Annotated in this window: 56 protein-coding genes and 1 other RNA gene (1 of these 57 running past the window's edge); 29 read left to right on the top strand and 28 right to left on the bottom strand. The window is 62.8% G+C overall.

Annotated elements, in window-relative coordinates; translation table 11 throughout:
- Positions 1–162: 162 nt before the first annotated feature.
- Positions 163–1,161, bottom strand: coding sequence for a hypothetical protein (locus ABDW57_RS20860; protein ID WP_343732082.1), 999 nt, complete (start codon positions 1,159–1,161; stop codon positions 163–165).
- Entirely contained in the window at positions 1,158–1,544 is a 387-nt protein-coding gene (locus ABDW57_RS20865; protein ID WP_343732083.1) for a hypothetical protein, read from the bottom strand. Before ABDW57_RS20865 ends, ABDW57_RS20860 begins: the two co-directional genes overlap by 4 nt.
- Positions 1,545–1,655: 111 nt before the next feature.
- Between ABDW57_RS20865 and ABDW57_RS20870 the strand changes: the two genes are divergently transcribed.
- From ABDW57_RS20870 to cdiI, 3 genes are all read left to right on the top strand, one after another.
- Positions 1,656–2,315 (top strand): recombinase family protein, encoded by a 660-nt coding sequence (locus tag ABDW57_RS20870; protein WP_343732084.1) that lies wholly within the window; start codon positions 1,656–1,658, stop codon positions 2,313–2,315.
- A 711-nt stretch (positions 2,316–3,026) separates the two neighbouring features.
- Positions 3,027–3,521 carry a DUF2199 domain-containing protein gene (locus ABDW57_RS20875; protein ID WP_343732085.1) on the top strand — a complete coding sequence of 165 codons (495 nt, stop codon included), beginning with the start codon at positions 3,027–3,029 and terminating at the stop codon, positions 3,519–3,521.
- Between the two features lie 56 nt (positions 3,522–3,577).
- Complete coding sequence (cdiI, locus tag ABDW57_RS20880) at positions 3,578–3,928, top strand: ribonuclease toxin immunity protein CdiI (RefSeq protein WP_343732086.1); 351 nt, start codon at positions 3,578–3,580, stop codon at positions 3,926–3,928.
- A 140-nt stretch (positions 3,929–4,068) separates the two neighbouring features.
- On the opposite strand, the gene ABDW57_RS20885 is transcribed toward cdiI, so the two are convergent.
- The 3 genes from ABDW57_RS20885 to ABDW57_RS20895 all read right to left on the bottom strand — a co-directional run bounded on the left by ABDW57_RS20885 (position 4,069) and on the right by ABDW57_RS20895 (position 7,283).
- Positions 4,069–5,706, bottom strand: coding sequence for a site-specific integrase (locus tag ABDW57_RS20885; protein ID WP_343732087.1), 1,638 nt, complete (start codon positions 5,704–5,706; stop codon positions 4,069–4,071).
- A 97-nt stretch (positions 5,707–5,803) separates the two neighbouring features.
- Positions 5,804–6,163: a transfer-messenger RNA gene (gene ssrA / locus ABDW57_RS20890) on the bottom strand.
- Positions 6,164–6,335: 172 nt separating this feature from the next.
- Complete coding sequence (locus ABDW57_RS20895; RefSeq protein WP_343732088.1) at positions 6,336–7,283, bottom strand: hypothetical protein; 948 nt, start codon at positions 7,281–7,283, stop codon at positions 6,336–6,338.
- On the opposite strand from ABDW57_RS20895, the gene ABDW57_RS20900 reads away from it, so the two are divergent.
- From ABDW57_RS20900 to ABDW57_RS20910, 3 genes are read left to right on the top strand one after another with little or no spacing between them, the layout of a single operon-like run.
- A complete protein-coding gene (locus ABDW57_RS20900; protein ID WP_343732089.1) occupies positions 7,263–7,907 on the top strand; it encodes a TetR/AcrR family transcriptional regulator in 645 nt (214 codons plus the stop codon). The two genes, ABDW57_RS20895 and ABDW57_RS20900, sit on opposite strands and share 21 nt — an antisense overlap.
- 26 nt (positions 7,908–7,933) lie before the next feature.
- Complete coding sequence (locus ABDW57_RS20905) at positions 7,934–8,233, top strand: antibiotic biosynthesis monooxygenase family protein (RefSeq protein ID WP_343732090.1); 300 nt, start codon at positions 7,934–7,936, stop codon at positions 8,231–8,233.
- Between the two features lie 37 nt (positions 8,234–8,270).
- Positions 8,271–8,573, top strand: a complete 303-nt coding sequence (locus ABDW57_RS20910; RefSeq protein WP_343732091.1) for a hypothetical protein — start codon at positions 8,271–8,273, stop codon at positions 8,571–8,573.
- Between the two features lie 13 nt (positions 8,574–8,586).
- Here the strand turns inward: ABDW57_RS20910 and ABDW57_RS20915 are convergent, their stop codons facing one another.
- Genes ABDW57_RS20915 through ABDW57_RS20930 form a run of 4 tightly spaced genes read right to left on the bottom strand, consistent with a single transcriptional unit; the run spans position 8,587 to position 13,635 of the window.
- Positions 8,587–10,887, bottom strand: coding sequence for an EAL domain-containing protein (locus ABDW57_RS20915; protein ID WP_343732092.1), 2,301 nt, complete (start codon positions 10,885–10,887; stop codon positions 8,587–8,589).
- Positions 10,884–12,080, bottom strand: a complete 1,197-nt coding sequence (pncB, locus tag ABDW57_RS20920) for a nicotinate phosphoribosyltransferase (protein WP_343732093.1) — start codon at positions 12,078–12,080, stop codon at positions 10,884–10,886. Before pncB ends, ABDW57_RS20915 begins: the two co-directional genes overlap by 4 nt.
- Positions 12,077–12,973 (bottom strand): cysteine hydrolase, encoded by an 897-nt coding sequence (locus ABDW57_RS20925; RefSeq protein WP_343732094.1) that lies wholly within the window; start codon positions 12,971–12,973, stop codon positions 12,077–12,079. The genes pncB and ABDW57_RS20925 overlap by 4 nt, the downstream gene beginning before the upstream one ends.
- Before the next feature lie 50 nt (positions 12,974–13,023).
- Entirely contained in the window at positions 13,024–13,635 is a 612-nt protein-coding gene (locus ABDW57_RS20930; RefSeq protein ID WP_343732095.1) for an FMN-dependent NADH-azoreductase, read from the bottom strand.
- Positions 13,636–13,736: 101 nt separating this feature from the next.
- On the opposite strand from ABDW57_RS20930, the gene ABDW57_RS20935 reads away from it, so the two are divergent.
- Complete coding sequence (locus tag ABDW57_RS20935) at positions 13,737–14,861, top strand: LysR family transcriptional regulator (protein WP_343732096.1); 1,125 nt, start codon at positions 13,737–13,739, stop codon at positions 14,859–14,861.
- Here the strand turns inward: ABDW57_RS20935 and ABDW57_RS20940 are convergent.
- From ABDW57_RS20940 to ABDW57_RS20950, 3 genes are all read right to left on the bottom strand, one after another.
- Complete coding sequence (locus tag ABDW57_RS20940) at positions 14,839–15,147, bottom strand: MerR family transcriptional regulator (RefSeq protein ID WP_343732097.1); 309 nt, start codon at positions 15,145–15,147, stop codon at positions 14,839–14,841. The genes ABDW57_RS20935 and ABDW57_RS20940 overlap by 23 nt on opposite strands.
- Before the next feature lie 2 nt (positions 15,148–15,149).
- Positions 15,150–16,088: a DnaJ C-terminal domain-containing protein gene (locus ABDW57_RS20945; protein ID WP_343732098.1), complete on the bottom strand. Its 939-nt coding sequence runs from the start codon at positions 16,086–16,088 to the stop codon at positions 15,150–15,152.
- Between the two features lie 63 nt (positions 16,089–16,151).
- Positions 16,152–16,466 (bottom strand): beta/gamma crystallin-related protein, encoded by a 315-nt coding sequence (locus ABDW57_RS20950; RefSeq protein WP_170304374.1) that lies wholly within the window; start codon positions 16,464–16,466, stop codon positions 16,152–16,154.
- Positions 16,467–16,559: 93 nt separating this feature from the next.
- Here ABDW57_RS20950 and ABDW57_RS20955 point away from each other — a divergent pair, with 93 nt between their 5' ends.
- Together ABDW57_RS20955 and ABDW57_RS20960 are read left to right on the top strand one after the other, a co-directional pair.
- Positions 16,560–17,930 (top strand): MATE family efflux transporter, encoded by a 1,371-nt coding sequence (locus ABDW57_RS20955; RefSeq protein ID WP_343732099.1) that lies wholly within the window; start codon positions 16,560–16,562, stop codon positions 17,928–17,930.
- 80 nt (positions 17,931–18,010) lie between these two features.
- Positions 18,011–20,218 (top strand): S9 family peptidase, encoded by a 2,208-nt coding sequence (locus ABDW57_RS20960; RefSeq protein ID WP_343732100.1) that lies wholly within the window; start codon positions 18,011–18,013, stop codon positions 20,216–20,218.
- Positions 20,219–20,316: 98 nt separating this feature from the next.
- On the opposite strand, the gene ABDW57_RS20965 is transcribed toward ABDW57_RS20960, so the two are convergent.
- Positions 20,317–20,508, bottom strand: coding sequence for a CsbD family protein (locus tag ABDW57_RS20965; protein WP_343732101.1), 192 nt, complete (start codon positions 20,506–20,508; stop codon positions 20,317–20,319).
- Between the two features lie 68 nt (positions 20,509–20,576).
- Complete coding sequence (locus tag ABDW57_RS20970; protein ID WP_343732102.1) at positions 20,577–21,221, bottom strand: class I SAM-dependent methyltransferase; 645 nt, start codon at positions 21,219–21,221, stop codon at positions 20,577–20,579.
- Positions 21,222–21,337: 116 nt separating this feature from the next.
- Between ABDW57_RS20970 and ABDW57_RS20975 the strand changes: the two genes are divergently transcribed.
- Positions 21,338–22,165, top strand: a complete 828-nt coding sequence (locus ABDW57_RS20975; RefSeq protein ID WP_343732103.1) for an HDOD domain-containing protein — start codon at positions 21,338–21,340, stop codon at positions 22,163–22,165.
- 146 nt (positions 22,166–22,311) lie between these two features.
- On the top strand, positions 22,312–22,590 hold the full coding sequence (locus ABDW57_RS20980) for a flagellar protein FliT (protein ID WP_343732104.1): 279 nt from the start codon (positions 22,312–22,314) through the stop codon (positions 22,588–22,590).
- Positions 22,591–22,639: 49 nt separating this feature from the next.
- Here ABDW57_RS20980 and ABDW57_RS20985 read toward each other — a convergent pair whose 3' ends face one another.
- Together ABDW57_RS20985 and ABDW57_RS20990 are read right to left on the bottom strand one after the other, a co-directional pair.
- Positions 22,640–23,845, bottom strand: a complete 1,206-nt coding sequence (locus ABDW57_RS20985) for an aminotransferase class I/II-fold pyridoxal phosphate-dependent enzyme (RefSeq protein ID WP_343732105.1) — start codon at positions 23,843–23,845, stop codon at positions 22,640–22,642.
- A gap of 94 nt (positions 23,846–23,939) precedes the next feature.
- On the bottom strand, positions 23,940–25,649 hold the full coding sequence (locus tag ABDW57_RS20990) for an LPXTG cell wall anchor domain-containing protein (protein WP_343732106.1): 1,710 nt from the start codon (positions 25,647–25,649) through the stop codon (positions 23,940–23,942).
- A 130-nt stretch (positions 25,650–25,779) separates the two neighbouring features.
- Between ABDW57_RS20990 and fumC the strand changes: the two genes are divergently transcribed.
- Positions 25,780–27,177, top strand: a complete 1,398-nt coding sequence (gene fumC, locus ABDW57_RS20995) for a class II fumarate hydratase (RefSeq protein ID WP_343732107.1) — start codon at positions 25,780–25,782, stop codon at positions 27,175–27,177.
- On the opposite strand, the gene ABDW57_RS21000 is transcribed toward fumC, so the two are convergent.
- Complete coding sequence (locus ABDW57_RS21000; protein ID WP_343732108.1) at positions 27,178–28,080, bottom strand: hypothetical protein; 903 nt, start codon at positions 28,078–28,080, stop codon at positions 27,178–27,180.
- Between the two features lie 179 nt (positions 28,081–28,259).
- Between ABDW57_RS21000 and ABDW57_RS21005 the strand changes: the two genes are divergently transcribed.
- A complete protein-coding gene (locus ABDW57_RS21005) occupies positions 28,260–28,478 on the top strand; it encodes an RNA-binding S4 domain-containing protein (RefSeq protein ID WP_343732218.1) in 219 nt (72 codons plus the stop codon).
- Between the two features lie 147 nt (positions 28,479–28,625).
- Positions 28,626–28,919, top strand: a complete 294-nt coding sequence (locus ABDW57_RS21010; RefSeq protein ID WP_343732109.1) for a DUF883 domain-containing protein — start codon at positions 28,626–28,628, stop codon at positions 28,917–28,919.
- Here the strand turns inward: ABDW57_RS21010 and ABDW57_RS21015 are convergent.
- The 6 genes from ABDW57_RS21015 to ABDW57_RS21040 all read right to left on the bottom strand — a co-directional run bounded on the left by ABDW57_RS21015 (position 28,893) and on the right by ABDW57_RS21040 (position 32,784).
- Positions 28,893–30,551 (bottom strand): DUF692 family multinuclear iron-containing protein, encoded by a 1,659-nt coding sequence (locus ABDW57_RS21015; RefSeq protein WP_343732110.1) that lies wholly within the window; start codon positions 30,549–30,551, stop codon positions 28,893–28,895. The genes ABDW57_RS21010 and ABDW57_RS21015 overlap by 27 nt on opposite strands.
- A 24-nt stretch (positions 30,552–30,575) precedes the next feature.
- Positions 30,576–30,827 carry a DUF2282 domain-containing protein gene (locus ABDW57_RS21020; protein WP_343732111.1) on the bottom strand — a complete coding sequence of 84 codons (252 nt, stop codon included), beginning with the start codon at positions 30,825–30,827 and terminating at the stop codon, positions 30,576–30,578.
- A gap of 163 nt (positions 30,828–30,990) precedes the next feature.
- Entirely contained in the window at positions 30,991–31,182 is a 192-nt protein-coding gene (locus ABDW57_RS21025) for a YjfB family protein (protein ID WP_161012103.1), read from the bottom strand.
- Positions 31,183–31,235: 53 nt separating this feature from the next.
- On the bottom strand, positions 31,236–31,781 hold the full coding sequence (mobB, locus tag ABDW57_RS21030) for a molybdopterin-guanine dinucleotide biosynthesis protein B (protein ID WP_343732112.1): 546 nt from the start codon (positions 31,779–31,781) through the stop codon (positions 31,236–31,238).
- A gap of 72 nt (positions 31,782–31,853) precedes the next feature.
- Entirely contained in the window at positions 31,854–32,039 is a 186-nt protein-coding gene (locus ABDW57_RS21035; protein ID WP_343732113.1) for a hypothetical protein, read from the bottom strand.
- 67 nt (positions 32,040–32,106) lie between these two features.
- Positions 32,107–32,784: a general secretion pathway protein GspB gene (locus ABDW57_RS21040; protein ID WP_343732114.1), complete on the bottom strand. Its 678-nt coding sequence runs from the start codon at positions 32,782–32,784 to the stop codon at positions 32,107–32,109.
- 63 nt (positions 32,785–32,847) lie between these two features.
- Between ABDW57_RS21040 and ABDW57_RS21045 the strand changes: the two genes are divergently transcribed.
- Complete coding sequence (locus ABDW57_RS21045; protein ID WP_343732115.1) at positions 32,848–33,195, top strand: GFA family protein; 348 nt, start codon at positions 32,848–32,850, stop codon at positions 33,193–33,195.
- Here the strand turns inward: ABDW57_RS21045 and ABDW57_RS21050 are convergent, their stop codons facing one another.
- The 3 genes from ABDW57_RS21050 to ABDW57_RS21060 are packed head-to-tail and all read right to left on the bottom strand — an operon-like array spanning position 33,196 to position 35,658.
- A complete protein-coding gene (locus tag ABDW57_RS21050; RefSeq protein WP_343732116.1) occupies positions 33,196–34,944 on the bottom strand; it encodes an AAA family ATPase in 1,749 nt (582 codons plus the stop codon).
- A 25-nt stretch (positions 34,945–34,969) separates the two neighbouring features.
- Positions 34,970–35,473: a hypothetical protein gene (locus ABDW57_RS21055; protein ID WP_343732117.1), complete on the bottom strand. Its 504-nt coding sequence runs from the start codon at positions 35,471–35,473 to the stop codon at positions 34,970–34,972.
- On the bottom strand, positions 35,473–35,658 hold the full coding sequence (locus ABDW57_RS21060; protein ID WP_092278329.1) for a hypothetical protein: 186 nt from the start codon (positions 35,656–35,658) through the stop codon (positions 35,473–35,475). Before ABDW57_RS21060 ends, ABDW57_RS21055 begins: the two co-directional genes overlap by 1 nt.
- A 214-nt stretch (positions 35,659–35,872) precedes the next feature.
- On the opposite strand from ABDW57_RS21060, the gene ABDW57_RS21065 reads away from it, so the two are divergent.
- The 12 genes from ABDW57_RS21065 to ABDW57_RS21120 all read left to right on the top strand — a co-directional run bounded on the left by ABDW57_RS21065 (position 35,873) and on the right by ABDW57_RS21120 (position 49,297).
- Complete coding sequence (locus ABDW57_RS21065; protein ID WP_343732118.1) at positions 35,873–36,964, top strand: DUF2807 domain-containing protein; 1,092 nt, start codon at positions 35,873–35,875, stop codon at positions 36,962–36,964.
- A 220-nt stretch (positions 36,965–37,184) separates the two neighbouring features.
- Complete coding sequence (locus ABDW57_RS21070) at positions 37,185–38,054, top strand: BadF/BadG/BcrA/BcrD ATPase family protein (RefSeq protein ID WP_343732119.1); 870 nt, start codon at positions 37,185–37,187, stop codon at positions 38,052–38,054.
- Between the two features lie 3 nt (positions 38,055–38,057).
- Positions 38,058–38,792 carry a GntR family transcriptional regulator gene (locus ABDW57_RS21075; protein ID WP_343732120.1) on the top strand — a complete coding sequence of 245 codons (735 nt, stop codon included), beginning with the start codon at positions 38,058–38,060 and terminating at the stop codon, positions 38,790–38,792.
- Positions 38,789–39,886 (top strand): N-acetylglucosamine-6-phosphate deacetylase, encoded by a 1,098-nt coding sequence (gene nagA / locus ABDW57_RS21080; RefSeq protein ID WP_343732121.1) that lies wholly within the window; start codon positions 38,789–38,791, stop codon positions 39,884–39,886. Before ABDW57_RS21075 ends, nagA begins: the two co-directional genes overlap by 4 nt.
- Positions 39,887–39,891: 5 nt before the next feature.
- The gene (locus ABDW57_RS21085; RefSeq protein ID WP_343732219.1) at positions 39,892–40,905 is read left to right on the top strand and encodes an SIS domain-containing protein; all 1,014 of its coding nucleotides are present in this window, start codon (positions 39,892–39,894) and stop codon (positions 40,903–40,905) included.
- 91 nt (positions 40,906–40,996) lie between these two features.
- On the top strand, positions 40,997–42,232 hold the full coding sequence (locus ABDW57_RS21090; protein WP_343732122.1) for an extracellular solute-binding protein: 1,236 nt from the start codon (positions 40,997–40,999) through the stop codon (positions 42,230–42,232).
- Complete coding sequence (locus ABDW57_RS21095) at positions 42,232–43,176, top strand: sugar ABC transporter permease (RefSeq protein ID WP_343732123.1); 945 nt, start codon at positions 42,232–42,234, stop codon at positions 43,174–43,176. Before ABDW57_RS21090 ends, ABDW57_RS21095 begins: the two co-directional genes overlap by 1 nt.
- Positions 43,173–43,976 carry a carbohydrate ABC transporter permease gene (locus ABDW57_RS21100; protein ID WP_343732124.1) on the top strand — a complete coding sequence of 268 codons (804 nt, stop codon included), beginning with the start codon at positions 43,173–43,175 and terminating at the stop codon, positions 43,974–43,976. Before ABDW57_RS21095 ends, ABDW57_RS21100 begins: the two co-directional genes overlap by 4 nt.
- Positions 43,973–45,490 carry a beta-N-acetylhexosaminidase gene (nagZ, locus tag ABDW57_RS21105; protein WP_343732125.1) on the top strand — a complete coding sequence of 506 codons (1,518 nt, stop codon included), beginning with the start codon at positions 43,973–43,975 and terminating at the stop codon, positions 45,488–45,490. The genes ABDW57_RS21100 and nagZ overlap by 4 nt, the downstream gene beginning before the upstream one ends.
- A 21-nt stretch (positions 45,491–45,511) precedes the next feature.
- Entirely contained in the window at positions 45,512–46,813 is a 1,302-nt protein-coding gene (locus tag ABDW57_RS21110; RefSeq protein WP_343732126.1) for an MFS transporter, read from the top strand.
- 4 nt (positions 46,814–46,817) lie between these two features.
- Positions 46,818–47,915, top strand: coding sequence for a sn-glycerol-3-phosphate ABC transporter ATP-binding protein UgpC (gene ugpC / locus ABDW57_RS21115; protein ID WP_343732127.1), 1,098 nt, complete (start codon positions 46,818–46,820; stop codon positions 47,913–47,915).
- A gap of 74 nt (positions 47,916–47,989) precedes the next feature.
- Entirely contained in the window at positions 47,990–49,297 is a 1,308-nt protein-coding gene (locus ABDW57_RS21120) for a hypothetical protein (protein ID WP_343732128.1), read from the top strand.
- Positions 49,298–49,330: 33 nt separating this feature from the next.
- On the opposite strand, the gene ABDW57_RS21125 is transcribed toward ABDW57_RS21120, so the two are convergent.
- Positions 49,331–50,536, bottom strand: coding sequence for a glycoside hydrolase family 18 protein (locus tag ABDW57_RS21125; RefSeq protein WP_343732129.1), 1,206 nt, complete (start codon positions 50,534–50,536; stop codon positions 49,331–49,333).
- A complete protein-coding gene (locus ABDW57_RS21130; RefSeq protein WP_343732130.1) occupies positions 50,526–51,266 on the bottom strand; it encodes a GntR family transcriptional regulator in 741 nt (246 codons plus the stop codon). The genes ABDW57_RS21125 and ABDW57_RS21130 overlap by 11 nt, the downstream gene beginning before the upstream one ends.
- A 383-nt stretch (positions 51,267–51,649) precedes the next feature.
- Between ABDW57_RS21130 and ABDW57_RS21135 the strand changes: the two genes are divergently transcribed.
- Positions 51,650–54,352 (top strand): TonB-dependent receptor, encoded by a 2,703-nt coding sequence (locus ABDW57_RS21135; RefSeq protein ID WP_343732131.1) that lies wholly within the window; start codon positions 51,650–51,652, stop codon positions 54,350–54,352.
- Positions 54,353–54,409: 57 nt separating this feature from the next.
- Positions 54,410–54,815, top strand: the 5' portion of a protein-coding gene (locus tag ABDW57_RS21140; protein WP_343732132.1) for a tryptophan halogenase family protein. It continues 1,106 nt past the right edge of the window; only the first 406 of its 1,512 coding nucleotides appear in the window; its start codon is at positions 54,410–54,412; its stop codon lies off the right edge, out of view.

Consider the following 54,815-nt stretch of genomic DNA (forward strand, 5'->3'; position numbering starts at 1 on the left):
CCGCAGAAATTACCCACGGCTGCCTGGATCAACCCGCCGACCATGGAGAAAAAGGCTGCCTGAAAACCGAGATTTAGACACTCACCAATTCAACAAGGTGTTTCAAATTCATTGACACGCTCCGGCCACCTTCCATGACACTCGTTTGCGTAATTTCCCATTCTAATTTCTGCAAATTTCCTTTCCGAACGCCGCAGTCAGATCGCGTAGTTTGTTGCGCGCGATCTGGTTCAGCTCCGGGTGCGCCTCAGTCATTCGCGAATGTTTCCTCGCTCGTGAATACTTAACTTCGCCGGTCTCCGGATCGACCTTACGGGTCTTCATTCGGCCCATTCCACGAGCTACGCATGTCAACCCGATGGCACAGGCCTGCTCCATCACCGAGCCAGGTGCTGCCACGAATGGTTTAAATCGCAGGAACTGCAAATGGTCTTTCGCAAAGGTCTCAAACTTTAGTTGCGCAAGATCATCTAGGCCGATGCGTTCAATCCCAGTGTGCTGGGCCAGCGCCTGGCGCGAGAGCGTCACCTCGGCGCGCGCGCGGTGCTGGGCAGGCGGAAGATGGCGCACCGTCGTTCCTTGCTTCGTCTTCACTTCATCAGTCGTCTTGAAGTAGACCCGCCACTGCAAATCAGCGCTGTTGTGACCAATCCGCATGGTCTTGGTTGGGTCTATGCGCGTTCCGTGCTTCCCGCCGCCCAGCACGTCCATGCGCTTCATATCAGGGGCATACAGGCGCGGGTTGCCGTCGTACGCGGCAATGCTTTCTTGAAGCTGTCGAGTCATTGCCAGCAAGTCGCCTTGCCCTTCCTTGCGCTGATAAAAATCCAACGCCAGCTCAATTCCATCAACGTAAGGCGGCTGAGCCATTGGGAACCGCCGCCCGAGTTCACCCATGATCCGGCGTAGCTCATGGATGCTGTTGGCGTGTTCATCGTGGAATCGGAGGGCGTAGGGAACGAGGTCACTGCCGGGGGCGCCTGCGCACGGCTTAACATGGATTCTTTTGCCTGGTGTCAGATTCAAGATCGCCGAGAGTTCTCTCTGAATCCACTGAAATTGCGTAGGGCCTTGAGGGGTCACGACGATGCTAATCCAGTCCACTACCGCATGGGCGCGGTAGATTGACAGGATCGTGGGCGTCTTGGGTGCGTCCGTCACGACTTGCCTGCACCCGTATCGCGGCTAAACTCTTCCAGCAGCGGCAGCGGTTCAGGCCGGAGATGAGCCTGCATGAATACCGCAACCTGCTCATCAGTAGCGCCATTTTCTTTCATCAATTCACAGCGACGCATTACGCCAACGTAGCGATCGAGAACCGGCTCCAGCAGCGCGCTTAGTACCGCGCTCGCAGAGACCCCGTTGTGTTCAGCGGTTTGCTGGACATAATCCAAGTGCAAGCCCTCCAGCTGCAACTGAAACACTTTGACGCCCGCAGCCTTCTTACGCTCACGACTGCGTCGCGCCCGCTCGGTGCTGGTCATGGGTGCATCGCCGGCAAGTGGGCGACCGATCTTGGTAGGTTTGGTGAGATTGGTTGTCATGCGGAAATTATAACATCCTTTCGCTGCATGCAGCAAAACGATGCGTCCTGATGTATACTGTGTCATATGTAAATGGTCATTTAGAAATGACACGAATCAGGGGGGGGAGATATGAAAAAGGCAATCATCTATCGTCGGGTCAGCACTACCGAGCAAAGCAAGAGCGGGCTGGGTCTGGACGGTCAGTTGGCTACGCTTGAGCGATTCTGCGCCACTGAGGGGTTTGAGATCGTTGACGGCTTCGTGGACGTCGCAAGCGGCAAGCTTGCCGTGGACGATCGTCCTGGCCTTGCCGGTGCGCTTGATGCTGCGCGCCGCCTCGGTTGCCCAGTCATCGTGGCAAAGCTGGACCGCCTGAGCCGTGACGTTGCCTTTATCTCAGGTCTGATGGCTCGTCGGGTGCAGTTCATAGTAGCGGAGCTTGGCGCTGATGTTGACCCGTTCGTGCTGCACCTGTATGCCACGCTGGCAGAGAAAGAGCGCCGCCTGATCTCCGAACGCACAAAGGCCGCGCTGGCGGTCAGGAAGGCTTCCGGCGTGGTCTTGGGTAACAGGACCAACCTATCGGACGCGCAGGCGAAGGGGCGCGAGGCGCGGCAGCAGGCCTCCGTCGAGTTCGCGAAGAAGATGATGGGCCACCTGGGCAACCTGCGCGAAGGCATGAGCCTGAAAGCGATTGCCGCCCACCTGAACCAAATGGGCGTGCCGACGATCCGTGGCGGGAAGTGGACGGCGAAGGCAGTTAGCCGGATTCAACAATGGGCGGCCTGATCTGTACTAGCTCAGACTTGACCTGACACTAGGTGTCAGATGAGTTAGAGTTCTGAAAGACCGTTACTAGGAGCTTCCGTTGAGTTTTTGCCGTTCGCTCCTTTAACCCCTTATTTGCTGTTGCACCAATTAACGTAGGAAGAAACGACTCATCATGCTCGGCAAATTGTTTGGCCTTAAAAGGCTTCCAGTCGCTAAGGGAGTGCACATATATTTCTCTTCGGCCGGGATAGTAGTCGCTGCGTTACACCAGAATCTTTCGGGAATACTGTTCGAGCAAAAAGGGGCGCGGTACATCGAGGGCCAACCGGATGCCGCGCAACTTGGTGCTGCATTTCGAGAAGCCTTTGACCTCTTCTCTGTCGAAGACCGAGACCTAAGTAGTGCGACTAAAGCCCAGTGGCCAGCGTTCTTAGCTTCGAAGCTTAGTTCAGTAAAACGCTTTGAGAGTTCGTATCGCTTCATGAGCTGCATGAGCGTGAACTCTTCGAACAGTGTCGTGCGAGCCGCGACTGCGCATCCGACGGCAAATGGCGTTGAGCTATCGGTGTCGTTCAATCCTTTCCTGGCACCACAGATAGTGGGAGAGGAGCTTTTGAAACTTGTATCTGTTGCTGTTGCGGTATAAGGATTGCGCCGCTGTTGACGGCCAGTAGCCAACGCTCTCAAAATTTTCGAGCGCCGAATGTTTTATAAGGAATTTCAAAAATAATGTTTGCTTTCAAATGTACCTCTTGCGGCGAAGTTCATGAAGGCATGCCTAGCTTCGGTGCGCATGCACCTCTTAGCTACTATGAGGTTCCGAAGGAGGAGCGCGAGAAACGGTGCCATTTGGGAACTGATGACTGCGTAATAGACGATGAGTTTTTCTTCGTTCGGGGATGTTTGGAAATTCCCGTTATCGGTGAAACAGAGCCGTTCAGTTGGGGCGTTTGGGTGTCGCTTAGCGAGGCCAGTTACCTTGAATGGATAAAGTGCTATGAGTGGGATAAGCGGTCACACATAGGCCCTTTCTTTGGCTGGCTGAACGCCTGGATAAAACCATATCCGGACACGATTAGCTTGAAGACCAACGTGCACCTACGGGACGATGGCATCCGGCCATTCATTGAGTTGCAATCTACTGACCATCCACTTGCAATTGAACAAAGAGCGGGCATCACAGTTGATAGGGTAGCCGAACTCTATGCCCAGATGATGCACTAAGCAGTCAAGTAGCGGCCAACACCTGAAATTGAACACGACCAAGCGAGCACAAAGACATGAAAGATGTTCCGTTCCCGATTTCCAATTGGCGCGCGGACCCACATTGGATGGTAAAGAGCTTTTTCAACTACGTTTGCGAACAAGGGGCTTTGATTCACGCTCTCGAAGCCATCTCCAACAGACAGGGGTACGCGTATAACGAAGAATATTGCTTTTTCCCTGATCTTAACGACCCAGACCCCAGTTTTCACTTTGACGGTGTGGCATTTGGGGTTTCTGATGAAGAGGTAGTCATCACTGAAGCCCAGTGTTGGGAGTACACCAGAAAAGCGGCTCTGTTCTGGATGGAGCGTAACAAGGAAGACGCTGTTACCGTTAAGGGTATATTACTGCGTGTCCCCCATTGAGTTGTAGTCAAGGTCCGCAACGGCGAGGGTGCTGCCGGTCGTTCGTCAGACACCCTGTGTCAGGTCAAGTATGAGCTAGTTCACCTGATCCGGCAACCAGCGCCAGCCACCAGGCGGGCGCTTTGCCTGGGGGGGGCTACCTACTTGCGCTTCGATCTGGCGGCAAGGGATCGCTCTAGCGCCGCCAATGTCGGCGCACGCTGCGCCAATGCCGCATAGTCGATCACTCCGTCAAAGTCCAGCGCGGCAACAGCGGCTAGCTTGTCATGCACGCTGTAGTCGTTCTGGATATCGCCGTAATCGTCGTGGGTGTCCTCCGATGCACTGTGGCCGACGACTACCATACGCAACTCCTTCGGCACTTTCGCGGAACGCATACGACCGACCGCGCCGTGTCGGAAACTATGAAATACCAACTCCGGGTCAGTCAGCTTAATTCTGTCGCAGTAGCGCCCGAACTGCTTGGATGCTGGCTGGCCAGGCCCGTCGCGGCCGCCCACCAGGTCGGGGAAGAGACGCGTATGCCCCGCCGTCCGGAGCGCATCAGCATAGGCAAGAAGGCCCAGCGCAACGAGTCGCGCATGAATTGGCACGATGCGCCGCCCCGCATCGGTCTTGATGGTCTTCGCCCTTGCTGCGGCTTCCGGCTCCTCTTCCGGGTCGGGACTGTCTGTCACGTTAAAGCACGGAATCCCGTCGAGCGTTACAAGGTCAGAAAGCTCTAGCTGCGCGATCTCGTTGATGCGCATCCCGGTGTGCGCCCCAATCAGCGGAAGCCAGAACATGTACGGACTGGCTTGGGTGCTCCTCCCGAGCGTCGCAGGATTAAACACCATGCGCAGTTCGTCGTCAGTGAACGCCCGCCGCGTCTTGGCTACTTTTTTCTTCTTGTTAACCTTGACTCTTGCGAGCAACTGAAACGGCGGCTCGCTGCCCTCGCGGTCGAACGCCCACCACAGGAATCCATTTGTGCGCCGCGCCGACTGCTTCGCATTTTGTAAGCTGATGGGCTTCAGGTTGAGGAGCAGCATTTCGTCAATTGACAAGCCGCGACACGCGGCCAGTTTATTGCTGTTGACCGGTAGTTTAACGATTATGTCGTCATACCTGTTCCGATCCTGAATGCCGAGCGCGTGCAAAGGCTTGTCGCCGACAATCTTGATGAATGTGATGATAGCGGCGCGATATGCCTCCAGTGATTTATCGTTGGGTCGCTGAGACGGTGGGAAGCTGTCCAGATAGGCATCAACATACGATGATACGACTGGAGTGTCTTTCACGGTAGCACGCGGAACCTGCCCACTAGCGCCAGCAACACCCACTGCCTGTAAAAACTCAACCTGCGCGTTTATTCGGTCTTCCGGCCTGTCGTCCGGTTCTGGGATCAGGCGCAACTTGGGGCGCATGAACTCATCCAGGTGTATCTCGGTGATGAGGTCGAGCCGGACGCCGTCTTGCTTCGAATCTGTGCAGCCGGTGCTGCTCCCAGGTTGAGGCGAGTCCGGACCGCCAAAGATGCCCCAATCCTCGCCATAAGGCCCTGAGGCCGTTTTCTTCTGTTCTGACATATCTGACTTGCGTAGCCGTTGAAAAGCGCGCTTGGCGGCCTGCGAGAGTGCTTGCGCGGCTGGCACTGCCTCTCGCACGCTCGCGGTTCGTAGGCTGCGGTAAATTTCACAAGAGGCGAAATGATGGCGGAGGTCAGGCGGGATTGCAATGCGGAAGTGCAGGGTGCCCGACCTGCTGCGGTGGAGGTGTGAAGGTAGCTTGATTGCCATTTCTTGTCCGACTTGGGGTGCTGACTTGGGGTTCCAGGCCAAATCGGACAGGCGAAAAAGAAAAAGCCGTTGACGAATCAACGGCTTAGGTGTTTTTTGGTGGAGACGGCGGGAATCGAACCCGCGTCCGCAAGCACTCCACAGACAGTTCTACATACTTAGCATTATCATTTAATTTAACCTGTACGGCACGGATATGCACGTTACGGACAGGCGATTCACCTTAGATTTAACGCTGCTCCAAGTGACCCGTTGCAGCGCGATTCCCTGTAAATGACTCCTTAGCTTTTAACGGCCCGCCCCAGGGAAGAAGCGTTTAGGAGCTAACAGCCCTTAGGCTGCCAGTGCGTACGAGTTATCGTTTGCAGTTATTGATTTCTGGGTGTATTTACGAGGTAACCAGGCCTCGGTATGCCCTGCTCTGCTTTGCAACCCACGTCGAAACCAGGTCGTCCCCACAGACTTCCTATTTTACCGCACTTTGTGCGCCCCCGCCATGCACGTCAAACGCCGGTCATATTCGGGCGTTATGATGCTCACAGTTCTCACATGGAACGACCATTTAGCGCTCCTCGTGGGCGGCTACTACCGGCGCCGGCGGTCGGGAAATATACCGGCACCAACACTCTCTACGGCAGCTTGATCAGCAGGCCGGCAATGCCCAGCAGGCTGGCTGCGATCAGGCCGACCAGCCAGCGGAACTGGATGTCGCTGTGATCCATGCGCTTGCTGCTTTCGCGGAACAACGTGTCGATACGCACGGTGGTTTCCCGGGTTAGCGCATCGATGCGAGCCGTTGTCTCCCTGTGAGTTTCCGAGATCTTGGCGTCCACCAGACGAAAATTGTCGGCAATTCGCGTGTCGACCGCACGGAGGTTGTCGATAGTTTCCTTGCGAGAGTCGGCAATTTTGGCTTCCACCAGACGGAAGTTGTCAGCAATTCGCGCGTCGACCGCGCGGAGGTTGTCAATAGTTTCTTCGCGGGAGTCGGCAATTTTAGCTTCCACCAGACGGAAGTTATCGTGGGTTTCTTTCCGCGAGTCGGCAATTTTAGCTTCCACCAGACGGAAGTTATCGTTGGTTTCCTTGCGCGAGTCGGTGATTTTGGCTTCGACGGCCTTGAAATTATCCTGCGTCTCCCTTCTGAATTCGCTGATCCGGGCTTCAACCTGTTTGAGATTGTCCTGCGCTTCCCGTCGCGTCCCGCTAATCTTGGCCTCTACCAGACGGAAGTTGTCGAGCGCCTCTTGGCGCGAGTCGGCAATCCGGGCGTTGACTTCGTCGAGCCGGCCGCCCAGGTCGCGCCGGAGTATGTCAATTGCGGTGTCCATTTCTTCATCCTCCGCAGCACGATTGAGGTTGTCAAGCTGAGCCGGTGCGTTCATGGTCGTCTCCTCGGTCATACCGCCGAGCTTAGGCCTGCAACCCTGCTGCTTGATGATCTGGCTCAAACGTGCGCTGTTGTTGCGCCGCAGCACACGGCTGAGCTGTTTGGTGAAATCATGCCAGCCCTGCATTAGAATGGCAGTGTCATCAATCCAGCTACCGACCTCGCCATGCACGATGCCGCTGTCCAAGCTGTGCCCCCGCCAAAGAAACGCGGCCGCCCGCAAAAGGGTGAAGGCGGCGGCCTGCGCGCCGAGTTGATTGAGAAATCCGCCGAGTTGTTCCGCACCAAGGGCTACGACAACACCACCGTGCGCGATATCGCTGCCGCCACCGGCATCCAGGCCGGCAGCTGGTTTTATCATTTCAAGACCAAGCAGGACATCCTGGCCGCCATCATGGAACAAGGCCTGCAGCACGCGTTGGCCGAGATCGAGGCGATCGCCGCCCAGCCGCTGGCGCCCAGCGCCATGTTGCAACGCCTGGTCGAACAGCACTTGCACGCCCTGCTCGCGCCCGACCACCATTTCATCGCCGTGCTGCTGTACGAATGGCGCTCGCTGGACGAGGCCTCGCGCGCCCGCATCGGCGCCCTCAAGGACCGCTACGAAGCCATCTGGGAGCGCGCAATTGCTGCTCTGCACCATTCGGGCGACTGGAGCATGCCGTCGCAATTCGACCGTCTGCTGGTGTTTGGCGCCCTGAACTGGACGGTGCAGTGGTACAAGCCAGGCAACGGCGCCGATGTGCAGGAGCTGGCGCAACAGGCCATGCGCTTCATCCTGCGCACGCCGGCCGCAGTTGAGGCACAATAGAGCATCGCCCACTGTCAGGAATGTCCATGATTTACGAGATCGCCGAGCTGTACATCAAGCCCGAAGCCCACGACGCCTTCCAGGCCGCCGTCACCGAAGCTGTGCCGATTTTCAAGGCCGCCAAGGGTTGCCTGTCGATGCGCCTCGACCGCGATATCGAAACCCCGGACACGTATCACCTGGTCATCCAATGGCAGACGCTGGAAAACCACACGGTGGATTTCCGCGGCAGCAGCGGTTTCCAGGACTGGCGTGGGCTGGTCGGCAGCTATTTTGCGCTGCCGCCGAAGGTAGAGCATTTCCACACCGTGGTGGCCGGCTTTTGAGCGCCGCCACGCACATGTGTCTCAGCAGGAGGCCATCATGACCCGCAGCATCCATCGCAACTTCGAGCAGGTGGCGGACGCCGAAAACGCCCGCAGCGCCCTGCTGTCCAGCGGTTTCCCGCAATCGAGCGTGAAACTGACCAAGCACACCACGCTGCCGCCCAACGTGGCGACCAGTACGGTCGGCAACCTGCTCGATGCCCTCACCCCGGGCGGCCCGGCGGCCGCGGCGGCAGCACGCCAGCGCAGCGGCGCCATGCTGACCGTCGATATTTACGATGACGACGAACGCGACAAGGCCGACTCCATCATGGGCGGCTATGGCGCGCGCGAGGCCTGATGCACGCTGCCGCTTAATCGGCCAGGGCAGCCTCGTCGTCATCGGCGCGGCAGGCCTCGCCCTGGCTGAACTGGCGCTGCAGCCAACCGCCGGCATCCGCCACGGTCAGCGGCCGCGCGTAGTAATACCCCTGTAACACGTGACATCCGGCGTCACGCGCGGCGATCGCTTGCTCCAGCGTTTCGATGCCCTCGGCTACCACCTGCAAGTCCAGCGCGCCGGCCAGCTGGCAGATTGCCGTCACCACCGCCACCGCATCGGCTGCCGGCAGCGGCGCAATCAGGCCGCGGTCGATCTTGAGGGTGTTCAGCGGCAGCTCGCGCAGCATGCTGAGCGAGGAGAAGCCGGTGCCGAAATCATCCATCGCTACTTCGATGCCCAGCGCGCGCAACTGCTGCAGCTGGCTTTGCGTATCTTCCAGGTTTTCCACCGCCGCGCTCTCGGTGATTTCCAGCGTCAGGCAATGTGCCGGGATGCCGGTCTCGCGCAAGATCCGCTGCACCAGCTGCGGGAAGCCCTTGTTCAGCAGCTGCATCGGTGACACGTTGACCGCCACTGGCACGCAGCCGCCCAGTTCGCGGCGCCAGGCGGCAATCTGGCGGCAGGCCTGCTCCAGGAACATGGCACCCAGCTCCGGGATCTGCCCTGTGCGCTCGGCAATGGCGATGAATTCCACCGGGCTCACCATGCCGATGCCGGGCCGCTGCCAGCGCGCCAGCGCTTCAAAGCCCAGCAGCTTGCCGCTGACGGCGTCGAGCTTGGGCTGGTAATCGAGATACAGTTCCTGGTTGCGAATCCCCTTGCGCAGCGCCTGCTCGTTCTCCAGCGCGGTGCTCGACATCTGCGCGAAGCGGCGCTCGGCCATCGACAGCGCGGTGCCGGGAATGCGCTTGGCCTGGTACATGGCGGCGTTGGCCGCGCGCAGCAGTGCCTCCGCATCCACCGCGTGGTCGGGGAAGATGGCCAGGCCCATCGACGCGTCGATCACGTATTCGCCGCCGGCCAGCCGCACCGGACGGCCACAGGCCTGCTGCAGGCGCGCAGCCAGCTCGCGCGGATCGCCGCCTTCCGGATCGACAATCGCAAACTCGTCGCCGCCCAGCCGCATCATCTCGGCGCGCGCGCCCAGCACCTCGCGCAGTTGCGCGGCAAAAGCTTTCAGCAATTGATCGCCAGCCACCAGGCCCTGGCTCTGGTTGAACAGCTTGAAGCGGTCGATGTTCAGCACCACCAGCGTGCACGGCGGCGAGCCATCGGTCAGATAGCAGTATTCGTTCAGGCGCTGCATCAGCACCGCGCGGTTGGGCAGGCCGGTCAGCTTGTCGTGGGTGGCCTGGTGCAGCAGTTCGCGCGCGTTGGCGTTGCGCTCGGTGTCGTCGGTGATCAGGATCTGCGTGGCCGGCAAGCCGTCCCATTCCACCCGCCACGCCTCGAAGCGCAGGTCCAGCTCCCGCCCGTCCGCCACCTGACGCCGCCCCTCCCAGTTGGCGACCTCGGTCTGGCCGCTCTGGATCTGCTCGTGATAACGCTGCAGCAGCTGGGCGTTGAAGGCGGCCGGCGGCAGGTCGGCAAAAGCGATATGCTCATCGATACCAAGCGGCATGCCATAAATGCGCCGCACCGCCGGATTGGCGTACAGGATGCGCGCGCCATCGGTCACCACCACGCCTTGCAGCGAGTGTTCGGTCAGCAGCTGGAAACGGGTGGCCATCTTGCCGGCATCGCGCAGCGCGCCATCCAGTGCCGACAGCATGAACACCGCGCCGATCAGCGCCCGCAGCATGACGGCAAAGATGATGTTGGGCGCCAGCCCCTGCTCGCCGTAGACGATCAGCAGCAGCTGGTTCAGGCCCAGTGCAATCACCAGCGGGCCGACCAGCCGCACGCCGGTGCCGGTGCGCCACAGCCACTGCATGGCCAGCACGCCCATGATCAGCAGCACAGTCATATTAAACAGCGGCCAGTACAACAGCTTGTCGTCGCCGCGCGGCAGCACCAAGGCGGCCAGCGCCAGCGCGATGATCAGCGCGGCCGCGCCCTGCGGCAGACGGCGGCCGGACAGCTGCATCACGCCGGAGGCCAGGAACAGCAGGTTGGGGATCGCCCCCAGCACCACCAGCGGCACGCCCAGCACTTGCCACGGCGACGGCGCGGCGGTGGCCACCAGATAGCCGAACGGCAGCAGCGCGGTGAACATAGTGGAGCAGCCCATGTCGCGCGCAAACGTTTGGGCGCGGTGGCGCCGCCACACCAGCAGCAACACCAGGCCGATCACCAGGTACATCCCGGTGCTGATCAGATACAGATAATTCATGCGGCAGCCGGATGGTTGAACACCTGGCGCAGGTAAGCCAGGAAGGTTTCGTCCCTGCACACGGTCTTGCCGGGTGAATCGGACAGCTTGGCCACCGACTGGCCGTTGCAGCACACCAGCTTCATCACGATGTTGAGCGGCGCCAGGCCAACATCATTAGTCAGGTGGGTGCCGATGCCAAAGCCGGTCATGATGCGGTCGGCAAAATGGCGGTACAGGGCGATCGCGCTGTCGAGCTTCAGGCCGTCCGAGAACACCAGGCGCTTGGTGCTGGGGTCGATGCGCAGCGCGGCATAGTGCGCGATGGCTTTCTCGCCCCACACCACCGGATCGCCGGAATCGTGGCGCAGGCCGTCGAACAGCTTGGCGAAGTACAGATCGAAGTCATCCAGGAAGGCATCCATGCCCACCACGTCGGTCAGCGCCACGCCGAGGTCGCCGCGGTATTCCTGCACCCACGCCTCCAGTGACGCCTTCTGGAAATCGCGCAGGCGCACGCCGAAGGCCTGGAACGACTGCATGTATTCATGCGCCATGGTGCCAATCGGGATCAGGTCGAACTTCATGGCCTGGTAGACGTTGGAGGTACCCTTGAAATACTCCGGCACTTCGCGCGCCAGGCGCTGCACCACTTCGTCGTGCCAGGCGCCGGAAAAGCGGCGGCGCGTGCCAAAATCGGAAAACTCGAACGGGAAACGGCGCGCCGGCTCGGCGCTGAAGGCTTTCAGCGCGGCGATCTTGGCGCCCAGCCGCTGGCGCCCTTCAGCCAGCGCGGCGGCCTGGTCGAAACGGCGGAAGTACAACTCGTTGACGATGTACAGCACGTAGATTTCAAACCCCATCACGTGCACCTGCGGGCCGCTGGCGTGGATCACCAGCGTGTCGCCGGCGGTCCGCACCTCGATGAACTTGCGCTGGAAGCGGAACACGGTGAGGAAGTCGACAAAGTCGCTTTTCATGTACCGCAGCGCGCGCAGGTAATTGAGCTCCTCGTCACGGAAGCTCATCGAGCACAGGTGATCGAGTTCGCGCTCGACCTCCCCGCACAGCTCGGCCAGCGGGAACGCCGGCGTGTTCCGGCAGACGAATTCGTATTCGGTATGCGAGTTGGGATGACCGTGCAGCAGCGCCTGCCACATGGTGAATTTGTACAGGTCCGTCTCCAGCAGACTACGGACAATCGGCTGATTCATGCACTCTCCACGCTGCGGCTGGCATTGTCCAGCAGTTCCGGCAACACATCAGCCGATTGCATCAGCTGCACGCCGCGTGCCTGCATGGCTAGCAGGAAGCCCTGGTATTGCTTCTCGAAGCCGCTCACCGGACTGATGCAGTCGGTGATCAGCACCAGCTTGCGCAGCGCGCCGGCGCCATATTCCTGCGCAACGTAGTCGGCAATGTGCTCCACCGTGGCTTTGACGCAATGGCTGCCGGCCTCGCCGGCCACGTAGATGCGGTCGGCTTCGGCCAGCGTGCGCACGAATTTGACGTTGAACTGGGTGTCGGGATCATCGGCATCCGGCACCTCGGCCTGCACCGCGGAATAATGCTCGGTCCACGGATTGGAACCCTTGGCCAGCTTGGCGACGATGCCCAGCGAAGCTTCTTCCCAATGGCTGTAGGCGGCGCGCACGTCGGCGTGGACGTTGTGGCCCCAGCTGCCGATCTCGCAATGCACCGGCCACACCATCAGCTTGTAGCGGCCGGCCGCTTCCAGGCGGTCAAGGTAATTCAGCGCCAGCGGCAGGGCGGCCGGATGACGCGGCAGGTAGGTTTGCGCGCGCACATCGGCAGCGGTGATTTCCGTGAACGGCGCGACCGGCGCGCCATCAGCGGCAATCCAGAAGGTGGGGTGGGCAATGTCGAAACGGTGATGGGAATCGAGCGTGACGCTCATGGCCGTCAGGCCGGCGCGGCCGCGGTTGATCAGGCCGGCCAGGCGCAGCATGTCCTGGTGCGCGCCGGGCACCGGCAGGGATGGCGCCAGCGGCTGGCGGCTGACCGGATCCAGCGGGCGGTAGTTTTCCGGCAGGTCGCAAAAATCGTTTTGCGGGTCTATCATCAAAAGATGCAGATTCCGTTTCATGGGGGCTCCATTGCTGTAAGCCCCCATGATACCGCACGGCGCGGGAATTGCTAGGCGGCAATCGCCTCGATTTGCGCGCGGCTCTTGGCCAGGGCGGTGGCCACGGCCTCTTCGCCCATCGCCACGCCTTCCGCCACCACGAAGGTGACGTCGGTCATGCCCAGGAAGCCCAGCACCGAACGCAGGTAGGTGGTGGTATGGTCGTAAGCGGCTGCCGGGCCTTCGCTGTAGGCGCCGCCGGTGGCCACGAACACGATCACTTTCTTGCCGGTGACCAGGCCTTCCGGGCCGCTGGCGCCGTACTTGAAGGTGCGGCCGGCGCGGGCGACGTGGTCGATCCAGGCTTTCAGGCCCGAGGTGACCGAGAAGTTGTACATCGGCGCGCCGATGACGAGGGTGTCGGCAGCCAGCAGTTCATCCACCAGGGTGTCCGAGGTCTTGATGGTGAAAGCTTGCTCGGCGTTGCGCTGCTCGGCCGGGGTGAAATAGGCGCCCAGCATTTGCTCGGTCAGGTGCGGCACCGGGCTGGTGGCCAGGTCGCGGGTCACCACGGTGGTGGCCGGGTCGGCCGCTTTCAGTTTGGCGATGAATTCCGCGCCCAGTTGGCGGGTCAGGGAACCAGTGCTGCGCACGCTGCTGTCGATGTGAAGTACTTTTGCCATGATGCGGTGTCCTTTCGGTGAGGGAATGGCTGCATCATAAAGCGATTATAATATCGACGAAATGCGGTTTATTTCTATTTTACTTATCGATAAATTCGATCATGAGAGATCCCGGCCTGCCCTCCCTCGACCAGCTGCGCGTGTTCATTGCCGTCATTGACCATGGCGGCTTTGCCCATGCGGCGCGCGCCCTGCACCGCACCCAGTCGGTCATCAGTTACACGATTGCCAATCTTGAAGAACAGCTCAACGTCGCCCTGCTCGACCGCAGCAAGCGCAAGCCGACCCTGACCGAAGCCGGCAAAGCCCTGCTGGCCGACGCCCGCGCCGTGTCGCTCAAAGTGGACGGCATGCGCGCCCGCGCCAAGGCGCTGTCGGCCGGACTGGAGGCGGAGGTATCGCTGGTGGTGGACGTGATGTTCTCGACCTGCAAACTGGTGCGCATCCTGCACGCCTTCCAGAAGGAATTCCCGACCGTCTCCATGCGTTTGCGCACCGAGGCGCTGGGCGCCGTCACGCAACTGGTGATGGACGGCACCTGCCGCATCGGCATCAGCGGCTGGATGCCCGGCACGCCGGACGTGATCGAGCGCCAGGCCTGCGGCTTCGTCACCATGGTGCCGGTGGTAGCGCCCGACCATCCGCTGGCGCAGATCGACGGCATCGTGCCCAGCGCCATCCTGCGCGAGCACACCCAGCTGGTGCTGACCGACCGCAGCACGCTGACGCAAGGCCAGGACTTTGGCGTGCTGGCCCTGCGCGACTGGCGCCTGGGCGACCTCAGCTCCAAGCACGCGCTGCTGCGCAACGGCATCGGCTGGGGCAATATGCCGCTGGAATTCGTGCAATGGGATCTGGACGCGGGCCGCCTGGTGCAGTTGCAGATTGCCGAGGGCAGCTCGTTCAGCTTCCCGCTGTACGTGATCCACCGCGGCGACGAGGAGCCGGGGCCGGCCACGCGCTGGCTGATGCAGCAATTCCTCGATCTGGCGCTGCAGGGCGAACCGACGCCGCTGACCGAGCGCGAACAAGCCGAGCTGGCCGCCCACGCGGCGCAACTGGCGGCGCAGCCGCCGCACGGCTACCACGCGCTGAGCGAGTGCGCGCAGGCCGCAGCAATCAGCGAGACGCCGGCGGTCAGCAAGACGCGGCGGCCGCGGCCGCCGGTGGCTGAAGCGCCAGCCGGGGTGGCGGCGGCGCCGCCTATTTCACTCCGGCCGCGTTGAGCTTGCCGCGCAGGCGGCGGATTTCTTCCGACAGATCAACCACCAGCGCGGCCACGTCGTCATTGGCCTCGAAGTCGCGCTCGATCTGGCACAGGCGGCGCGCCCGCACCAGGTCGGCGCTGGTGAAGCGCCAGCCGGCGGTATGATCCGGCGCATCGTTCAGCAAAATGCCGGTGCGCACATGCTGCACCACCCACTCCGGCTCCACCGCGCAGGCCTGCGCCAGTTCCTCCAGCGTCAGCGCGGCATCGTCGACCACCACCGCCGTCAAGATCGCTTGTCCCATGTTCATCCTCCCGCGCGCGGATTGAAGGCCATCTCGCGCGCCATCGTTTGATACAGTTCGCGCTGCTTGTCGGTGGTGGCCGGCGGCAGCACCACTTCCAGCAGCAGATACAGGTCGCCGGCTTCCTTGCCGGGAATGCCGCGGCCGCGCAGACGCAGCTTGCGTCCGCTTTGCGAACCGGCCGGCACCGTTACATTGACCTTGCCCGAAGGCGTGGTCACCTCAATCTCGCCGCCCAGCGCCATTTCCCACGGCGCCACCGGCACTGTCTGATACACATCGCGGCCATCGACGCGGTAGCGCGCATGCGGGCGGAACTGGATTTCCAGATACAGGTCGCCCGGCCCGGCCGCGCCCGGCTGGCCCTGTCCCGACAAGCGCAACTGCTGGCCGGCCGTCACGCCCTTTGGAATATTGACGCTGAGATTGCGCTCGCGCGTGACGATGCGGTCTTGCGCGTCGCGCTCGGCCACCATCAGGCTGATGGTGCGGGTCGCGCCCTGGTAGCTGTCGGCCAGATCGATGGTGATGCTGGCGTGGCTGTCCTCGCCGCGCTGCGGCGCCTGCTGGCGCCGGCGTCCGCCGCCCAGATTGGCAAACAGATCGGCAAAGAAATCGCTGCCCATCGGATCGGCGCCACCGAAGCCGCCCGCGCCGCCGTTACCGCCGCCAAAGCCACGGCCCCAGTCCGGCGGCGGCCGGAATTCCTGGCCGGCGCGGTATTGCTGGCCGCGTCCGAGGTCGTCGTAAGCGGCGCGCTTTTCCGCGTCGCCCAGCACGCCGTAGGCTTCATTGATTTCCTGGGTTTTCTTCTGGGCGTCGGCTTCCTTGCTGACGTCCGGATGGTATTTGCGGACCAGCTTGCGGTAAGCCTTCTTGATTTCCTCGTCGCTGGCCGTCTTGGCCACGCCCAGGGTCTGGTAGTAATCCTTGTATTCCACGTTTGCACACTCCCGTATGGCTGCACCGTCAGTCTAGCGAAAATTGCGCAAGCACGTGGTTCGCTACTTCACTTTCTTGGGCTCCACTTCGCGCACTGACGAAATCATATTGTCGAATCCTTTCAGCTCGCCGTACTCGCCTTCCTTGAGCACCATGCATTTGCCCTTGTAATGCTTTTCCGCGCACACCTCCCACGAGCCCTTGTGCACCACCACGCTGGAGGTCTTGTCGTTGAAGCCCTGCAGATCCAGGTCCGGCGCCGCCTCGTGCAGCGTGATGGCCGGTCCGCCCAGATGTTCGCGCGTGTACAGCGTGATGTCACCTGCCCAGACGACAGGGCTGGCACAGAGTAGAAAAGCGGCAAGGATACGGGGCATGGAGCATCTCCAGAGGGCTGAGCACGCATCATAACGCGCAAAACTGTTAGCAACACAGTAAAATTGTGCGTTTCTGTAACGCACTTTCCGCCCATGCCGCATACCTTTACCCTGCCCAATATCCGCCGTGAAATCGCCTCCCTGTGGATGCTGGCGTGGCCGGTGCTGATCGGCCAACTGGCCAATGTCGGCATGGGCGTGGCCGACGTCGCCATGACTGGCCACACCAGCGCCGATGAACTGGCGGCGGTGTCGCTCGGCGCCTCGGTGTGGGGCATCATTCTGGTCACGGTGACCGGCATCATGATGGCGGTGAACAGCATCGTCGCCCACGACGTCGGCGCCGGCGCGCTGGACAAGGTGCCGCACACGGTGCGCCAGGCGCTGTGGAGCGGACTGGGCGTCGGGCTGGTAGCCGCGTTGCTGGCCAACCTGGCCACGCTGGTGTTTGACCACCTGTATCTGACGCCGCACGTGCAGCATCAGGCGTCGCTGTTCGTGCACATCATCAGCATCGGCCTGGTGCCGCTGGCGGCCTACCGCGCGCTGTACGGCTACAGCACCTCGATTAACGAAACCAAGCCGGTGATGGTGATTGCCATTCTCGGCCTGGTCTTCAACGTGTTCGTCAACTGGCTGCTGGTGTTTGGCAACTGGGGCTTCCCGGCCCTCGGCGGCGTCGGCTGCGCGGTGGCGACCGGCTTGTGCATGTGGCTGATGCTGGGCGCCATGCTGGTGTGGATCCGCTTTGCGCCGGCGTACCGCGCCACCTATCCGTTCACGCATTGGGAGTGGCCGCACTGGCCGGAGATCCGCTCGACCCTGCGCCTCGGCTTGCCGATCGGCGTGACCTATTTTGCCGAGGTCAGCGCGTTTGGCGCGGTCAGCCTGCTGGTGGCGCGCTATGGCGTGGTGGAAGTGTCGGCGCACCAGATCGCCTTGAATTTCAGTTCACTTACTTTCATGGTGCCGCTCAGTTTTGGCATCGCGCTGATCACCCGCGTCGGCCAGTCGATGGGCGAAGGGGACGCGGTGCGCGCGCGCTTTGTGGCCTGGGTCGGCGTTGGCATGGCGCTGGCGTTCGGCGTGCTGTCGGCGGTGCTGATGGTGGCGTTCCGCCACCAGATATCGGCCGCCTACACGTCCGATCTGGCGGTGCAGGCCCTGTGCGCCTATCTGCTGGTGTTTGCCGCGCTGTTCCAGCTGTCGGACGCCACGCAGGTGGCGACCTCCAGCGCGATTCGCGGCTACAAGGTCACGCGCCAGCCGATGCAGATCCAGCTGCTGGCGTTCTGGGGCTTTGCGCTGCCGCTCGGCTGCTGGCTGGGCCTCGGCCATGACATGGCGGCGGCCGGCTTCTGGATCGGGCTGTGCATCGGCCTGACAGTGGCGGCCGTGCTGCTGAGCTGGGCGCTGCACCGGCTGGCACAGCAGCGGGTGGCCGAAGGAAAAACGGTTTTCTAGCCTGGATTCAGAATCTTGCCGTCTGGGCACGGCCGTGTGCGTCTGGTATCGTCTCGGATTCAGCCTAACAGAGAGACACCATGCGCTTCATACTTTGCTTCCTGGCCTTGCTGGCCGGCGCCAACGCCCACGCGGAAAAACTCACGCTCGACCGCATCCATAGCGATCCGTCGCTGAGCGGTCCCGGCGTGCGCAGCCTGAAAGTGTCGCCGGACGGCGCCCGCGTCACCTTCCTGCGCGGCCGCGAAGACAACCAGTTCCAGATGGACCTGTGGGAATACAACCTCAAGGACAAGACCACGCACCGCCTGGTCGATTCCAAGAGCCTGGTGCCGGAAGAGAATCTGTCCGATGCCGAGAAGGCGCGCCGCGAGCGTGAGCGCATCGCCAGCCTGAAAGGCATTCTGAGCTACAGCTGGTCGCCGGACGGCAAGCGCCTGCTGGTGCCGATCGCCGGCAATCTGTATCTGATCGACGTGGCCAGGCCGGATCAGGCGCGCATGGTCGCTTCCGGCAATGTGTTCGATCCGAAGATTTCACCGCAAGGCCGCTACGTCTCCTTCGTGCGCGACCAGAACCTGTTCGTGATCGATCTGTCGACCGGCAAGGAAAAGCAGCTGACCACCGACGGCAAAGGCGTCATCCACAACGGCGAGGCCGAGTTCATCGCGCAGGAAGAAATGGGCCAGACCACCGGCTACTACTGGGCGCCGGACGATTCCGCCATCGCCTACAAGCGCTACGATGAAACGCCAGTGCCGGTGGTGCGCCGTTTTGAAATTTTTGCCGACCGTACCGAAGTGGTCGAGCAGCGCTACCCCGCCGCTGGCGATCCTAACGTGCTGGTGGAGCTGAAGATCGTTTCGCCAGTCACCGGCGACATCCGCGACGTCGCGCTGGGCGCAGAAAAAGATATTTACCTGGTGCGCGCTGACTGGAGCAGCAACAGCAAAGCCCTGCTGTTCCAGCGCCAGTCGCGCGATCAGAAGAAACTGGAACTGATCTCGGTCGATGCCGCCACGCTGGCGCAGAAAGTCCTGATCACTGAGACCTCGCCCACCTGGGTCAGCATCTTTGACGACCTGCGTTTCCTGTCGGACAACAAGGGCTTCGTCTGGTCGTCGGAACGCAGCGGCCGCAAGCACTTGTACCTGTACGACATGAACGGCAAGCTCAAGCACGCCATCACGTCCGGCGAATGGGGCATCGACCGCCTGCTGGCACTGGATGAAAAGAACGGCCGCGTGTACGTGCAATCGAACCGCGATGCCGTGGTCGACAGCCAGACCTATGTGCTCAAACTGGACGGCAGCACCGCCGACAAGCCAACCCGCGTCACGCAAGGCGATGGCTGGCACGACTCGGCCTTCGCGCGCAATGGCGAAGTGTTTGTCGATACCTTTTCCAACCCGGACACGCCGCCGCAAGTGAGCATCCGTCGTCCGGACGGCAGCATGATCCAGTGGCTGGAGCATAACGAACTGAACGCCAGCCACCCGTACGGCAAATATCTGGACGCGCACCTGAAGACCGAGTACGGCACGCTGAAGGCCAAGGATGGCCAGACGCTGTACTACTCCATCATCAAGCCAAGCGGCTTCGATTCGGGCAAGAAGTATCCGGTTTACCTGTCGACTTACGGCGGCCCGCATTCGCAGCACGTGTCGCGCAAGTGGGGCAACTTCTTTGACCAGTATATGGCGCAGCAAGGCTTTGTGGTCTGGCGTCTGGATAACCGCGGTTCGTTCCGCCGCGAGCGCGCATTCACCGACGCCAATTACCATCAGTTGGGCCGCGTGGAAGTGGAAGACCAGTTGACCGGCATCGAGTGGCTCGGCAAGCAAAGCTTCGTCGACGCCAAGCGCATCGGCGTGTTCGGCTGGAGCTACGGTGGCTTCATGACCTTGCGCCTGCTGGCGGAAGCGTCGGACAAGATCGCCATGGGTGTGTCGGTGGCGCCGGTGACTGACTGGTCGCTGTACGACACCCACTACACCGAGCAGTTCATGGGCACGCCGAAAGAGAACGCGGCCGGCTATGAATACAGCGGCGTGTACTCGCATCTGGATGGTTTGAAATCGCCGCTGCTGCTGATGCACGGCATGGCTGATGACAATGTGCTGTTCACCAACACCACGCGCATGATCGACGCGCTGGTGAAGCGCAATGTGCACTTTGAGCTGATGACTTATCCGGGCGGCAAACACGGCATCTCAGGCCGCGCGCCGCAGCGCCATGTGTATGGCAATATCGAGGCGTTCTTCAAGAAAAATCTGAAGCCTGAGTAAACACCCCGTCGTCCCGGCGCAGGCCGGGATCCATAGAAAGCATGCAGCAACTCAGCGCAAACGTTCCATGGGTCCCGGCCTGCGCCGGGACGACAGGCTTAGTTGCGGTTGCCTTTGACGATATCTTCAGCGGCTTCCTTGGCGTCGCCATAGCCTTTCTGGATTTTGCCTTCAGCCTGTTTGTTCAGGCCTTTGGCTTGCTGCTCCGAGCTGCCTACCAGCTTGCCAGCTTCTTCCTGGATTTTGCCGCCGACTTCCTTGACTTTACCTTTGACTTGATCCTTGTTCATGATGAACTCCTTCTTAGCTAAAGGACACGCAGCCCAGCGCTGCGTGCATGAACACCACTATAGGCCGCTCATGGTCGAGCTTCCGTGCGGTTCCGTACGCAACGCCAAACACTGGCCAGCCATGGCTGCTGATTGCGCGGCAAACCCTCCGGCCGGTAGTAGTGGCGGATCGGCGTAAAGCCGGCATCGGTCAGGTATCGCTCCCACGTTGCATAATCGTAGTAACTGCCGTAGCGCGGGCCGTTCCAGCCTTCGCGGTTATCGCCGCGCGGATTGGAACTGAACAGCACGCCCCCGGTCTTGAGCGCGTCATGCAGATCGCGCAGCACCTTCGGCAGCGCGGCGCTGGGTACGTGAAACAATGAAGCATTGGCGTAGATGCCATCGAAGTGCTGCGCCGGCAAATCCAGATGCACGAAATCCTGCTGCCACACTTCGCAGCCGCTGAACGCGCGGGCCATTTCGACAAAGCGCGCCGAACCATCGATACCGACCGGTTCGTGCCCCATCGCCTTGAATGCCTTCAAATCCCGTCCCGGCCCGCAGCCCAGATCCAGCAAGCGATACGGCGCCGGCGCTTCGATCGCTTCCAGCAACGCCGCAATATTCTGGCTCACATCATGATCGATGGTGCCAGCGAAGAACTGCTCGGCATTGCGCTCGTAATGCCGCAACGTGGTTTGGGTAATTTCATCTATCTGTTTTTGTTCCATGGCGCCAGTGTACCCCGACACAGAAAAGCGACGCTTCCCCGTAAATCTCTTCTATCATTCGAGGAATCCCTATATAGTTAGCCTACAGCAACGCGCTAATCACCGAGGAGATAAATATGAAACTTGATGCCCTGTTCCAGAATCCAACTGCGTTGCCCACTGCGCCCAAGGTCGTAGAAGAGCTGATCAGCAGTTTCGACAAGGCCAGCGTCTCGACCGAAGAGATCGCGAAAAAATTGTCGACGGACCCGGTACTGAGCGCCAAGCTGCTGCGCCTGGCCAACTCGGCCTACTATCATGTCTCGCGCAGCATCGGCACCGTGGAAGATGCCGTGCTGATGCTCGGTTTCGTCACTGTGCGCACGCTGGTCATCAGCTCCGGTCTGGTGAGCGGCTTTAAGACCGTGCCCGGCCTTGACCTGAAGCAATTCTGGAAGTACAGCCTGCACACCGCTGTTTCGGCCAAGTGGATTGCCAAGAAAACCAAGGAAAACACCGACCTTGCCTTTACCATCGGCATGATGCACGCCATCGGCCAGCTGGTGATCCATTCGGCGGCGCCGGAACAGGCCATGGCGCTCGATAAAGTCGCCGGTCCGCTGGATTCGCGCCGTCTGGACGCCGAACAGGCATCGCTGGGCTACACCTTTGCCGATGTCGGCGCCGAACTGGCCAAGCGCTGGAAATTCCCGCACACCTTCTCGGAAACCATCTCGGCCTTCCCTGAGCCGCACCACAACGGCGAACTGAACCGCCTGGCCGCTGTGGTGGCCCTGGCCGCCTGGCGCGCACGCGTGGCGCAGGCCGAGCTGAACGACGACGAAATCGCCGCCTGCTACCCGGTCGATCTGGCCGAAGAACTGGGCCTGGAAGACAATGCCCTGATCGACGACATGCCGCCGCCGGACGAACTGAGCGCCGGCCTGGAAGAGCTGGTCAAGTAAGCATTGATCTTTCGTCATCAAAATCCGCCTGTTTTGCCGCAGGCGGATTTTTTTTCGATTTTTTTTCAGAAAACCCTAAAGTTCCCGTTTAAGGCGACGTTAATCAGGACATGCGGTAATCCGCTTTAACTTAGCCAGGTGGGAATATGACCTCTTCCGAAGTCCTCTCGATGTACGAAAACATTGCCGGTTTGACCAATCAAATGGCGGCCGCTGCACGCATGGGAGATCTGGACCGCCTGGGCAAGCTGGAAACCGAATGCGCAACCGAGTCGCGCGCCATCAGCACCGGTGTGCCAGCCCTGAGCGGCGCGCAACGCCTGCGCAAGATCGACTTGCTGAAGCAAATCCTGGCCAACGACCGCGAAATCCGCGACGCCACCGATCCCTGGATGAACAGCATCCCAGGCATGGCCCGTCAATAAACGGACCGGCCCGGAAATCAAGCAAGCGCCTCCTTCGAGGCGCTTTTTTTTATGCTTCCAGCGCCACGCGCAGTGACAGGGCGATGCCTTGCGCCGCTTTGTTGATCTCGTCCAGCGACGGGAAGCTTGGGGCAATGCGGATGTGACGGTCTTTCGGATCGACGCCATAGGGGAAGGCGGCGCCGGCCGGGGTCAGGGTGATGCCGGCTTCCTTGGCCAGCGCCACGGTGCGCTTGGCAGCGCCGTCCGGGGTGATCAGGTCGATGAAGTAGCCGCCTTCCGGACGGGTCCACGCGACGCCTGGCACATCGCCCAGATAGGCCTGGAACTGTTCCAGCACCGCATCAAACTTTGGCTTCAGCAGCTGGCGATGTTTTTCCATCAACGCTTCCACGGTCGGCAGGTCCTTCAGGAAACGCACGTGGCGCAGCTGGTTGATTTTGTCCGGGCCGATGCTGCGCAGGCCGGCGTGTTTGGTCCACCAGGCGATATTGGCCGGCGACGCCGCCAGCGCCGCCACACCCGAACCCGCCCAGCTCACCTTGGAGGACGAGGCGAACACGATCGCGCGGTCCGGATTGCCGGCTTTGGCGCAGGCTTCCAGGATATTCGCCACGGCCAGCTTCTGCTCGCCCAGATGGTGGAAGCGATAGGCGTCGTCCCACATCAGGCGGAAATCCGGGGCTGCGGTTTTCATCGCGGCCAGGCGTTGTACCACGGCATCCGAATACACCACACCGCCCGGATTGCTGTACTTCGGCACGATCCACATGCCTTTGATGCTGGCGTCTTCCGCCACCAGTTTTTCCACCAGATCCATGTCCGGACCTTGCTCATTCATCGGGATATTGATCATCTTGATGCCGCGCGCTTCGCAGATGGCGAAGTGGCGGTCGTAACCGGGCACCGGGCACAGGAAGGTCACCGGATTCTGCACCCACGGCGCATGGCCTGGCACGCCGTTCAGCAGGCTGTAGATAATCACGTCATGCATCAGGGACAGGCTGGAGCTGCTGTCCACCACCACTTGCGCGGCTGGCACATCCAGCAACTGCGCGAACAGCGCGCGCGCTTCCGGCAGGCCGATGGTGCCGCCGTAATTGCGGGCGTCGGTGCCGTCGGCGGCGGTGTAGCCGTCCAGCGCCGCAGTCAGCGCGTTGGACAGGTCCAGTTGTTCCGGCGCGGGCTTGCCGCGCGACATATCGAGTTTGAGGCCGAGTTGTTTGAAGGCTTGGTACTGTGCTTGGTAGCTCATGAGGAAGGGGTTGGTTGATGTGAAAAAAATACTATACCCCAGATCGCCTGCACCAATTTAGAGCTTGCAGCTATATGCTTATGCGCTCACCGCATTACGAGGCTGACGACGCCGGTTCCGGCACCGGCTTGAATTCCTCTTCCGGCTCCTCGACCTTCTTCTTGCGGAAGCCTTGCCAGATCTTCAGCGGCCCTTTGCCGGCTTTTTTCTTACGCCACAGAACGAAGCCGCCGCCCAGCAGCGCCAGCAGGCCGGCGCCGCCGGCGATCAGCGGCAAGCTGCTGCTGGTTTGCTCGGCGGGCTTGTCCTTTTCCTTCTTGTACTTCAGCTTGGGCAGCACGCGCACCTGCTTGGTCGGCACGGATGCCGATGCCGCGGATGCCGCCGCGCTGGCCGCTGTTTCACTGGCCGCCACCTTCGCCGCGTGCATCTCGGTCTCGCCCTGCGCTGCCATGCTGGCCGACAACTGCCCTGCGGCCGCGCCCTTCCCGCCGCCGGCCGCGCCAGCGGCGCTGTCGGCCGATGCCTTGCCTTGACCAGTGCCCGAGGCCGCCTGCTTTTCGGCTGCGGCAGGCGCAGCGGCAGATGCCGCAGGCTTGGCCCCATCAGACGTCGCACTGGCCGCCCCCGGCCTGGCCGCGGCGGCGGCAAGCATCGCGCCGGGTGCCGCCTTCGCGGTGGCCGCACTGGCCGGGCCTTCGCCGTGCCCCGCCGCAGGCGCCGCGCCTTTGGCCGCTGGTGCAGCGCCGCCGAGCGCGCCCTGCAGCGCCTTCAGCTTGCCTTCCAGCTCGGTCAACTTGGAGGAAATCTCGGTATTGTGATTATCGAGCGCTACGCACTCCTTGGCAGTGATGCCGCCCGCCGGGCAGGAGGCCGACGCTGGCCGCTTGACGCCCTTCGGCAGCGGCAGCGGCGCCAGCGGCAACAAAGCCTGCGACACGCCCACCGGCACCTCGGCCGATTCTTCCCTGGCAGATGGTTTGATCGGCTTGCCATCCGGCGACACCAGCACGCCAGCAATCCGCCGCGCCTGCGCGGCAGCCTTCACCTCGCCCGGCACGCCAGTTTCGGCCTCGTGCACAGACGGCAACGGCGCCGGCTTGCTGCGGTCGCGCGCCGGCGCAGCCGCCCCGGCCACACCACCAGCACCGCCCGTGCCGGCAGCCGGCGCACTCGCCGGCGCCGCCCCAGCCGTGCCTGCGCCAGTCCGGGCCGCAGTTGCGCCTGACGCGTCTGCCGCAACTGCCCCAGCGGCTGCCCCGGCCGCAACCGCAGCCGGTTTGCCGGCCGCCTGGCTGGCCGCCGCCCGGGCCGCCCGCGCCTGCGCAGCAATCTGCTCCGCCTGCGCCGGCGTCATCGCGCTGGCCAGCGGCACCGCCGGTGCCGCTGGCGCAACCGCCACCGGTGGCGGCGGATTCGGATCGCGCTGCAGCCACACCGTCGCCAGACGCACCTCCTGCTTGCCGGGCACGCCCAGCTCCACATACAAATGCAGATAATCCGCCTCCACCGGCCGCGTGGTGGCCACATGCAACACCGGCTTGCCGCCGCGCCGCTCCACCTGCATGCGGACCGACGCCAGCGCCGGATTCATGCTCACATTGGCGCCGCGATACACATCCTGCGCCGCCAGACGCACCTGCAAGCCATTCACCTCCTCCGGCGTCAGCGACACCAGATCGATATCCACCGCCAGCGGCTGGCCGATATACGAGCGCGGCACAATATCGCCCAGCTCGGCCGCCTGCACAGCGCCAGCCAAGACCAGGGCGACTATCGAAGTAGTGAAATGCTTGTACTGCATCGTGTTTTGGAAGCAAGGAGTTCTAAAGTGTAACAGCTATAACGGCCGATTTTTCCGGATTTGTAGCCCCCGGTTAATTTTTCCAATCTGCGCTACACTCATTCACCTCATTTCCCACCAAGGACAATCCATGAGCACCCGTAGCGAACGCGACAGTTTTGGCCCGATCGACGTCCCCGACGCCCAGCTGTGGGGCGCGCAAACCCAGCGCTCCCTCGAACATTTCCGCATCTCCACCGAGAAAATGCCGCTCGAACTGATCCACGCGCTGGCCAGCGTCAAGCGCGCCGCCGCCCGCGTCAACCTCGACCTCGGCCTGCTGGACGGCGCGAAAGCCATCGCCATCACCCAGGCCGCCGACGAAGTGCTGGCCAACCAGCATCCCGGCGAATTCCCGCTGGCCGTGTGGCAAACCGGCTCGGGCACCCAGTCCAACATGAACATGAACGAAGTGCTGGCCAACCGCGGCTCCGAGCTGATGGGCGGCGTGCGCGGCGAGCAGCGCCTGCTGCACCCGAATGACGACGTCAACAAAGGCCAGTCCTCGAATGACATCTTCCCCACCGCCATCCACGTGGCGGCCGCCCAGGCGCTGGCCAACAACGTGCTGCCGGCGCTCAAGCAGCTGCGCGCCAGCCTGCACGCCAAGGCCGTAGCCTTTGCCGACATCGTCAAGATCGGCCGCACCCACCTGCAGGACGCCACGCCGCTGACGCTGGGCCAGGAATTCTCCGGCTACGTCGCCCATCTGGATTTTGCCGAACACGCCATCAACGCCGCCCTGCCGGGCGTGCTGCAACTGGCGGCCGGCGGCACCGCGGTCGGCACCGGCCTCAACGCCCATCCGCAATACGCCACCCGCATCGCCGCCGAGCTGGAGCACGCGCTGCACTTGCCGTTCAAGACCGCCGACAACAAATTCGCCGCCCTGGCCGGCCATGACGCCCTGCTGTCCGCCCACGGCGCGCTGAAAACCCTGGCTGCCGCGCTGATGAAAATCGCCAACGACGTGCGCTGGATGGCATCCGGCCCGCGCTCCGGCCTGGGCGAAATCACCATTCCTGAAAACGAGCCGGGCAGCTCCATCATGCCGGGCAAGGTCAACCCGACCCAGTGCGAGGCGCTGACCATGCTGTCCTGCCAGGTGTTCGGCAACGACGTCGCCATCACCATGGGCGGCGCTTCCGGCAACTTCGAGCTCAACGTCTACAAGCCGATGATCGCCCACAACTTCCTGCAAAGCGCACGCCTGCTGGCCGACGGCATGCGCAGCTTCGAGGAACATTGCGTGCACGGCATCGAACCGAATCGCGGCCGTATCGAGGAATTGATGGAGCGCTCGCTGATGCTGGTCACCGCGCTGGCGCCGCACATCGGCTACGACAAGGCGGCCTCCATCGCCAAGAAAGCCCAGCACGAAGGCACCACCTTGAAAGAAGCCGCGCTGGCGCTGGGCTACGTCAGCGCCGAGCAGTTCGAGCAGTGGATCGTGCCGCTGGACATGACCAGGCCGGGTGCCAAAGGCTGATCAAAAGCCGTAGGAATAGCGCACACCCATCAGCAGATCGGGCTTGGCGTAGGCATCGTGGCCGGGATTGACGCGGTACATCACCGCCCCGGTCACCCGCCCCTTGCTGCCGTCGCGCCCGAGGAAACGGGTATAGCTGAATTCCAGGTCGCGCTCGGTGGCGGTCGGCCGCAGGTTCAGGCGCGGCGGGCCCAGCGCAGCCACGCCGGGATCGACCGACTGCGACAGCGCGCCGCTGTAATCCAGCGAACCGGTGCGCACCTTGGCCGGAATCGACAGGGTGAACGCCATCCGGTCATTATTGGCAAACAGCTGCCGCTTCACGTAACCGACGCTGTACGCCACCGTGCGCACCGACGACACCTGCGACAGCAGGCTGTCCGGCGTGCCGATGCCATCGGTTTTGCCATACGAGGCCATCGCCATCAATGAGCTGCTGGGCGACAACGCATACCCCAGCGACAGCGACGTGAAACGCGTGGTCGGCCGCGTGTTCAGGATCATCGACATGCTGTGCTGCGAGCCCGGCGCGCCGCCCGATTCGCGCAGCAGGCCAAAGGTCAGTATCCCGGTGCCGCGCCCCATTTTCTTTTCGAATTCCGCACTGCTGAGGAAGCGCTTGCTGTGTTCGTTCAGCAGCGGGCCGAGCGGGTCCAGCAGCGCCAGATTGTCCGGCAAGGCGCCAAAGTGCAGGCGCGGCGCGCCGGAAAACACCGCATGGCGCTGGTCGTGCGAGAACGCGTCGGCCAGCGCGCCCTGACGGTCGGCAGCCTCAAACAACAGGGCCGCGCTGGCGCGTTTTTCAAACCAGGGAGGGGTTTGCAACGGTGCAAACGGATCGGATGCGACGGCGTTGGTCCCGCTCAGGGCCAGTGTCGCCAATGCCAGGGGAAGCTTGTTCATGATGCAACTCGCTGCGGTCTTTGCGCCCTGCTCAAACTTTCAGCAGTTGAGTTCAGCATATTCCTTTCTTTGCTGCCTAGCAATCCAAATTACCGTGCGGGGATAAGGTAAACTGCGGGCCTGTCGGAATGCCGCTACACTAGACAAACCGATTTCACATCATGGCAGCAGAGGATAAAATGCAGAAAGTAAGTTTCGAATTAAATGGCGAATTTGTTGAGTTAAATCAACTTCTTAAGCTGGTGGGGCTGTGCGACAGCGGCGGCGCCGGCAAGCAGATCGTCGCCAGTGGCGATGTCAAAGTCGACGGCAAGCAAGAGCTGCGCAAGACCGCGAAAATCCGCGCCGGCCAGCAGGTGAGCGTGGGCGACGTTAGAATCAGCGTGGTTGGCGCGTAATTTTTCTTGCTTTTGAGAAATAATGCCCTAAGCTGCAAGTGTGGCCTTGCAGTGCGTTTGAGCGCGCGCAAGCCGATGTGCGCGGGCACGGTTATATTGGCTTAGTTTGCCGCCCGGCTTTTTCAACAGTTTTCACAGGGGGACGTCATGGACGGTCCTGAACCAAGCAGCCCTACCCAGGAACGATTGCTGGACGATTTGCGCCAGGTAATCGAAAACGCCGAGGAGTTGCTCAAGAATACGGACCAGTATCATGGCGCCTTGTATGAAGCGGCCCGCAACAAGCTGGCTGAAGCGCTGGCCACCGCCACCGAGGAGCTGGCGCGCTTCGAGGATGTGCAGATCGACCGCATGATTGAACTGACCGCCGTCGCCAACCGCCTGCACCGCGACCTCACCGGCGAGGCCAAGCTGTTACGCGCCTTCCGGCGCGAGCACTGATTCCACCAGCAATCCGTGCGCCAGCCAGTGTTGCAGGCTGGCGGCCACGTCGAAGTTGTCATCCTTTTCAAAGGCCGCGTCCAGCGCGGCGCCGAAAGTTTCCCCTTGCGATAACAGCAGCAGCGCGGCGTGGCTGGCCGCGCTCAGCGGCTGCACGCCGGCTCGCCACGCTGGCCGCGCCACCACGGCGTGGCAAGGTGCCGCCATCTCCTCCGGGAAAGCCATGCCGCTGCCCGGCTGGTGCGCCTGCCACAGCGGCACGATCGCCCACTCCGAGCTGAACAATTGCGCGGCCGGATGCAGGCGGAAGCGGGCCGCTTCGATCTGCCCGGGCGCGATTGCGGCCAGTTGCCGGGCGCTCAAGGCGTCTGCGGCGGGTGCGTAATGGGCGCGGTGCAGCAGCCATTCCAGCGCGGCCATGTGCGGCAGGTATGGATAATCGGCCACATGCGGGAAGCCGCGCAGGAAGGTGCTGAAGTGGGCGCCGAAGCGGTTCAGGTCGGGATTGTCGGACGGATGGGCGCGGCCATAGGCGCGCGCCAGCCCGCCGAAGAATTCTTCGCCCACCAGCGCCAGCACCACCGGATAGGCTGCGGACAGCGTCTTGCGCCAGGTCTCGCTCAGGTTGCCGCGATACAGGGCCAGCCGGTGTGCGGCATGTTCGGCGTTGCACAAAGCTTGTACCTGCGGCGCCAGTTGCGCATCGAACAGCGCGCCGGCAAACAGTTGCTGCTGCTCCGCGCTGCCCTCGCCTGGCGCGACAGCAGCACCGCTCGCCAGGCCCAGCGTCTGCGGCCAGCCGGCGCTGCGGGCCGTGAGCGGCGCGGCGCGCGCGTACATTGCGGCGGCGCGGCCGGCTTCGGCCAGCAGCACCTCCAGCGCTGGAATATCGGTATCCCACTCGATCAGGGTCGGCACCGCGCCGAAGCGTGCCAGCGCCGCCTCGTACAAGCGCCACACCGGTTCGGCCACGCGGTCGCCGTGGTGGTCGATCACCGCTTGTGGCGTGACCAGGTGGCCAGCCAGATGCATCTCGCCCACCATGCCGGGATCGATCGCGGCCAAGGCGGCCAGCGCATCCTCGCCGTGATTGCATTGATTGACGAACAGATTATTAATATCCAGCAGCAGCCCGCAGCCGGTGCGCGCCGCCAGCGCGGCCAGGAATTCGGCCTCGCTCATGGCGTCGTCACGAAAGCGGACGTAGGTCGAGACATTCTCCACCAGCAGCTGGCGCCCGAGCACATCCTGCACCCGGCCGACGCGGGCGCTCATCAGGTCGAGCACGGCGCGGTCCAGCGTCAGCGGCAACAGGTCGTTCAACTGGCGATCCGCCACCGCGCCCCAGCACAAATGCTCGGAGACCAGCACCGGCTGCACTTCCCGCACCAGCTCGCGCACGCGCAGCAAATGCGCTTCGGAAAAGCCGCGCGCCGAGCCGAGTCCCAGCCCGACGCCATGCAGGCTGACCGGGTAGTCGCGCCGCAATTGCTGCAGCACATGCCAGTCCCAGCCGGCCCGGTCGAGATAATTCTCGCTATGCACTTCCAGCCACGCCGCGCGTGGCCGTTGTGCCAGAAATTGTCCGTAATGCGGAGCCCGCAGGCCAACACCGACGCCCAGACCTGACATCCCCGCCGCTCCGCCCGCGCGTGATTACTTGGCTGGCGGCGTGGTCTTGCCGCCGGCTTTCTCGCAGGTGCCCTTCGGGACGAATTTCCACTCATCCGGCTCATTGTCGGCCTTGGCCTGACCCGAGCACGAGTGCTTGGCGGTGCCGCAATCGTTCTGGCCAGCCTTGGCGACGCCGTAGCATTTTTCTTTCTCTTCAGCGGCGGCGGCCGTGCCGACCTGCGCGGCGCATACGGTGGCCAGGGCGGCAGCGATCAGGGCTTGACGTTTATTCATAAGGAGTCTCCTGTGGAAAAAGTTAACAGCACCCGCAGCGTACCAGCAATGCCGCTGATATGCACCTGTCTCTACGTGGGAAAGTTGGATAAGCGCGGACGCGCCGCGCAGCGGCGGCTGCGCAGAAGAAATGGCGGCGCCAGGACGGCGCCGCAGATGCGGCTCAGGCCTTGGTGTTGATGTTGTTGCCGAGGTGAGGCGGCAGATTCGGCACCGGCGGAATCGCCTCGATCAAGGCGGAGGCGCTGGAAGCCTGGATGTCCTGAGCTTTTTTCAGCACAGCAATACCCACGGCTTGTTTGGTGCCGGTGTCGGCAATCGTGGTTGCGGTCTGAGCAATACCGGTAACGTCCATGTGGTCCTCCAATTAGGGCTATCACCCTGTTTACGGACATTACGGCGCAAACTTTAGGCCGCCGCTGAATTTTTTTTCAGATGCGTGAGCAGCCAGGCAAGCACCTGCTGCGGCTGATTCAAATCGAGCCAGGTGACGCTGTCGCGCAGACCTTCGGGACGCGGATGGTCGGCCGCCACCGCCAGCACGCGCTCGTCGTGCGGGTACAGCGGTGCGCGGCCGGCTTCCACCCGGTACACCTCCAGCTTGTCGATGGCGTAAGATTTAAAGCCTTCCAGCAAGGTCAGCTCGGCCGGCGACATGCGCGCCAGTTGCTCATCCAGCGTCGGCTCGGGCGCGCCGCGCAGTTCGTGGATGATGGCGTAACGGTACGGCGAGCCGACCATCACCTCGGCCGCGCCGGCCATGCGCAGGCGTGCGCTGTCCTTGTGCTGCGGTTCAAACTGCAAATCGTGATGGCTGTGCTTGATGACATTGACCTTCAAGCCCTGCGCGGCCAGCTGCGCCAGCAGGTATTCCAGCAGCGTGGTCTTGCCACTGCCGGAGGTCCCGATCACCCCCAGGACTTTGCGCGCATTCGCGGGACTGACTTGTTGCATTGCCGGCCTTTCTACGCCCTTTATTGATGCCACGCATTATACGCAGCAACATTTGCCGGCGCAGCAGACGGCTTAATGTTCTGGCTTGATGACAGTGCTGCGTCCCTGTCCAATGGCAGACAGGACGACGAGACCGAGGCAGATCGCGGCGATGCCCAAGCTGCTCGGCTCGGCGGCCGGCAGGCTGTCGGCGGCGTGCGCGCGCTGACCGTAGAAGGCGGCGGCGATCAGAAATGGCAGGAACTTCAACTGTTTCATGATATTTCCCTTGCAGAGTTCACAATGATAGAAAAATATCATGTTTTCATTACACGAAGATTACAAGTCAATAGGGAACACGGTAGCGGTAGCCCCGGAAGTTGAATACGGCTTCTTTCTGCTGCAGCTTTTCCAGCAGCAGGCCGGGCGCGACCTCTTCGCCCTCGTGGCGCAGTACCTTGTCGACCAGCAACACCCGGTCGGCGGGATTGCGGGAATAGATATAGCCGCCCACGGTGACCGGCGGAATGGCGCGCTGGATCGGCTCCGGCAGGTCGCGCAGGTTGACTACCGGCTCTTCCGGCACGGCGACCAGCTTGATTGGCGCTGAAGCCGCCGCCGCCGGGGCGGCTGCGGTCGGCTGGGGCTGCGGCTGCGCTTCCGGCACAGAAGCGCGCGCCAGATTGGCGACTGATGGCGGCAGATCAGCCACCGGCGCTGGCAGCGGCGTTGGCGCAGTTGGCGCCGGCGCTGCCTGGACTGCGGCCGGCGGCGTGACGGCAGGAGCGGCAGCGGCAGGCAAGGCGGCCAGCTGCGGCTGCTGTGCGGCCGGCTTCAGCACCATCACCAGCAGCACGACGATCACGGCCGCCATCGCCAGCACGGCCAGCACCAGCGGCTTGCTGAAGCGCGCCGATGCCGACGCAGTGTCGGCCGCCTGCAGCGTTGGCGCGTGGATGGTGGGCGAGCTGCCCAGTTGACGTTCTGCCTGCGCCTTTTTCAAGGCTTCCAAGATATAGGACATAGCTTTTAATGAATCACAGTTCGCGCTATCTTACACGTCACACCAACACGACGGAGACAACTCATGAAATACACCGGCAGCTGCCATTGCGGCCAGATCAAATTTGAAGCGGAAGGCGACATCGGCACCGCCTTGTCCTGCAATTGCTCGATGTGCCAACGCAAGGGTTCCTTGCTGTGGTTCGTGCCACGCCAGAACCTGCGTCTGTTGACGCCCGAGGACAAGCTCAGCACCTACCTGTTCAACAAGCACGTGATCAAGCACCATTTCTGCGCCACCTGCGGCATCCATCCGTTTGGCGAGGGCACCTCGCCCACCGGCGAAGCGACCGCCGCCATCAACCTGCGTTGCATCGAAGGCATCGACCTGGAAGCCATCCCGGTGCATCACTACGACGGCCGCTCGGTCTGATCAGCGCAGGCGCGGTTCCTGCACACCGCCCAGCTGGTACAGGCGGATGAAGGTCTTGGGCCCGGCCACGCCGTCGGCCTTGAGCTGCTGCGCGGTCTGGAACTCGATCAGGCGTTTGCGCAGCGGCGCGTCCAGCGGCTGGTTTTCCTGCGGCTTTTTCAAATCGTAGATCTGCGACAGGCGCTTGGCCAGCCAGTCCACGTCCGGCCCCTGATCGCCGCCGCGCACCTCGTCTCGCCAGTTGCGCGGGGCGCGCCAGTAGGTGGTGAATTCGCCGTCGTAGCGGGCGTTCAAGGCGTCCAGCGGGAGGGTCTGCGGCTTGCCGCCAGCGGTGGTGATGGTGGCCGTGTGCTCGTCGAGCGCGGTCAGCAGCACGTAGTTGGGTGCTGCGGGATCGTCGTGCAGCTTGAGCATCGCGGGACGGTCCAGCAGGCGCAGTTCCTCCAGCGTGCCCTTGACCGGAAGGCAGCGCAGATTAGCGCGCGCGGCGGTCGGGCATGGATCGCCGTCCACCAGCGTCAAACCCCACAGGCCGGCCAACTGGCGCAACGCCGCCGCGCTGTCGGTGCCGGGGCGCGGTGCCGACAGCGCGGCCGCTGCGCCCCCGGCCGGCGCCACCGAACCTGCCGCTACGGCTGCACCGGCCGCACCGGTCGTACCTGCCGCTACAGATGCACCGGCCGGCCCCGCTGTTCCGGCTGTTCCGGCTGCTCCGCCAGGCACTGCTGCCGGCGACGCGCCTGGCACGCCGCGCTGTGCATGGCTGGCTTCGGCCGCCTGCGCTGGCGCGACGACCGGCCTGGCCTCACGCGACACCAGTTGCCACGTCAGCGCGCTGATCACCACGCCGCCCAGCACACCCGCCGCCACCAGCGGCCAGCGCGCTGCCGCGCCACTGCCAGCGCCAGCGCCAGCGCCGGGCCCGGCCGCATTCTGCCCGGCAAACACCTCCGCCGCCGCGCGCTGCAAAATCGTGCGCGACACCTGCGGCTGATTCTCCACATACGCCCCCAGCAGCGCGCGGTCGCACAGCAGATTGATCCGCCGCGGCACGCCCTTGGTCAGCTTATGCACCAGCCCCATCATGGCACGCGGGAACGGCGCGATCGCCGTCGCGCCCGCCACTGCCAGACGATGTTCGATGTACGTCCCCGTCTCCGCCTCCGACAAGGACCCAAGGTGATAACGCGCAATCACCCGCTGCGCCAGCTGCTCCAGCTCCGGCCGCGCCAGCATCTCGCGCAACTCCGGCTGGCCGATCAGGATAATCTGCAGCAGCTTGCGCTCGCTGGTCTCCAGGTTGGTCAGCAAGCGCAACTGCTCCAGCACCTCGGCTGACAGATTCTGCGCCTCATCGATGATCAGCACATTGTTGCGCGCCTGCGCATGGCTGGCCAGCAAGTAGGCATTGATCGCGTCCACATAGCCCTTCACGCTGACCGCGCCCTGCGGCGGCAAGGCAATTCCGAACTCATCGCAAATCGACAGCAGCAGCTCCTCCACCGACAGCTTGGGATTGAAGATATAGCCCAGCTTGCAGTTCTCCGGAATCTGCTCCATGAAGCAGCGGCACACGGTGGTCTTGCCGGCGCCGATCTCGCCGGTCAGCAGCACAAAGCCGCCGCCCGAACCTATGCCATACAACAGATGCGCCAGCGCCTCGCGATGGCGTTCGCTCATGAACAGGTAGCGCGGATCAGGCGCTATGGAAAACGGCGATTGCTTGAGGTTGAAAAATTGCGTGTACATGAAAGCCCAATGAATGCGCGGTCGCTTATTTTAGCCGCTGTCGGACCGGCGGCGGCGGCACCGGCGGCAGCGGCTTGTACTTGGCGCAGTAAATCTTGGACTTGGTATCGAAATACACAATGCGGCTGGCCGGCTTGGCCTCGCGCACCGGATAGGCGGAGGTATCGATCACGGTGTAATGCGTGCCGACCTGCTGGATGATGGCCTTCTCCAGATTCTCCGGCGTGGCCTCGGCCACCGCGCCGACAAAGATAAAAGTGCTGGTATCGTCGCTGACCATCACCTCGGACACCTCGGTGCCCCACAGCGAGGCGCCAGCCGTGCGAAACCAGTAGGCGCCGCCCTCGTGCTTGTACCAGTTGCCGAAATGCCTGACCAGATAGTTGTAGTAGTAAATATTGTCGGTATGATCGCGGCACAGCAGGCCGTTGCCGATGATGGTGCCAAACGTGGTCGGCACCGACTGCGCCGACACCGCGCAGCAAACACCCGCCAGCAGCGCGCCGGCAAAAGCAAAGCGCGCCCGCATTACGTTTTAGACAACCACGCGCGGTTGGCGCTGATGCGCGCCTTGGCCGTCGGTGGCAGTGCTTCGTAGCAGCCGGGATACTGTTTCAGCGCATGCTCCCGGATCTCTTTTTGCAGTCCGTTAATCAAAAAGACATACAGCACACCACCATCGCTGGTACTTTTGGTTCCCATGTATTTGATCATGTGCGCTCCTTTCCGACTGCACCCATTATGACATCACGGCAGCAGTGCGGCCACACAAACAGTAACGGCCGCCGGGCGCCAAAGTTGAACTGCGGCTCAGCCCCGGTTTTTTGCAGTTGATCCCCCACTTATGCGCGTCCATCCCATGGCGCGCGACGGCGGCCGGGTTTTGTCATATCGTCCAGTTCTCGCCACTTCCTATACCGAGACCAACATGAAGCAGACGATCAAACACGCGGCGCTGGCATCCACCCTGCTGCTGGCCGCCAGCCTGGCCGGCGCCGCTGACAAGGCCGACAATACCTACGGCAGCGAAACGCGCAGCGTCGCCCCGTTCAGCAACCTCAACATCATTGGCCCGTTCCGCGTGATCGTCACTGCGCAGCCGGGCAATACGGTGGAACTGTCCGGCCTGCGCCGCCAGTTTGCCGAAATTGAAACCTCGGTCAGCGGCGACACCCTGACCCTGCGCCAGCCGCGCAAGCAAAACGCCGGCTGGACCATCAACTTCAACTGGGGCCGCGAGGCCAGGCCCATGACCATCCGCGTCAGCGCCGCCGGCCTGAAGAGCCTGCGCAATGCCGGCAGCGGCGACGTCGAACTGCAGCAATTCAACGGCAAGCAATTGACGCTGGTGTCCGACGGCCCCGGCGATATCCAGGCCAGCGGCAAGGTGGGCGATCTCAGCGTGACCGCCAACGGCAGCGGCGACCTCGACCTGCGCGCCCTGTCGGCCGGCAACCTGAATCTGCAGATGAGCGGTCCGGGCGACGTCAACGCCAGCGGCGTGACGCAGGACCTGAACCTGGTGGTCAGCGGCTCGGGCGACCTCGACATTGGCGACATCCACGCCAACCGCGTCAACGCCGCCCTGCACGGCCCTGGCTCGGTGATGCTGCGCGGCACGGCGCGCGAAATCCGCGCCGAGCTGCACGGCTCGGGCGACCTGGACGCCTGCACCTTGAGCGCCGACGCCGCCAGCGCCTCGCTGCACGGTCCCGGCGAAGCCTGCATTGCCGGCCACATCAAGAAGCTGGATGCCGAAGTGCATGGCTCCGGCGACCTGACCGTGCGCGGACTGGAGGCGCAAAACGTGCGCGCCCGCCTGAGCGGACCGGGCAACATGATCCTGTCCGGCAATGCCACCGTGCTCAGCGCCCAGGTCAGCGGCTCGGGGGAACTGGACGCGCGCCAGCTGTGCACGCGCCAGACCGATGTCACCGTCCACGGCCCCGGTAACGCGGTGGTCGCGGTGGCCGACAAAATCGATACCAATCGTACTCATCTGGTCACCTACCACCGCTAGCTCCGCCAAAAGTGGCATGCAAATGCCACATTGGCCACACGCTGGGAAAAATCCTATTTTTTCTTGCAAAACAATGACTTAAAAAACGATTCCAAGGAGACAACGCCAGTCCACTTCAATATTTTTTAATACCAGTTAAATACCTGTTGACAAGCTGGTTTGCCAACCCTATAGTGCCCTTCATCGCGGGCCATCCCGGCCACGGCTTACTCAGGTAAACATGATCGAATTTTTCATCGGCGTTGATGGCGGCGGCAGCGGCACACGGGTGCGCCTGGCGCGCGCCGATGGCGCAGAAATCGCTGAAGGCGCCAGCGGTCCATCCGGGCTGATGCACGGCATCGCCCAGGCCTGGGCAGCCGTTGAAGAGGCCGCCGCGCAAGCCTTCCGCGCCGCCGGTCTCGGCGTCCCCAACCCATCCCGCATCGCCATCGGCCTTGGCCTGGCGGGCGTGCACAACAAACAATGGGCGGCGGAATTCGTCGCCGCCAATCCCGGTTACGCCCAGGTCGCGCTGGAAAGCGACGGCCATACCACTGTGCTCGGCGCCCACCAGGGCCGGCCGGGCGCCATCATTGCGCTGGGCACCGGCAGCGTGGGTGAAATCAAGCTGGCCGACGGCCGTCATGTGGAAGTCGGCGGCTGGGGCTTCCCGGCCGGCGACGAAGCCAGCGGCGCCTGGATGGGCCTGCGCGCCATCAACCATGTGCAGCAGGTGCTGGACGGCCGCATGCCGGCCAACGCTTTTGCCACCGACGTGGCCCAGGCCTGCGGCGGCCAGCGCACCGAAATCCAGAACTGGCTGGCGCAAGCCACGCAAACCAGATACGCGCAACTGGCGCGCATCGTCCTGCAGCACGGCGACAGCAACGACACCGCGCGCAACATCCTGCTGGCCGCCGGCGACGAAGTGGAACTGATGGCCAATGCGCTGGACCCCAGCGGCACCTTGCCGATCGCCCTGTGCGGCGGCCTGGCCGCGCCGCTGCGCCCTTACCTGCCGGCCGCGCTGCTGCCGCGCCTGGTGCAGCCGCACGGCGATTCGGCGGCTGGCGCGCTGCGCCTGATCCAGTCGCGTTTCAAGGAGTAAGCCGTGCTGGCCCAGTTGAGCGACTTCACGCCGGACCCTGATAGCGATACCCCGCTGTACATGCAGCTGGCGAACCGGCTGTCCGACGGCATCGCCGGCGGCGACTGGCGCGCCAACGAGGCCCTGCCATCGGAGCGCGTGCTGTCGGACATGCTCGACATCTCGCGCGTGACGGCGCGCAAAGCCATTGACCTGCTGTGCGAGCGCGGCATGCTGACCCGCAAGCGTGGTTCCGGCACCTACATCACGCCGAAGCTGGAGCAGCCCTTGTCGCGCCTGACCAGCTTTTCCGAAGAGCTGCGCGAGCGCGGCTTCACGGCGGGCTCGCGCTGGCTGCAGCGCGACATCGGCATCGCATCGCCGGTGGAGCTGCTGTCGCTGGGCCTCTCGCCGAACATGCCGGTGGCGCGCCTGAAACGGCTGCGCACCGCCGACGATGTGGTGATGGCGATTGAAACCAGCACCATCCCGGCACAGTACATGCCGAATCCAAACAGCGTCAGCGAGTCGCTGTACGGCTATCTGGAAGCCAACGGCACCATCCCGATGCGCGCGCTGCAGCATATCCGCGCCGTCAACGCCAGCGAAGAGCAGGCGCGCCTGGCCAATATTCCCGCGGGTGCTGCGATGCTGCACATCACCCGCGTCAGTTATCTCGACAACGGCGCAGCGGTGGAACTCACCCACTCGTTCTGCCGTAGTGATTATTATGAATTCGTAGCGGAGTCGCGCAGATGAGCGATGCAATCAAAGGCAATATCCTGACACCGGCGGGCTGGGTCCACGGTGAACTCACTTTCAACGAACGCATTGCAGCCGTCATGGGCGGCACGGCCGATCCCGCGCTCAACGAAGACGTCTATATCCTGCCTGGGTTTATCGATTTGCACGTGCACGGCGGCGGCGGCAGGGATGTGATGGAAGGCGGCGACGCCGTCCGCACCATCGCCGCGGTCCACGCGAAACACGGCACCACCAGCATGCTGGCCACTACCATGACTGCGCCGCCGGAAGATATCGACATCGCGCTGAAAGGCATCGGCGCGGCGGCGGCCGAGCGCCGCAAAGGCGAAGCGCGCGTGCTGGGCGCGCACCTGGAGGGTCCGTTCATCAACTCCGGCAAGCTTGGCGCGCAGCCGCCTTACGCCCGTTCGGCCAAGCTGGCCGACGTGCAGAAGCTGGAAGAACTGGCGCCGCTGCGCGTGATCACCGTGGCGCCGGAAATCGCCGGCCATCAAGAGCTGGTGAAGGAGCTGTCCGACGCCGGCATGCGCGTGCAGATCGGCCACACACTGGGCACTTACGAAGATGGCGTGGCCGCGCTGGCGCAAGGCGCGCGCAGCTTCACGCACCTGTTCAACGCCATGCCCGGCCTGCATCACCGCGAGCCCGGCATGGTGGGCGCGGCGCTGGCACACGGCACTTACGCAGAACTGATTCCCGACCTGCTGCACGTGCATCCGGGCGCGATCCGCACCGCGCTGCGCTGCATTCCGAATATCTACTGCGTTACCGATTCGACTTCCGCCACCGGCATGCCGGACGGCGAATATATGCTGGGCCGCCACAAAGTCATGAAGTGCTTGGGCGGCGTGCGCCTGCCTGATGGCACGCTGGCCGGCAGCACCCTCACCATGGACCAGGCATTGCGCAACCTGGTCGGACTCGGCCTCGATCTGGCGGACGCCTCGGCACGGGTCTCAACGTATGCGGCCGATTACCTCGGCCTCTCAGAGCGGGGCCGCCTGGCTCCCGGCGCGTTTGCCGACTTCGTGGTGCTCGACCGTGACCTGAACCTCAAAGCCGTCTATATCGAAGGAGAATTGTTGTGACCTCAATGATGTTGAAAGAAGCCCTGTCCGCCGCCGACTGCGTCGCCCTGCAACTGGCCAACGACGGCGAGCGCTACGCGGAACTGGGCCGCAAATTGAGGAGCACTTCCTTCTCGACCGCCCTGACCATCGCGCGCGGCAGCTCGGACCATGCGTGCGCCTATGTGGCGTACCTGATCATGGCGCGCCTGGGCCGGGTGGTGGCCTCGTTGCCGATGTCGCTGGTGACGCTGAACAAATCGCCGCTGATCACGCGCGACACGCTGGCCATCTCGATCTCGCAATCGGGCCAGAGCCCGGACGTGGTGGAGCCGATCAAATACTTCCGCGACGGCGGCGCCACTACCATCGCGCTGGTCAACGATATCGATTCGCCGCTGGCGCAGGCGGCGGAATTCGCCATGCCGCTGCGCGCTGGCAAAGAGCAAAGCGTGGCAGCCACTAAGAGCTTCATCACCAGCCTGGTGGCCGGTGCGCGCCTGGTGGCGGCATGGCAGAACGATCCTGAGCTGCTGGCCGGCCTGGAAGCGCTGCCGGAATCGCTGCGCGCAGCGACCACTGAAGACTGGTCGAAGGCGATTGAAGTGCTGACGCCGGCGCGTAACATCATGGTGGTGGGCCGCGGCATCAGCTTCCCGGTGGCGCTGGAAGCTTCGCTGAAGTTCAAGGAGACGTCGGCGCTGCAGGCGGAGGCGTTCAGCGGCGCGGAGATCAAGCATGGTCCGATGGCGCTGATCGAGGAAGGCTATCCGCTGGTGATCTTCGCCACCCGCGGCCCGACGCAAGCAAGCCTGCTGGCACTGGCGTCCGAGATGCGCGGCCGTGGCGCGCGCGTGCTGCTGGCAGCGCCAGCCGACGTGGCGGACCGCGACCTGACCTTGCCGGTGGCGGCCACGCCGGATCTGGATCCGATCGTGGCGATTCAGACCTTTTACAAGATGGCAGCCGAACTCTCGGCCGCGCGCGGCCTGGACCCGGACCAGCCACGCCACCTGAGCAAAGTCACCAAGACCAACTAAAATGTTCCGCCGCCCGCCGTCGTCCCGGCGCACGCCGGGACCCATAGAACGCGTGCCTGCACGCTCAGCATGGATCCCGGCTTTCGCCGGGATGACGGCGGCGACGGCGCTACTGCTGGCGGCCAACGCCTGCGCCGCCGACCACATCGAGTTCTGGACCTTCAGCATGAAGCCCAAGTTCACGCCCTACTACGAGACGCTGGTGAAAAACTACGAAGCAGCGAATCCCGGCGTGAAGGTCGAGTGGGTGGACTTCCCCTGGGACATTCTGCAAACCAAACTGGTGACGCGCATCGTCGCCGGCAAGCCGCCGGCGCTGGTCAACCTCAACGTCCCCTGGGCCGATGAATTCGCCCGCGATGGCCTGCTGATGCCGGTCGACGCACTGCTGGCCGACGCTCGCCCGCGCTACCTCGCCAGCACGCTGGAAGACCTCACCTTCAACGGCAAGGTCTACGGCTTCCCGATGTACAGCAATGTCGCGGTCATCGCCTACAACACGCAGATTTTCAAGGCTGCCGCCATTCCGCACGCGCCGCGCGATCTCGATGAACAACTGCTGTTCGCGCGCCAGATCGCCGCGCGCACCGGCAAGGCGGGTCTGTGCCCTGCCCTGTCCAAGATCGACGGCCTGATGATGCAGCAAGGCCTGGCCGTGATCCATAACGGCAAAGCCGTTTTCAATTCACCCGGCCACGTGGCGTTGATCCGCAAGCTGGCCGAGACCTACAAGGCCGGCGGCCTGCTGAAAGACGCGCTGTTCGCGGAAGATAACTTCCCCGCCGCGATCGACGCCTACAAGGGCGGCCGCCTCGGTATGCTGCTGGCGCCGCCGACGGCGGTCAAGCGCATCGAAAGCGATGCCAAAGATATCTACGCCATCACCGATGTCGCACCGGCGCCGCTTGGCCCAACCGGCATTGCCGACGGCGGCTGGCTGATTCATTTCGGCGTGCCCAAAAATGTGGACGCCAGACTGCTGCCGGCCATCGGCAAGTTTGCGCGCTACCTCACCAATGACGCCAATCAGTTGGTCTTTGCAAAGCAGGCCAGCGTCTATCCGGCGATGGCGCAGGCGGCCAATGATCCCTTCTTCACCACCGTGCCGCCGAAAGCCGGTGCCGCGGAAAAGGCCGTGGCGGCGGGCGCGGTGTCGATGCCGCATTCGCACACGCTGTACGTGGCCGGCATCACCGACTACGACGAATTGCGCCGCTATCTGGTGAAGGCGGTCGAAGCCGGCGTCACCGGCAAGCAGGACATCCAGCAGGCGCTGGACCAGGCGGTCGCGATCTGGAACAAGAAACTCGCGCAGAGGAGCCACTGATGCGCGACGCCGACCAACCCGTCGCTCCGGCGGACGCCGGAGCCCATGCTGAGCTGGCAGGCCAGCGTTCTATGGATTCCGGCGCACGCCGGAATGACGGCGTCGCGTGGCTGTTCCTGGCGCCGGCACTGGTGCTGCTGGCCGTGTTCTCCTTCTGGCCGGTGGCCTTCGGCTCGCTGCTGGCCTTCACGGACTACAGCCTGATACGCGAAACGCATTGGGTCGGGCTGGACAACTTCCGCTACATCTTCGACAACGAGATGTTCGTCACCGGCCTGAAAAACTCCCTGCTGTTCCTGCTGATGGTGCCCTTCGTGCAAATCGGCGCGCTGGGGCTGGCGGTCCTGGTCAACAACAAACTGCCCGGCATCCGCTACTTCCGCGCGGCCTTCTACGTGCCGGTGGTGACCACCGTCTCCGTAGTCGGCATCATGTGGGGCTTCATGTTCCATGAACACGGCACATTGAACTATGTGCTGCAAACCCTTCAGCTGATTAACGCGCCGGTAGGCTGGCTGTCCAACGACACCATCGCCCTGTTCGCGATCATGTTCGTTACGCTGTGGCGCGGCCTGGGCTGGTACATGGTGATGTACCTGGCCGCCCTGCAGGCCGTCCCCGCCGACATGCAGGAAGCCGCCATCCTCGACGGCGCCAACCGCTGGCAGCGGTTCTGGAAAATCACCGTGCCGATGCTGCGCCCCACCATCATGGTCTGCTCCATCCTGTCCGTGCTGGCCGCGCTGAAAGCATACCAGGAGGTCGACGTCCTCACGCAAGGCGGCCCGATGAACTCCACCTTCACCGGCCTGTATTACGCCTACGACCAGGGCCTCAAGCACCTCAAGCTGCCGCGCGCGCTGGCCGCCAGCTTCATCGTCTCCCTGCTCTGCATCGGCATCGCCCTGCTTTGCCTGCGCTGGATCAAGCCCAAACACCGATGAAGACGTTCACCCACTACCTGCTTCTGTGCGCCATCGCCGTGGTGTGCGTGTTCCCGTTCTGGTGGACGCTGGTGACCGCGCTGTCCACCGAAGGGAATATTTTCGCCTACCCGCCAACCTTCTGGCCGAAGGCACCGTCGCTAAGCAACTTCATCGAAGTATTCAACACTCTGCCGATGTGGCGCTTCTTCCTCAACTCGGTGTTCATCGCCGCCTGCACCGTATTCTGGAAACTGCTGCTGTGCTCCGCAGCCGCGTATCCGCTGGCACGCATGCAGTTCAAGGGCCGCAAGCTGGTATTCGGCTTGATCCTGGCCACGCTGGTGCTGCCGTCAGAAGTGAACTTCCTGGTCAACTTCATCACCGTCACCAAACTCAGTCTGGTCGACACCTACGCCGGCGTGATCCTGCCCAACGTGGTCAACGCGGTCGCCATCCTGCTGCTGAAACAGGCGTTCGAGGAAATCCCGCAAGACCTGATCGACGCCGCCCGCGTGGACGGCGCTTCCGAATGGATCATCTTCAGCCGCATCATGCTGCCGCTGATCGCCCCGTGGCTGGCCACGGTGGGCATTCTGACGGCGGTGGAAGCATGGAACGAATACATCTGGCCCTCGATCGTGATGAGCAAGCCGGACGAATTCCCGCTGTCGGTGGGCGTGCTGTATTTGCGCGGCACCTTCGGCAGCAGCACGCGCGTGATCGCCGCTGGGACAGTGCTGACCATTCTGCCAACGCTGGCAGCCTTCTTATTTACTCAACGATTCTTCATGCGCGGCATGGACGGAGCAGTGAAATGACAACTCAAAACGAACTACGCAAAATCGCCGGCCAACTGATTATGATCCGCTTCCCCGGCACCGTGCTGGACGCGGTCACCGCCGACTTCCTGAAAGCGAACAGCATTCGCGCCGTCTGCCTGTTCCGCGGGAACATGACCGACTCTGAACAACTGGCCAGGCTGACCGCCGACCTGCGCGCCGTCATGGGTCCTGAATCGCTGATCGCCATCGACCAGGAAGGCGGCGCCGTGGTGCGCTCGACCTGGGTGCCGGCGCCGCCGGCCGCCATGGGCCTGGGCGCGGCCGACGACACCGACCTGGCCTATCGCACCGGCGCCGCCGTGGCGCGCGCGGTAAAGGCACTGGGTTTCAACTGGAACTTCGCGCCGGTGCTGGACCTGAACAACAACCCCCACAATCCAGTGATCGCCGAACGCTCCTTCGGCGCAGAGCCGAAGCGCGCCGCTGAACTGGCGATGTCGTGGATGGCCGGCAGCCACGCGGAAGGCGTGGCCTGCTGCGTCAAGCACTTCCCCGGCCACGGCGACACCAATGTCGATTCGCACCGGGACCTGCCGACCGTAAACAAACCAGTGGAGGAACTGGACCGCCTGGAACTGGCGCCGTTCCGCATCGCCTCCGGCGCAGCGCCCGCCATGATGACCGCGCACATCGTCTATCCGACGCTGGATCCTGAGAACCCGGCCACCATGTCGCGCCGCATTCTGAACGACCTGCTGCGCGAAGAGTGGCAGTACAAAGGCATCATCATCACCGACGGCATGGACATGCACGCCATCGCCGGCCGCTACGGCGTCGGCAACGCCGCCGTGCGCGCGCTGACCGCCGGCGCCGACATGGTGATGGCGCTGGGCACCACCGAAACGCAAAACGAAACGCTGGACGCCATCGCAGCCGCCATCGCCTCGGGCGAGCTGTCGCAGGCGGCCATCGACACGCGCCTGGCGCGTTTGTCCTCGCTGGCTAAAGCCTATCCATGCAAATCCCGCTCTTACAAGGAAGACGCGGCCGACCGCGAAATCATGGCCGAAGGCTGGCGCCGCAGCCTGACCGCCTACAGCCCCGCCGCCGCAAGCGGCGCGCCGAAACAGCCGCAGCGCCCGGCCGCCGGTGCCAAGGTGCGCCTGGTGGCGCGTGCCGACGTAGTCAGCGACGGCGTCTCCGAAGCCGGCGTGCCGGCCGCCGTGGTGGCCGACTCGCTGCGCAAGCTGTACGACGTAGAACTGGTCACTTTTGCCGACGCCGATACTTTCGACTGGAGCGCATTGCCGCAGGACGGCCGCTTCACCATGCTGGCGTCCACCTCGCGCCTGCGCTACGGCCTGCACGCGCGCGACACGTGGCGTCCGGACCTGCATCTGGCGCTGTGGAATCCGTATCAGGCGCTGGATATCAACGCGCCGGCGCTGATGACCTACGGCTTCGCCCAGCCGGCGCTGGACGCCATCAACGGCTGGCTGTCCGGCCAACTGCAAGCCACCGGCAACGCACCGGTACCTGGCTTCAAATAAAGAGAACACGGGAGACTCCACATGAAAGACAACAGCCTCAATCCCAAACTCTGGGTGCCCAGCCTGTACCTCGCGCAAGGCCTGCCCTTCTTCGCGGTGGCCATCGTCGCCAACCAGATGTTGAAGAGCATGGGCGTGCCCAACGACGAGCTGAATCACTGGACCGGCTTGATCGGCTTTGCCTGGGTGTTCAAGCCATTGTGGAGTCCCTTCCTGGAACTGGTCAGCAGCAAAAAACTGGTAGTCACCTTCTTCCAGGTGTTCGGCGGCTTATGCCTGGGCGGCGTGGCGCTGGCGCTGCAGGCGCCGTTCTGGTTCGCGGCCTGCATGGTGATGCTTGCGCTGGTCGGCATCGCCTCGGCCACGCACGACATTGCGTGCGACGGCTTGTACATCACCAGCCTCGATGAAAAAGAACAGGCCAGGTATGCCGGCTGGACCGGCACTTTCTTCAACGCCGCCAAGTTCTTCACCACCGGCGCCCTGCTGCTGCTGGCCGGCCACTTCGAGAAGACGCTGGGCGTGGTGCCGGCATGGACCATCTGCTTCTGCATCCTCGGCGCCATGATGGTCGCGCTGGGGCTGTACAACGGCTGGTCGCTGCCGCTGGCGAAAAACACCGTGAGCGCCGACACCAACGCCGCCGCCATCGCCCGCACCCTGCGCGAGGTGATCGTGGAATTCTTCAGGAAGCCCGGCATCTGGGTGTCGATCGTGTTCATCATCCTGTTCCGTGCCGGCGAGGCGCAGGTGCAGTCGATCGGCCCGCTGTTCCTGCGCGAGGCGCGCAACCTCGGTGGTCTTGGCCTGAGCACCGCCGAAGTGGGTGCGGTGTATGGCACCGTCGGCACAGTGGCGTTCCTGGTCGGCTCCATCGCCGGCGGCTACTTCACATCGTGGCTGAGCCTCAAGCGCGCCATCCTGTGGCTGATCCTCGCAGTCAACCTGCCCAACATCGCCTTCTATCTGCTGTCCTACTTCCAGCCGACCGACCTGTCGATCATCGCCACCGCGTTGAGCGTGGAGATGTTCGGCTATGGCTTTGGCTTCGTCGGCCTGATCCTGTACATGATGCAGGTGGTCGCGCCGGGCAAATACCAGACCGCGCACTATGCTTTCGCCACCGGCATCATGCAACTGGGCTTTGTGCTGTTCAAGCTGTTCAGCGGCGATATCCAGATCGCACTGGGCTATCAGCACTTCTTCATCTGGGTGATGCTCTCCGCGATTCCGGTGGCGGTGTTGTCGCAGCTGATTCCAATGACTGCGCGCCCGCAGCCGGAGCAAGGGAAGCAGGCAACGCTGGCAGAACAGGTGGTGTAAGCGCATGGCCAGCGTCAGTCTCCACAACATCGTCAAGCATTACGATAAAACGCCGGTCATCCACGGCATCGACCTCGATATCGCGGATGGTGAATTCATGGTCTTTGTCGGCCCTTCCGGCTGCGGCAAGTCCACCCTGCTGCGTATGATCGCCGGACTGGAAACCATCAGTGGCGGCACGCTGCACATCGGCGGCATCCTGGCCAACGACATCGCCCCTGCACAGCGCAAGCTGGCCATGGTGTTCCAGTCCTATGCGCTCTACCCGCATATGACGGTGTACGAGAACATGGCGTTTGCGCTCAAGCTGGCCGGCCACAAGGCGGCCGAGGTGCAGGCTGCCGTGGAACGCGCAGCGGCCATTTTGCAAATCGCGCCGCTGCTCAGGCGCAAACCGAAAGAACTGTCCGGCGGCCAGCGCCAGCGCGTGGCCATTGGCCGCGCCATCGTGCGCAAGCCGGAAGTGTTCCTGTTCGACGAGCCGCTGTCCAATCTCGACGCCAGCCTGCGCGTGCAGATGCGGGTGGAACTGAGCCGTCTCCACAGCGAACTGAAAACCACCATGATCTACGTGACGCACGATCAGGTGGAGGCGATGACGCTGGGCCAGCGCATCGTGGTGTTCAACGGCGGCCGCATCGAGCAAGTGGGCACGCCGCATGAACTCTACAACGCCCCGGCGAATCTGTTCGTCGCCGGCTTCCTCGGCACGCCAAAGATGAACTTTATCCCCTGCCAGGTAGTTGCGGCCATCGGCGCGCGCGTGACGGTACGGCTGCCGGATGGCGCCAACTTGCACATCGATGATGCGGCCGGGGCGGCGCCCGGCGACCAGGTCACGCTGGGCATCCGCGCCGAGCATCTTTTCGTCGCTGCACCGCAGCATGAAGAGAATGTCATCCAGGTGGCGGTCGGCCACGTTGAGTACCTGGGCGACCAATCCATCGTGTACACCACGCTGGCTGGCCTGCCCGGCATGATCGCGGTGAAGCAGGGCGCGGAAGCGGCGCCACTGCACGCCGGCAGCCAGACGCGCGTTCACCTGCCGCCGTCGCGCTGCCGGCTGTTTGACGCCGGCGGCCGTGCACTGCAACACGGTTGAATTCGGAGTTCTAACCGGTTTTATGTAACAATACGCGGGTTTACATCCCTAATATGTTTGATTGAAGGATAACCATGTCCCATTCACGTTTTGCTCGTATCAGCCTGCTCCTGGCCGCCATCGGCCTGAACGCCGTCCCTGCCATCGTTGGCATGGCTCCAGTCCAAGCGGCTGAAGAAAAGAAAGCGCCAGAAGCACCGAAGGACACCGTCCGCCCGGAAATCTACAAACTGATCGATCCAGCGCAGACCAAGCCGCTGCTGGACGCCAAGAACTACACGGAATACCAGAGCCGCATCGACCAGGCCGCGGCCACGCCGAACCTGACCCCGTACGAAGACTTCGTGCTGAACCAGATGCGCGTACAACTGGGCCAGGCCTCGGGCAACCAGGAACTGACCATCAAGGGCCTGACCGCGATGATTGAATCCGGCCGCCTGCCGCAGGAAAACAAGCTGCGCTTCATCGACGCCATCGCCGGCATCTACTACAGCAACCTGAAAGACTACGACAACGCCATCAAATGGTTCGAGCGTTACGGCGCCGAGTCGGGCGACAAGGTCAAGCAGCGTCCATACATCGTCCGTTCGTACTTCCTGAAGAACGACTTCGCCACCGCCAAGACCGAAGCGCTAAAGGATATCGAAGCCGCCAAGGCCGCGGGTACCTCGCCAAGCAAGGACACCCTGAACCTGCTGGGCAACGTCGGCATCAAGACCAAGGACAACGAACTGTATCTGCAGGCAGTGGAAGAGCTGGCACGCTACTACCCGACCGAAGATTACTGGAACGACCTGCTGAACCGCACCCGCGGCAAGAAGACCTACAACAACCGTCTGGACCTGGACCTGGTGCGTCTGAAAGCCGTCACCGTGCCATCGAAGATGGAGCCTGAAGACTACGCCGAACAAGCCGAACTGGCGAACCTGGGCGGCTTCTTCACCGAAGCCAAGATCGCCATGGACAAAGGCTACCCAAGCGGCATCCCGGCCGGCAAGGACAAAGCCGCACTGGAAAAAATCAAGGCCACCGCCAACAAGGGCGCAGCGGACGATGCCAAAAACATCGACAGCGGCATCCCGGCAGCACAGAAGTCGAAAGACGGTGTTGGTCTGGTCAACCTGGGCTACAACTACGTCACCCTGGGCCAGTACGACAAGGGTATCGATCTGATGAAGCAAGGTATCGCCAAAGGCGTATCGAAGAATCCTGAAGACGCCAAGCTGCGCCTGGGCTACGCCCTGGCCATGGCCGGCAAGAAGGATGAATCGCTGGAAGTGCTGAAGCCGCTGGCCGCCAGCAACGACCCACGCGCCGACCTGGCCCGCTACTGGATCATGTACCAGAGCGGCCCGAAGATCGCGGCGCCTGAAGCCAAGTAATTGAAAAAGCCAGCTTTCGAGCTGGCTTTTTTTTTACTTCATCGATTCGGACAAGGTGCGCAGCAGGCTGCGTTCCTGATCGTCGGCGCTCAGTTCCCAGAACATCGCACCGCGCAGGCCCTGCTGCTTGATGTAGCGGGCCTTCTCTTTCAGCGACGCAGTATCTTCATACGTAACCCACACGCCGCTGGCGGCGTCATAGCGGTACGGCACTCTGGCCGACGCATTCCAGTAACGCTTGCCCGTCCTCAGCGCCTGCGCGTAGCCATACGAATTGCCGCCGTTGATCCCGTCCGTCGCGCCGCCCTGGCACAGCTGGTACTGGCCATCGCCCTGCGGCCCTGGTGCGCAGCCCTTCCAGCCATAACCGTAGAACGGCACGCCCATCACCAATTTGTCCGCCGCCACGCCGGCGCCAAGATAACGCTGCACTGAGCGCGACGCGTAAAAACCATCGGCCGTTACCGGGTCGCCGGCATCCGCATACAGCGCCGCGTGGTGGCCGCTGCTTTTCTCCCATGGCATGTGGTAGTCGTAGGCCATGATATTGATCCAGTCCAGACTGCGCGCCAGCTCCTTCACCCACGCACCGTCACCGACGTAATTGCCGTTGGCTCCCGCCGCGATGGTGATGCTGTAATGCTTGCCATCCTGCTTGCCGGCCGCATCAAACGCTGCGCGCAGCTCGCGCGCCCAGGTGATGAAGTTTCGCCGGTCCTCGGGACGCGCGCACACTTCGCCGGCCACACAAGGGACGCCGGCCTCGCCCGGATATTCCCAATCCAGATCCACGCCATCCAGGCCATAGCGGCGCAAAGTCTTCAACGTGGAAGCGATGAAGTTGGCGCGCGCCGGCGCCGATGCCGCCACGTTGGAAAAGCGGTTGGACCAGTTCCACCCGCCCACCGAGATCACCACCTTGAATTGCGGATTGCGCTGCTTGAGCGCCACCAGCGCACGCAGGTTGGCGCCATCCTGTGCCGCGTCGCGCCAGGCCAGCGCGCCGTTGAGCGGTTCCTGGCACGGCGCGACATCATTCACCGACGGTTCGGGATTGCCATGCTTGCCGTTCCAGCACAAATCGACAAACGCATACAAGGCCATGGTCAGCCTGCTGGCGTCCACCGCGGAGACCGGGAAGCTCTCATGCTTCCAGCCCGGGTAGTAGCCGATCACTTCAGATGCCGCCACCGGCGACAGGGCCAGCGCAGCGGCCAGCGGAATATAGTTAGCTCGCATTCAGTTCTGCCACAAAGTCATACATATCGCCACGGAAGTAGGAGCGGCAGAATTCCACCGCGCGTCCGTCGCGCAAAAAGCCGAGCCGCTCGACCGCCAGCCCGGCATCCCCTTCCTGCGCCTGCAGCAGCGTAGCCTGCTCCGCGTTCAGCAGCAGCGCCGACAAGCGCTGCAAGGCGCGCACCGGGCGGTTGCCGGCCTTTTCCAGCGCGTCGTACATGGAGACGTCCACCGCATCCAGCGAAGGCAGGCAGGAGGCGACGATGGTTGCGTATTCAAGGCACATCGGCACATCGTCGGCATAGCGCATGCGGTTGAAGCGGTACACCTTGGAGCCGGGACTGAGCCGCAAACGCATCGCCTCGTCCGGCGTGACCGTGCCTTCCGAACGCTTGAGCCACACGCTGCGCGGCGTGCGGCCGCGCGCCCGCATATCTTCCGAGAAGGAAGTCAGCTTGGCGAAGTTCTTTTCGATGCGGGTGTTGATGAAGTTGCCCGAGCCGGGCCGGCGTATCAGCACGCCCTCGCTCACCAGGCCGTCGATGGCCTTGCGCACCGTGATGCGCGAGATTTCCAGATCGGCCGCCAGCTGGCGTTCGGCCGGCAAAGCATCCTCCGGCTTGAGCAAATGGTGTTCGATGGCGGAGCGCAAGGCACGCTGCAGGCGCTGGTACAAAGGCAGGTTGCTGGTCTCATTGAGGTGCTGTCGGATGTGTACCAGTGGTGTCATTTGATCGCTTTCCATAACGATGAAGACCTCTCCTGTCTGTTTGTTCGACGATAATACCAAAAAAAGACCACTGCAAATCCACGCTCGTCGCGCCGGCCGCCAATTTTTCTGAAGATTTTCCATACAGCCTTTATCTAAAGGCTTTCTACGTGTTGCATTCGCGCACAGCCGTTTTCCATACCACCATCTATCCGGTATTACGAAATTGCCGAAAAGACACTTTGTATGCTGCATACAACATAACAAAAAAGAATTTTAAAGTGGTAGTGATCTGGTATTAAAACCCGAGTATATTGGCGTTGGATTGGTTTTGAACGTGATCTAAAAAGAAGCACATCAACAATCAGGGGGCTCGGCGGAGCCTTCTTCAACGGGAGGGAACAATGCATCACCATTCGAATAAAACTAAACTGTCCAAACTGACGCCAATCGCCACTGCGGTTGGTCTGATGATGATGGGCGCCACGATCTCAGCACACGCACAACAGGCAGCAGAAGAACCAGCATCGGTGGTTGTCACCGGTATCCGCGCTTCGCTGCAACAATCCCTGAACCAGAAGCGCAACTCCGACAGTCTGGTCGAAGTCATCACGGCGGAAGACGTCGGCAAGATGCCGGACAAGAACGTGGCGGACTCGCTGCAACGCCTGCCAGGCGTAAGCGTGGCGGCAGCTGGCGGCGGCGAAGGTTCGTTCGGCGAGAACGACCGCGTGGCACTGCGCGGCACCCCGTTCGGCCTGACCCTGACCACCTTGAACGGCCACTCGGTATCGAGCGGCGACTGGTTCGCGGACAACATCCTGGGCGGCGGCCGCAGTGTCAGCTTTACGCTGTTCCCTTCCGAGCTGATCGGCCGCGTGACGGTGCATAAGGGTTCCCAAGCCAACCTGCTGGAAGGCGGCGCCGAAGGCGTGGTCGACATCGAGACCCGCAAGCCGCTGGACTTCAAGAAAACCTTCAACGCGCAAGTCAGCGTGGGCGGCGTCCATTCGTCCAACTCCGGCGAGACCGATCCGCAACTGAGCGGCCTGGTGGCATGGAAGAACGACCAGGGCACGCTGGGCGTGCTGGTACAGGGCTTCCACCAGAAGCGCACCCTGAGCCGCGTCGGCCAGGAAAACCAGATCTGGTATGACCGCGTGGAAGCCGGCAGCCCGATCGCCAACGTGGTGCCTGGCGCCGCCGGCGCCTATGCCAACTACCTGGGCGGCACCGCCTGGTTTGAGCAGGAACGTACCCGCAAGGGCGGCCTGATCGATGTACAGATCAAGCCGAACAGCGATCTGACGCTGGATGTCACCGCCTTCCGTTCGCACCTGGACGCGCCAAACATCAACCACAACTTCATGCAATCGCTGGGCCGCTTCCTGGCGCCGTCGTGGGCTACCACCAACTTCCCGAACAGCGGCGTCTCCGGCACCCTGAGCAACGGCGTGATCACTCAGCTGACCGGCAGCGTGCCAGCCAACTGCACCGCCTGCGCCACCATGTCAAGCGCAGTGCAGGAGGAATTCAGCCGCCCTGTCGCGGAAAGCAAATCGCAGTTCTTCGACATCGATGCCAAATGGCGCGTCAACGAGAACCTGACCCTGAAGGGCCGCATCGGCACCACCAAAGGCGTCGGCAACACCGTCAGCGGCGCACTGGGCGTATGGATGCCATGGACCGGCGGCAGCTACACCATCAAGGACGCCGGCTCGCCAGTGATCTACAACATCCCTGGCGCCGACAAGTTCTCGATCGGCGGCATGCAGGCCACGCCATACACCTACGGATCGCATGTGACTGCGAACGATAAGGAAACCTACGGTGAACTGAGCGGCACCCTGCGCACCGAATGGGGCGCGGTGAACTCGCTGCAATTCGGCGGCCGCGTGGCGGAGCACAAGCGCGACCTGACCGCAATCGGCATCAACGCCCTGCCGGGTCTGGACTCGGTGGCCAACCTGCCGATGTCGGGCCTGACCGCCTTCCCGGACGACTTCAAGGATCTGGGCGCGAACGGCGCCGGCTACTGGACCTTCTCGCGTGATGCCGTCAATGGCTGGCTGTCGAAATACGGCAGCTACTCGGGCAATCTGCGTCAGAATGAATTCACCATCAAGGAACCAACCCAGTCGGCCTTCGTGATGGCGAACTTCGCCGCCGAGAGCCTGTCGGGTAACTTCGGCCTGCGCGTGGTGCACACCACCGAGGAAGTGAACCGTTATGAAGTCGGCCCATCGGGCGGTTTCGAGCCTAAGCGCTACAGCAACGGCTACCTGGACTTCCTGCCAAGCGCGAACTTCCGCCTGGACGTGACCAAGGATCTGGTGGCCCGCTTCGGCACCAGCCGCACCATGGCCCGTCCTGAGCTGGGCATGATGGCCGGCGTCGACCTGCGCGACGTGCAGGGCACCGGCAACGTCGGCAACCCCAACCTGCGTCCGATCCGCGCCAACAACTACGATCTGGGCCTGGAGTGGTACTTCGCGCCGAAATCGCTGCTGTCGGCCGGCGCCTTCTACTCGGCACTGGACGGCTACGTAACCTACGGCTCCAGCACCGCCACCTTCTACAACCAGCTGGAGAAGAAGAACACGGTGTACCAGGTGTCGACCCCGGTCAACACCACCGCCGAAGTGAAGGGCCTGGAGTTCTCGTATGTGCAGGAACTGCCGAAAGGCTTTGGCATCAACGCCAACTACACCTACACCCTGGGCAAGGAAACCGGCAAAGCGCCTGGTTCGCCATGCGGCAACCTGACCGCGCCGGACTGCACCCTGATCGGCACCTCGAAGAACGCCTACAACGTCGGTCTGTTCTACGAGCAGGACAAGCTGAGCGCGCGTCTGACCTACAGCTGGCGTTCGGGCTTCCTGAACGGCACCAGCCGTAACAGCGCCGCCTTCCAGGCACCGATCGGCACGCTGTCGGCCTCGCTGGCTTACCAGATCAACGAGAACTACAGCATCACCCTGGACGGCAAAGACCTGAACAACCCGCTGGTGCGTTCGGTTATTCACAACCCAGGCGCGATGGACCTGCCAGGTTCGCTGTACAAGAACGGCCGCCAGATCTACCTGACCTTGCACGCCAAGTACTAAGCCGCAGTCAAAACGGGGCCTTCGCGCCCCGTTTTTTTTTAACACAGACTACCGATCATGAACGTGACCACGCCTCCCAAGAAAATCATCATCGTCGGCGGCGGCAGTGCCGGCTGGATGACCGCGCTGATGTACGGCGATTCCCTGATCAAGCGCGGCGTCGAGATCCTGGTGCTGGAATCGCCCAGCGTGGGCGTGATCGGCGTCGGCGAAGGCTCAACGCCGGCGCTCAAGCGCTACTTCGACAGCCTGGGCATCGCGGAGTCCGAATGGATGCCGGCCTGTAACGCCACCTACAAATGCGGCATCACGTTCGACGGCTGGTCCACCAGGCCGGGCTACCAGAGCTACTTCCACCAGTTTGCCACCATGGTCGACAACCTGACCCTGCCGAACTTCATGGAGAATGTCCACGCGCGCCAGCGCGGCGCCAACGTCGACGCCCGCCCCAACCGCTATTTCC

This window comes from Duganella sp. (assembly GCF_039595735.1).
Lineage (GTDB): Bacteria > Pseudomonadota > Gammaproteobacteria > Burkholderiales > Burkholderiaceae_D > Rugamonas.

Excerpts from the sequence above, each read along its gene's own strand:
- ABDW57_RS21135 (WP_343732131.1), top strand. The coding sequence starts at position 51,650 with ATGCATCACCATTCGAATAAAACTAAACTGTCCAAACTGACGCCAATC.
- ABDW57_RS21040 (WP_343732114.1), bottom strand. The coding sequence starts at position 32,784 with ATGTCCTATATCTTGGAAGCCTTGAAAAAGGCGCAGGCAGAACGTCAA.
- ABDW57_RS20935 (WP_343732096.1), top strand. The coding sequence starts at position 13,737 with ATGAGAGATCCCGGCCTGCCCTCCCTCGACCAGCTGCGCGTGTTCATT.
- cdiI (WP_343732086.1), top strand. The coding sequence starts at position 3,578 with ATGAAAGATGTTCCGTTCCCGATTTCCAATTGGCGCGCGGACCCACAT.
- ABDW57_RS21125 (WP_343732129.1), bottom strand. The coding sequence starts at position 50,536 with ATGCGAGCTAACTATATTCCGCTGGCCGCTGCGCTGGCCCTGTCGCCG.
- ABDW57_RS21085 (WP_343732219.1), top strand. The coding sequence starts at position 39,892 with ATGATGTTGAAAGAAGCCCTGTCCGCCGCCGACTGCGTCGCCCTGCAA.
- ABDW57_RS21130 (WP_343732130.1), bottom strand. The coding sequence starts at position 51,266 with ATGACACCACTGGTACACATCCGACAGCACCTCAATGAGACCAGCAAC.
- ABDW57_RS21025 (WP_161012103.1), bottom strand. The coding sequence starts at position 31,182 with ATGGACGTTACCGGTATTGCTCAGACCGCAACCACGATTGCCGACACC.
- mobB (WP_343732112.1), bottom strand. The coding sequence starts at position 31,781 with ATGCAACAAGTCAGTCCCGCGAATGCGCGCAAAGTCCTGGGGGTGATC.
- ABDW57_RS21095 (WP_343732123.1), top strand. The coding sequence starts at position 42,232 with ATGCGCGACGCCGACCAACCCGTCGCTCCGGCGGACGCCGGAGCCCAT.
- ABDW57_RS20980 (WP_343732104.1), top strand. The coding sequence starts at position 22,312 with ATGACCTCTTCCGAAGTCCTCTCGATGTACGAAAACATTGCCGGTTTG.
- fumC (WP_343732107.1), top strand. The coding sequence starts at position 25,780 with ATGAGCACCCGTAGCGAACGCGACAGTTTTGGCCCGATCGACGTCCCC.
- ABDW57_RS20955 (WP_343732099.1), top strand. The coding sequence starts at position 16,560 with ATGCCGCATACCTTTACCCTGCCCAATATCCGCCGTGAAATCGCCTCC.
- ABDW57_RS20900 (WP_343732089.1), top strand. The coding sequence starts at position 7,263 with ATGCACGATGCCGCTGTCCAAGCTGTGCCCCCGCCAAAGAAACGCGGC.
- ABDW57_RS20940 (WP_343732097.1), bottom strand. The coding sequence starts at position 15,147 with ATGGGACAAGCGATCTTGACGGCGGTGGTGGTCGACGATGCCGCGCTG.
- ABDW57_RS21100 (WP_343732124.1), top strand. The coding sequence starts at position 43,173 with ATGAAGACGTTCACCCACTACCTGCTTCTGTGCGCCATCGCCGTGGTG.
- ABDW57_RS20875 (WP_343732085.1), top strand. The coding sequence starts at position 3,027 with ATGTTTGCTTTCAAATGTACCTCTTGCGGCGAAGTTCATGAAGGCATG.
- nagZ (WP_343732125.1), top strand. The coding sequence starts at position 43,973 with ATGACAACTCAAAACGAACTACGCAAAATCGCCGGCCAACTGATTATG.
- ABDW57_RS20985 (WP_343732105.1), bottom strand. The coding sequence starts at position 23,845 with ATGAGCTACCAAGCACAGTACCAAGCCTTCAAACAACTCGGCCTCAAA.
- ABDW57_RS20870 (WP_343732084.1), top strand. The coding sequence starts at position 1,656 with ATGAAAAAGGCAATCATCTATCGTCGGGTCAGCACTACCGAGCAAAGC.
- ABDW57_RS21065 (WP_343732118.1), top strand. The coding sequence starts at position 35,873 with ATGAAGCAGACGATCAAACACGCGGCGCTGGCATCCACCCTGCTGCTG.
- ugpC (WP_343732127.1), top strand. The coding sequence starts at position 46,818 with ATGGCCAGCGTCAGTCTCCACAACATCGTCAAGCATTACGATAAAACG.
- ABDW57_RS21035 (WP_343732113.1), bottom strand. The coding sequence starts at position 32,039 with ATGAAACAGTTGAAGTTCCTGCCATTTCTGATCGCCGCCGCCTTCTAC.
- pncB (WP_343732093.1), bottom strand. The coding sequence starts at position 12,080 with ATGAATCAGCCGATTGTCCGTAGTCTGCTGGAGACGGACCTGTACAAA.
- ABDW57_RS20930 (WP_343732095.1), bottom strand. The coding sequence starts at position 13,635 with ATGGCAAAAGTACTTCACATCGACAGCAGCGTGCGCAGCACTGGTTCC.
- ABDW57_RS20990 (WP_343732106.1), bottom strand. The coding sequence starts at position 25,649 with ATGCAGTACAAGCATTTCACTACTTCGATAGTCGCCCTGGTCTTGGCT.
- ABDW57_RS20970 (WP_343732102.1), bottom strand. The coding sequence starts at position 21,221 with ATGGAACAAAAACAGATAGATGAAATTACCCAAACCACGTTGCGGCAT.
- ABDW57_RS20925 (WP_343732094.1), bottom strand. The coding sequence starts at position 12,973 with ATGAAACGGAATCTGCATCTTTTGATGATAGACCCGCAAAACGATTTT.
- ABDW57_RS21110 (WP_343732126.1), top strand. The coding sequence starts at position 45,512 with ATGAAAGACAACAGCCTCAATCCCAAACTCTGGGTGCCCAGCCTGTAC.
- ABDW57_RS20905 (WP_343732090.1), top strand. The coding sequence starts at position 7,934 with ATGATTTACGAGATCGCCGAGCTGTACATCAAGCCCGAAGCCCACGAC.
- ABDW57_RS21070 (WP_343732119.1), top strand. The coding sequence starts at position 37,185 with ATGATCGAATTTTTCATCGGCGTTGATGGCGGCGGCAGCGGCACACGG.
- ABDW57_RS21020 (WP_343732111.1), bottom strand. The coding sequence starts at position 30,827 with ATGAATAAACGTCAAGCCCTGATCGCTGCCGCCCTGGCCACCGTATGC.
- ABDW57_RS21045 (WP_343732115.1), top strand. The coding sequence starts at position 32,848 with ATGAAATACACCGGCAGCTGCCATTGCGGCCAGATCAAATTTGAAGCG.
- ABDW57_RS21005 (WP_343732218.1), top strand. The coding sequence starts at position 28,260 with ATGCAGAAAGTAAGTTTCGAATTAAATGGCGAATTTGTTGAGTTAAAT.
- ABDW57_RS20915 (WP_343732092.1), bottom strand. The coding sequence starts at position 10,887 with ATGAATTATCTGTATCTGATCAGCACCGGGATGTACCTGGTGATCGGC.
- ABDW57_RS20910 (WP_343732091.1), top strand. The coding sequence starts at position 8,271 with ATGACCCGCAGCATCCATCGCAACTTCGAGCAGGTGGCGGACGCCGAA.
- ABDW57_RS20950 (WP_170304374.1), bottom strand. The coding sequence starts at position 16,466 with ATGCCCCGTATCCTTGCCGCTTTTCTACTCTGTGCCAGCCCTGTCGTC.
- ABDW57_RS20960 (WP_343732100.1), top strand. The coding sequence starts at position 18,011 with ATGCGCTTCATACTTTGCTTCCTGGCCTTGCTGGCCGGCGCCAACGCC.
- ABDW57_RS21060 (WP_092278329.1), bottom strand. The coding sequence starts at position 35,658 with ATGATCAAATACATGGGAACCAAAAGTACCAGCGATGGTGGTGTGCTG.
- ABDW57_RS21120 (WP_343732128.1), top strand. The coding sequence starts at position 47,990 with ATGTCCCATTCACGTTTTGCTCGTATCAGCCTGCTCCTGGCCGCCATC.
- ABDW57_RS21000 (WP_343732108.1), bottom strand. The coding sequence starts at position 28,080 with ATGAACAAGCTTCCCCTGGCATTGGCGACACTGGCCCTGAGCGGGACC.
- nagA (WP_343732121.1), top strand. The coding sequence starts at position 38,789 with ATGAGCGATGCAATCAAAGGCAATATCCTGACACCGGCGGGCTGGGTC.
- ABDW57_RS21090 (WP_343732122.1), top strand. The coding sequence starts at position 40,997 with ATGACGGCGGCGACGGCGCTACTGCTGGCGGCCAACGCCTGCGCCGCC.
- ABDW57_RS20865 (WP_343732083.1), bottom strand. The coding sequence starts at position 1,544 with ATGACAACCAATCTCACCAAACCTACCAAGATCGGTCGCCCACTTGCC.
- ABDW57_RS20885 (WP_343732087.1), bottom strand. The coding sequence starts at position 5,706 with ATGGCAATCAAGCTACCTTCACACCTCCACCGCAGCAGGTCGGGCACC.
- ABDW57_RS20975 (WP_343732103.1), top strand. The coding sequence starts at position 21,338 with ATGAAACTTGATGCCCTGTTCCAGAATCCAACTGCGTTGCCCACTGCG.
- ABDW57_RS21010 (WP_343732109.1), top strand. The coding sequence starts at position 28,626 with ATGGACGGTCCTGAACCAAGCAGCCCTACCCAGGAACGATTGCTGGAC.
- ABDW57_RS21055 (WP_343732117.1), bottom strand. The coding sequence starts at position 35,473 with ATGCGGGCGCGCTTTGCTTTTGCCGGCGCGCTGCTGGCGGGTGTTTGC.
- ABDW57_RS21015 (WP_343732110.1), bottom strand. The coding sequence starts at position 30,551 with ATGTCAGGTCTGGGCGTCGGTGTTGGCCTGCGGGCTCCGCATTACGGA.
- ABDW57_RS20965 (WP_343732101.1), bottom strand. The coding sequence starts at position 20,508 with ATGAACAAGGATCAAGTCAAAGGTAAAGTCAAGGAAGTCGGCGGCAAA.
- ABDW57_RS21050 (WP_343732116.1), bottom strand. The coding sequence starts at position 34,944 with ATGTACACGCAATTTTTCAACCTCAAGCAATCGCCGTTTTCCATAGCG.